Raw genomic sequence first — 55396 nt, 5'->3', positions numbered from 1 at the left:
GGTTGCGCCTGCGCCCAAAGCGGATCAGCAGGTGCCGCTGCAGCGGGGCAAACAGAATGCCCAGTATCACCGCCCAGAAGATCGCACCGTAGTAAGGCAGCAATATCCAGAAAAAGGCGATGGTCACCAGCGCCAAAAGTACGGCCAGGGCTTTGTTCTGTAGCGCAGCTTCGTTCATCGCAGGTCCTCGAATGGCTTCTGGGATATTAGTGCGCGCCGCTTGGGTAAAAGTGCCACCACTCCCTTGATGTAAATCAATACGTGTATTTCCCGCCGGCTATAGCATCCGCGCCTTTTGCCCCGGTGCGCACATGAACCCGACCGCCAAGCCCGAACTGCTGGCCCCCGCCGGCACCCTCAAGACCATGCGCTATGCCTTTGCCTACGGTGCCGACGCAGTCTATGCAGGACAGCCGCGCTACAGTTTGCGGGTGCGTAACAATGAGTTCGACCATGCCAACCTGGCGCTGGGCATCCAGGAGGCGCATGCGTTGGGCAAGCGCTTTTACGTGGTGGTCAACATTGCCCCGCACAACGCCAAGCTCAAGACCTTCCTCAAAGACCTGGCGCCCGTGATCGACATGGCGCCGGATGCACTGATCATGTCCGACCCCGGCCTGATCATGCTGGTGCGCCAGCACTTCCCGCAGATGCCGGTGCACCTGTCGGTGCAGGCCAATACGGTCAACTGGGCCAGCGTGCAGTTCTGGCAGCAACTGGGCCTGAGCCGGGTCATCCTGTCACGCGAGCTGTCGCTCGAAGAAATCGAGGAAATCCGCCAGCAGGTGCCGGGCATGGAGCTGGAGGTGTTCGTCCACGGCGCCCTGTGCATGGCCTACTCCGGCCGTTGCCTGCTGTCGGGCTACCTCAACAAGCGTGACGCCAATCAGGGTACCTGCACCAACGCCTGCCGCTGGAAGTACGACGCCACGCCGGCCACCGAGAACGCCACCGGCGACATCGTACGCGAAGTGCAGCCCACCCTTGGCCTGGGAGCCCCGACCGAGCAGGTGTTCCTGCTGCAGGAAAGCAACCGCCCCGGCACTGAAATGCCCGCTTTCGAGGATGAACACGGCACCTACATCATGAACGCCAAGGACCTGCGTGCCATCCAGCACGTCGAGCGCCTGGCCACCATGGGCGTGCATTCGCTGAAGATCGAAGGGCGCACCAAGTCGCATTTCTACTGTGCCCGCGCGGTGCAGTCGTATCGCCAGGCCATCGACGACGCGGTGGCCGGGCGGCCGTTCGACCGCACCTTGATGGGCAACCTGGAGTCCCTTGCGCAACGAGGCTACACCGAAGGGTTCCTGCGCCGTCACGTACACGATGAGTACCAGAACTACCAGCGCGGTAATTCGGTCTCGGAGCGCCAGCAGTTCGTTGGCGAGCTGACCGGCGTGCGTGTCGATGGCCTGGCCGAGGTCAAGGTGAAGAACCGCTTCGCCGTGGGTGACCACCTGGAGCTGATGACCCCGCGCGGCAACTACCACTTCGACCTGCACCGCCTGTGCAACCGCCAGCAGCAGGCCATCGAGGTGGCGCCGGGCGATGGCCATGTGGTGTACCTGCCCATTCCGGAGCAGGTCGCGCTCGAGCATGCTCTGCTGATGCGCGACCTCGGTGCCGACGAGGCAGCAAGCTGACAGTAGTGTAACGTGCAACTCAGCGACCAGCCGCTTACGCTATGCTGCTGAACCCATGCTGGAAGGAGTGCTTTACCATGCTGCGCAAACACCTGCTGACCCTGGGGCTGCTGGCCATCACCGGCCTGGCCCAGGCCGCCGAGACCATCGATGTCTACCGTGACCCCAACTGCGGCTGCTGCAAGGCCTGGATCAGCCACCTGCGTGACAACGGGTTCACCGTCAATGACCACGTCGAGCCGAACATGAGTGCGGTGAAGCAACGCCTGGGCGTGGCGCCACGCCTGGCGTCGTGCCACACGGGGGTGATCGACGGCAAGTTCGTCGAAGGCCACGTTCCGGCCGAGCAGGTACGCCTGCTGGCCAAACGCAATGACCTCAAGGGCCTGGCCGTACCGGGCATGCCCATGGGTTCGCCAGGCATGGAAATGGGTGACCACAAGGACGCCTACCAGGTTATTGGTATGACCCAGGATGGGCAGGACACCGTGGTCGCCACCTACTGATGCTCAGCCTGTGGGCGCTGTTTCTCAGCGCCTTTGGCGCCGCCACCCTGCTGCCGCTGCAATCGGAGGCCGTGCTGGTCGGCTTGTTGCTGCGCCAGCCCGAGGCCTGGGCGACCCTACTACTGGTGGCCACCTTGGGCAACGTGCTGGGTTCGGTGGTGAACTGGCTGTTGGGCCGGGCCATCGAGCACCTGCGCGACAAGCGCTGGTTCCCGTTCAGCGCAGCCCAGCTGGCGCGTGCGCAGGAGCGCTACCAGCGCTGGGGCCAGTGGTCGCTGTTGCTCAGCTGGATGCCAGTGATCGGGGACCCGCTGACGCTGATCGCCGGGATCATGCGCGAACCGTTCTGGCGCTTTCTGCTGCTGGTCACCCTGGCCAAGGCTGGCCGCTATGCAGTGCTGGCGATGATTACCCTGGGCTGGTTTCACGCCGGCTAACACTGAACCCGTGCGGTGGGGCCGCTTTGCGGCCCTTGCACCATTCAGCCAAACCGCTGCAGTTGCATCTCCCGCAGGCGGCTGAGGGTTCGTTGGTAGGGAAACGCCAGATACCCCTGCGTATACAACGCTTCAAGCGGTACCTGCGCCTCCAGGTACAACGCCACCCGGCGGTCGTAGCACTCGTCGACCAGGGCAATGAAGCGGCGCACTGCGTCGTCCTTGGGCGACAGTGCCGGCAGCTCGCGATCACCGGCCACCACCCGTGCGGCAGCATCTTCAGTGCCACGGGCAATGCGCCCGGCCCGCTGCTCGCCACCCAGCGCAGGAATGCCCGACACCAGGACGGCGGGATAACGATCGCACAGGGCCATGAACTCCATGGCTGCCAGCGGTTGCTCACACAGGTCGGCGAAACGGCACCAGATCGCCTGCTCGCTGCGCCGCACGACTTGAATGTGCCTGGAGCCAATAACCAAGGGCTGATCAGTGCCGGCGTCATCCGGGCTAAGCTGGCGGAAAACCTCGGCCAACTGGCTGGTCTGCCCCACTTCGGCCACCCAATAGCGCTGCCGCGCTGCACCAGGGTGCAGGCGGTGGTCCTGTTCGCCCGCCACTGGCAGCACCTGCATATGCCGCTGGATAGCGGCGATGGCCGGCAGGAACCGCTCGCGGTTGAAGCCGTCGCGGTAGAGCTGCTCGGGTGGCTGGTTGGAGGTGGCGACGATCACCACGCCCTGGTCGAACAGCACCTGGAACAGGCGGCCGAGGATGATCGCATCACCGATGTCGTTGACGAACAGTTCGTCGAAGCACAGCACGCGGATCTGTCCGGCCAGTTCCCGGGCCAAGGCCAACAGCGGGTCGGCCGTGCCGTTCAGCTGGAACAGGCGCTGATGGACCCAGGCCATGAAGTGGTGGAAGTGCTGGCGCAGGCTGGGCAGGCGCAGGCAGCGGTGGAACTGGTCCATCAGCCAGGTCTTGCCGCGACCGACCGGGCCCCAAAGGTAGATGCCCTGGGTGGAGCGGCCCTGTTCGACGGCCAGGAAGCACGCTTGCAGCGCCTCGACGGCGCGGGCCTGTGCAGGGTCGGCGACATAGCCCTGAGTGGTCAGGGCTTGCTGGTAGAGGGATTGGGGATCTATGGCCATAACGAATTCTACACGGCTAACGCTATCCGTGTAGGAGCGTCAGTTGGCCAGGCCTACCTTCAGCAACGCGCCGTCCTTGTCATCGGTCAGCACATACAGGTACCCATCCGGCCCTACCCGCACATCGCGGATGCGGGCCTTCAGGTCCCCCAGCAGGCGCTCTTCATGCACCACCTTGTCGCCGTCCAGCTGCAAGCGAATCAGCTCCTGCGTTGCCAGCGCACCTATGAACAGGTTGTGGTCCCAGGCCTTGAACGTGGGGCTGTCGTAGAACGCCATGCCGCTGATGCCTGGCGACTTCTCCCACACATGGTGTGGGTCGACCATGCCGTCCACATGCTTGCCCTTGGCCTCGGGGATCGGCAGGAGCGAGTAGTTGATGCCGTGGGTCGCAATCGGCCAGCCGTAGTTCTTGCCGGGCTCGGGGATGTTGATTTCGTCGCCACCTCGCGGGCCGTGCTCGTGGGTCCACAGCTTGCCGGTCCATGGGTTGAGCGCGGCGCCTTGCTGGTTGCGGTGGCCGAACGACCAGATTTCCGGTCGCACGTTGTCGTTGCCTACAAAGGGGTTGTCCTTGGGTACATCACCATCGGGAAGGATGCGCACGATCTTGCCTTGCAGCTTGTCCAGGTCCTGGGCAGTGGGGCGCTGGTTGTTCTCGCCCAGGGCGATGAACAGGTAGCCGTTGCGGTCGAACACCAGCCGCGAGCCGAAGTGGTTACCCACCGACAGTTTGGGCTGCTGGCGGAAGATCACGGTGAAGTTTTCCAGCCGGGCCCGGTCTTCGGACAGCTGGCCACGGCCGACCGCGGTGCCGGCCTTGCCGTCACTGCCCTCCTCGGCGTAGGACAGGTATACGGTACGGTCTTTGTCGAACGCCGGCGACAGCACCACATCCAGCAGGCCGCCCTGCCCCTCGGCCCAGACCTTGGGCACACCGCTGATCGGCGGGCCGACCTTGCCTTCGGCGTTGACCAGCCGCAAATTGCCGGGACGCTCGGTCACCAGCATGTCCTTGCCGCCCGGCAGAAATGCCAACGCCCAAGGGTTGCGCAGGCCGTCGGCCAGGGTACTGACTGTCAAGGTGCCTTCTTCACTGCGAAACTGTTGCTCGGCCGCCGCCTGTGCCAACAGGGGCATGAGTGCGGCGGCGGTCACGGTGACCAGCCAGGTTGCTCTGGGCATGCAGGATTCCTTTCGTATGGGCTTAGGGCGCACGCGTGCTGTCGCGCGGCGGCCGGGTAGGTTCCAGGTTCGGGGTTTGCTGCTGGCGGCGCAGGTTGTCGCCATTGCCAATGCCCCGGTTGTCCAGGCTGGGCGTGCGTTGGTACGGGTCGGTGGAGGGGCCACGCACGGGCGGCGCGGCAGGCATGCTGCCTTGGCGGCTGTTGGGGTTGGCGCGCTGGATCGGGCTGTTGTAGGGGTTATTGTTGCCGGCAGCGAGCTGCAACGGTGGCTGCGGAGCAGCGTGCGCGGGCAGGCACAAGGCCAGGCCAAGCGCCAGGATGGGCAATGACGGGTTCATGCTTCACCTCCTGTACGAAAATGCCGCGCCTTGGGGGTTTTGATAGCCTAAGGCGCGAAGGGTTCGCGGCAAAAGTGTGAATGCGGGTGGAGTTGATTCCTGATATTTCAGTATGGACCTTGAGGCCGCTTCGCGGCCCCCGATTACTGGCCTTTGTCTACCTTGTGCCGCGCCGCATACAAGCACAGCATCTCCATCGCCAACGTCGCCCCGGCCAATGCGGTGATATCGGCATGGTCATAAGCCGGTGCCACCTCCACCAGGTCCATGCCCACCAGGTTGATACCACGCAGCCCGCCCAGAATTTCCAGCGCCTGCACCGTGGTAAGCCCACCACACACCGGAGTACCCGTGCCAGGCGCATAGGCCGGGTCAAGGCAGTCGATATCGAACGTGAGGTACACCGGCCGGTCGCCCACCCGCTGACGAATTGCCGCAATGATCGCCTCGGTGCCCTGGCGGTGTACCTGCCGGGCATCCAGGATGGCAAAGCCCTGGCTGTCGTCGTTGGTGGTGCGCAGGCCGATCTGCACCGAACTGCCCGGGTCTACCAGGCCTTCACGGGCGGCATGCCAGAACATGGTGCCATGGTCGATTCGCTTGCCCTCCTCGTCCGGCCACGTATCGCTGTGGGCATCGAAGTGAATCAGCGCCAGCGGGCCATGGCGGCGAGCGTGAGCTTTGAGCAGCGGGTAGCTGATGAAGTGGTCGCCGCCCAAGGTGAGCATGGCGCAACCGGCCTGAAGGATGTGCTCGGCATGGGCCTCGATGCTGTCCGGCACCGACTCCGGCGTGCCGCTGTCGAAGGCGCAGTCGCCGTAGTCGATCACTGCCAGGTGGTCGAACGGGTCGAACGCCCACGGCCAGTGCCGGGCCCAGGCCTGCTGCACCGAGGCAGCGCGGATCGCGCGTGGGCCAAAACGTGCGCCAGGGCGGTTGCTGGTGGCGGTATCGAACGGCACACCGCTGACGACCACATCCACACCACGCAGGTCGCGGCTGTAGCGTCGGCGGGAGAAACTGGTAATGCCGGCGTAGGTACTTTCTGCGGCAGTGCCGTACAGGCTGTCGCGGGTCATCGCCTGGTCATTGCTTGCGGCTTGGTCCACGGTCGGGCTCCTGGGTTGTTATGCGTTATTGCCGGGTGCGGAAGGCCGTCCACAGGCGGTTGCGCTGGCGCAGGTCGGACAGCGCCATGCTGCGGTCGGCGAACAGCCGCTGGCGCACTTCGGCCGGCGGGTAGATGTCGGGGTCGTTGCGCACCGCTTCGTCCACCAGCGGCGTGGCCGCCTGGTTGGCGTTGGCAAAAAACAGCGTGTTGGTCAGCGCAGCCACCGACTCTGGCTTGAGCATGAAGGCGATGAACGCACGCGCTGCCTCGGGGTGCGGGGCGTCTTTGGGGATGACCAGGTTGTCCTGCCACACCAGCGTGCCTTCCCGGGGAATACGGTAAATCAGCTCGAACGGCTTGCCGGCACGGCGCGCCTGGTCGGCGGCCATCGCCGCATCGCCGTTGTAGGTCAGCGCCAGGCACACACTGCCATTGGCCAGGTCGCTGATCTGCCGGCCATTGGCGACGTAGCTGATCGAGGGTTGTAGTTGGCTCAGCAGGCGCTGCGCAGCCGCCAGATCATCCTTGCTCTGGCTGTACGGGTCCTTGCCCAGGTAGTTGAGGGCCACGCCAATCACCTCCTGCGGTGAATCGGGCATGGCAATGCCGCAATCCTTAAGGCGGCTGGCGTATTCGGGCTTGAACAGCAGGTCGAGGCTGTCCAGCGGCACATCACCCAGGCGCTGGCGCACCGCTTCCACGTTCACCCCCAGGCCCAAGGTGCCCCAGGTGTACGGCACAGCGTGGCGGTTCCCGGGGTCGGCCTCGGCAAGCTTGGCCAGCAGGTCCTTGTCGAGGTTGCTGTAGCCGGGCATGGCCTGGGGGTCGAGCGGTTGCAGGGCGTTGGCCTTCAGCGCCTGGGCCAGTACGGTCGACGATGGCACCACCACGTCGTAGCCACTGCCACCGGTCAGCAGCTTGGTTTCCAGTACTTCGGTGGTGTCGAAGGTGTCGTAGCGCACCTTGTAGCCGGTTTCCTGCTCGAAGCGCTTGAGGGTTTGCGGGGCAACGTAGTCGGCCCAGCTGTAGAGGTTGACGACCTTTTCTTCGGCTTGCAGCGGCAAGGCCAGAACCAGGGACAACAGGCACAACGATCGACGCATGGCGGACACCTCGGCAAATGGGTGGATGCCGCGAGCATGCCAGCCGGGTTACATTGCAGGAATGGCAAGTTTGCAAAGCTGACATTCAACAGGAGCAATGTAATGCTCGGACAAGTGCACGACCCCGACCTGCACCTGCTGCGGCTGTTCGTCACTGTAGTCGAGGCCGGCGGCTTCAGCGCCGCACAAGGCGTGCTCGGCCTGAGCCAGCCCACTATCAGCCAGCGCATGGCACAGCTGGAAGCACGCCTGGGTTATCGCCTGTGCAGCCGGGGCAAGGGTGGCTTTCACCTCACGGAGAAAGGCACGTTGCTATTGGAGGCGGCGCGCGGGCTGCTGCTGAACATCGAGCAGTTTCGCCAGCAGGCCAATGGGGTTGCCGGGCGGTTGCTGGGGACCGTGCGCATCGGCATGGCGGAGAACCAGGACAAGGCGGTGAGCCTTAAGCTGGCCGCAGCCATTTCGGCATTTCGCACACGAGAGGAAGCAGTGCAACTGGAACTGATCAGTGCGCCGCCAGCGGAGCTGGAACGGCTGTTGCTGGAGCAGCGGCTGGACTATGCCATCAGCTACTTCTCCGGCAACCAGGCGGCCTTTGATTACCAGCCACTGTTCGAGGAGCGACAACGGCTTTATTGCGGGAAGCAGCATGTGCTGTTTGGTGTTAAGGACGTTGAACATGAGCGGCTGCTGGACATGGATCAGGTGTGCCACCCGTACCGGTTTCTCAAAGGCGGCGAACCGTTTCAGAGCCGGCGCAGCATGGCCGTGGCGGAGCAGATCGAGAGCGTGCTGACGTTCATTTTGTCGGGGCGGCATATTGGCTATCTGCCACGCCATTGTGCGCTGGGGTGGGAAGCCGAAGGGCTGTTGTGGGCGCTGGACCCGGGGCTGGATTTTGTGGTGCCGTTTACCCTGGCTCGGCACCGGGCACAAGCGGTGGGCGAGGCCCAGCAGGCGTTTGCGCAGGATTTGCTGGCCGCGTTTGCCTGAACCGGCCTCTTCGCGGGTTCACCCGCGAAGAGGCCAGAACAGACAACATCAATCAGTAAGCCATGCTCCAGGTCAAGGTGTAGGTACGCCCACGCCCTTGATAGTCATACAGATACGCCGGCCCATAAGTCGGCGAATAGAACAACGTCGCACGCTGGCCCCAGACCGTGCTGTACTGCTTGTCCAGCAGGTTCTGGATGCCGGCGCTGAAGGTGCCGAAGCCGGTGTCCTGGCTACCCAGCAGGTCGAAGGTGGTGTAGCCGTCAATCTCGTGGTCGGCATCGTCCTTCAGGCTGAAGGCATGGTTGGCCTGCAGCCGCGCACTGCGGCCATCGCCCTTCCAGCCGACAAATGCAGTGGCCTTGGACAACGAGGCATACCGGGCATCACGCTTGATCCAGCCACCGTCGGCAGCCTCTTCCTCGGAGCGCGTAAGGTGCAAGGTACCACCCGCCTCCCAGCCGGTCTGGAAATGCCGGGTCAGCGCACCTTCAAAGCCAAAGTCGCGGCTCTTCTGCTCTTCCACGTTGATGGTCAGCGTTTGCGAATCGACGTTGATGATCTTGTCCGACCAGATGTAGTACAGCGCCGCCTGGGCATCCCAGTCCAGATCTGCATAGCGCCAGCCCAGTTCCACCTGGCGGCTCTTGATGCCGGCCAGCGGGTTGTCGGCCACACTCAGGCCTGGCTTGCCGTAGTACTTGGCCGGGTCCGGCAGGTCGAAGCCTTCGCCGTAGTTGGTCCACACCTGATGGCCGTTCTTGAAGTCGTAAATGGCACCGACGTTGAACAGGTTGACTTGGTAATCGTTGCTGCCGCCCGGCACGCCCTTGAAGTCGCTGACGTCCACGTCCATTTGCTGGCGGCGGGCGCCGCCGGAGAAGGTCAGGTTATCGGTGGCATGCCAGTCCAGCTGGGCGTACACCGACACACCATCAACCCGGTAGCTGGGATAGCGCGCGGCCTTGCTGTCCTTCTCCATCTCCAGACCGCCCGACTCGGACGAAGTCAGGGCATTGAACGTGGTCTGCTCGGCGTTGAAACGCTCACGGTCCAGGTCGACGCCGTAGGTCAGCTTCAGCGTGTCCCATTGCTTGGCGAACAGGCCCTTGAGGCTGGTGACCTCGAAGTTTTGCTGCGAAGCGGCGAAGTACACCCCGCGCGAGCCGGTGGGCGTAGCGCGGTTGTAGTACGGGAACGGATAGAAGTTGTCGTCTTCCTTGCGGTACGAGGCCTGCAGGTAGAAGTCCTGGCCCAGCACATCGGTGTGGTGGTAGTTGGCGTTGAGCAGCAGGCGCCGGGTACGCGGCTCCAGGTCGGACGAGTAGCCGCTGCGCAGTTCGGCATCTTCCAGGTCGGACGGTGCGTTGTAGTTGAGGTTGGGGAAGTAGATACCCGTGCTGCCGTGGTTGCCCGAGTCGTAGTACTGGGCCAGCAGGTCGAGGCTCTGCTGGTCGTTCAATTGCAGGCCCAAGGTACCGAGCACATCGAGGGTGCGGTTGTACTGCAGGTCGGTCTGGGTGTTGTCGATGAAAATCTGGTCGCCGGCACCGTCGTAGAAGGCTTCGTTCTGCTCACCGGAGATACCCAGGCGGGCATTGACCCGTTCGTTACCGCCGCTGATCGACTGGGCGAAGCGGGTGGCCAGGTCATCGCTGTTGTTGAAACCGCTGCTGGCACCCAGCTGTGTTTCGAAGCGCGCCGGGCCGGGCTCGCCCTTCTTGGTGACGATGTTGATGATGCCGCCAGTGGCTCCGCCGCCGTAGATGGCGCTGGCGCCAGACAACACTTCGACACGCTCGACGTTGAACGGCGAAATGCTGTCGAACTGGCGCGACAGGCCACGCGAGCTGTTCTGGCTGACCCCGTCGATCATCACCAGCACGTTGCGCCCGCGCATGTTCTGGCCGTAGTTGGTGCGCCCTTCCGGCGCCAGGTCGAGGCCGGGTACCAGCTTGCCGATGGCTTCCTTCAGGCTGACGCCGCTGTCGATCTGTTCGCGCAATTGCTGCTGGTCGACTACCCAGACCGTGCCGGGGATTTCGCTGATTGCAGTGCTGGTACGCGAGGCCACGTTGACTTCGATCGGCTTGAGGTTGACCGCCTGCGGCGCAGCCTCGGCCTTGCGCAGGGTGACCGTGCGGGCATCGCTGAACTGCCAGCCCATGCCGCTACCGGCCAGCAACTGCTGCAGGGCCTGCTCGACGTTGTAGCTGCCGTGCAACGCAGGGCTGGCCAGGCCTGCAACATCGCCCGTGGTGTACAGCAGGTGCAGGCCGGCCTGGTCGGCGAAGGCAGTCAGGGCCTGGTCCAGCGGCTGGGCGGGCAGGTCGAGCTGAACCTGACGGGCCTGGACCTGGGCCTGGTCGGCAGCGGTCGACGCCCATGCCGACAACGGGCCGGCCAGCATGGCCAGGGCGCTGCAGGACATCAGGGCATGGTGAAGTGAACCGCGACGGCGGTGCAGGGGCTTGAGCATCAGAGGCACGAATGAGCTTCCTGACAAGTCGTAAATGAGAATGGGTTGCTGATCAGTCCCACTACGACGATCTGGCTTGCAGGAACTTGCAGTCGCAAATGGAAATTATTTTTCCTGTACCGGCCCCTTCGCGGGCAAGCCCGCTCGCACAAGTACATCACAGTCCTTGAATTCTGTGGCGTACCTGTGGGAGCGGGCTTGCCCGCGAAGAGGTCGGCACAGGCTGGTCAATGAACCACGGCCAACCACGGCAGGTAGGTCACCTTCAGGCCATACCGCTGCTCCAGCGTGCGCAACAGCGCCTCCGGCTCGTCAAGGTCAAACACCCCGCTCACCTCCATCGCTGCCAGCTTGCTATCGGACAGCACAATCCGCCCATGCCGGTAACGCTCAAGTTCCGCCAGCACCTGCCCCAGCGGCTTGCCGTTGAAGATCAGCTTGCCGCGCTGCCAGGCCATCTGCGTTCCGGCATCGGCGGCTACCACCAATGAACGTTCGCCAACCTTGGCCTCACCACGCGCCAGCACCACACGGCCATCGCGGCGCACGCTGAACGTGGCTGCACCACCCTGCACACGCTCACCCGCCGTCTCGACCACAAACGGCCGCGCCTCATCAGCGGTCTCGAACAGGGCCTCACCGGCATCCAGCACCACCCGGCGTTCGTGCGCGTTGAACACCACGCTCAGCGCACTGGCGCTGTTCAATGTCACCCGCGTGCCATCTGCCAGGGTGATCACCTGCCGCTCGCCCACTGCAGTGTGGTAATCCGCCAGCAGCATCGGCGCCTGTTGCCAAGCCGCCATCGCGGCGACCAGCAACACCACGGAGGCCGCCACACCCGCCTGTTTGAGCCAGTCGCGGCAATGGCGCAAGGCTTGGCCGATGTACTTGGCCACCATGCTCTCGGAAACCCCCAGCCGCTGTGCAATCTGCGCCTGGGTCAGGCCTTCGACGCGGTTCAGCAACAACGCCTGGCGGGCATTGTCGGGCAGTTTCAGCAGCGCATCGTCAAGAATTTGCAAGCGCTCCCGGGCCAGCAACATCGCCTCGGGTGCTGGCGCCGGGCAGGCCAGTTCCGCTGCCCCGTCACAGTCGTCATGGCTGGCCGCCAGGCGCTGTTCGCGGCGCAAGGCATCGATTGCCAGGTTGCCGGCCACGCGGAAGATGAAGCTGCGCGCATGCAGCACCGGCAGCGCTTGCTCATCGATCTTGACCAGCTTCAGGTAGGTTTCCTGGGCCACGTCGGCGGCGCGCTGGCGGTCGCTCATGCGCCGGGTCAGAAACTGCAGCAGGTCGTCGTAGTGCTCCTGGAAACTCGCCAGCAGCCCCGACACGGGTGACGTCAGCATGGGTTTGGGAACAGCCAGTAGGAGGAGTTATCGGGCGTTAATGAGAAACAGTATCTTTCATCCCGTGGGGCACTTTCAACGCCCACTTGCATTTGCCACACTGACACTTCGCTCACTCTGGCAAGGTCGCCCTCATGACTGCCCGCCTGTACCGCTTTACCCGGTTAATGCTTGTGCTACTGATGGCCTACGGCCTGAACGCGTGCGCACTGTTCCAGCCACGTGACCCGGTCAATATCAGTGTGATCGGCATCGAACCGTTGCCCGGCCAGGAACTGGAACTGCGCATGGCCGTGAAAATGCGGGTGCAAAACCCCAGCGAATCGCCCATCGACTACAACGGCATTGCCCTCAACCTGGAAGTGAACGGCCAGCCGCTGGCCGCCGGGGTCAGCGACCAGCAGGGGCACATCGGCCGTTATGAAGAAGCGGTGATCGTGGTGCCGGTAAGCATCACGGCATTTTCCTTCCTGCGCCAGGCCTATGGACTGGGCAAGGTGGACTCGCTGCAGGGCCTGCCCTACAAGCTGCGCGGCAAGCTGGCCGGTGGTCTGCTGGGGACTGTGCGCTTTACCGACGAGGGCAAGCTGGACCTGCCCAAGGGCGCCTACTGGTAAGCACCTGGGGGGTGTTCAGCGGCTGGCGCTGGCGGCGGCCATCAGCTTGTTGACTTCGCTGCGCACCATGCTGGCGTATTCGGGGGGCGTCATGCCGTCCAGCTCGGCGCGTACCCACTCGGCCCACTTGCCCTTGCGACGCGGTTTTTCGGCAATCAGCCGGGCCGCTTCGCCCTTGGCCTTGCCCAGGTTGTTCTGCCACAGCTCGAACAACCGCGCCTTCTCTGCCTCGATCTGCGCCCGTTCCTCGAAGCTCATGTTGGCCAGATTAAAACTCATGAAGGTACCTGCAGGTTTGAAAATGGCCGCTATCTTACACCCAGGCAACGCAACATCAGTAAGCCGGCGCAACTTTCCCGACGCGGCGGCATCCATTGTTCAAACCACCCCATCGACGAGGACGAGTTCATGGCCCGGAAAAACGCCGCACTGGCAGACAGCGATCAGATCAAGGACCAGGTATTCAGCGAACTGCAATCGCTGATCGAAGAATCGGAAAAACTGCTGAACGACAGCGCCGCCCTGGTGGGCGACGAAGCAGAAACGTTACGCGCGCAGGTCAACCTGAAGCTGCGCCAGGCCCGCCAGGCGGCCAGCAATATGCGCAGCAAGGCGCAACCGGTGGTGGACGCCACCCAGGACTACATAGGTGGCCATCCGTGGCAGACCGTGGCCATTTCCGCAGGCCTTGGCCTGGTGGTGGGCCTGCTGCTGGGCCGGCGCAACTGACGGCTGGGCCGCCTGGTGCGAATCAGGCGGCCAGCGCTTGCGGGATGCCGCTGTGGAAGCGCAGTTCCTGGTCCGGTGACTGGATCAGCTCGACCTCAGCGGCACGCACCAGCTCCACCCGGCGGGCGATGTCTGCCTCATCACCGTAGTTGTGCGCCAGTTTCAGGTAGCCTTGGTAGTGGCGTGCTTCGCTTTTCAGCAGGCCGTGATAGAAGCGGCCCAGCTCCTCATCCAGGTGCGGCACCAGCGCGGCAAAGCGCTCGCAGCTGCGCGCTTCGATAAATGCCCCCACCACCAGCGTATCCACCAGCTTGACCGGCTCGTGGGCGCGCACCAGGCGGCGCAGCCCCGACGCATAGCGCCCCGCCGACACCGGGCGCAGTGGCACGCCACGGCGCTTCATCAGCCGCAGCACCTGTTCATGGTGCACCAGCTCTTCACGGGCCAGGCGCGACATCATGTTGATCAGGTCGAGGTGGGTGTTGTACTTGGCCATCAGGCTCAAGGCCGTGCTGGCAGCCTTGAATTCGCAGTTCTTGTGGTCGATCAGCAGGGTTTCCTGGTCGGCCAGCGCCGCTTCGATCCAGGCATCTGGCGTCGGGCAGCCAAGAAAGGCGTCGATTTCGGGGATCAGGGACATACGCGTGCAACCACACAGAACAGGCAGGGCCGGCGATTATAGCGGCGGCGGCGGGCGGCGTCAGTGACTATGCTTCTTGATGTACATCAAGCGCCAGCGGGGGCCGCGCCGTCTATAGTCAGGCATTGGTCGCCACCTTTGAAGGGAGCTAACGCCCATGCAAGCCGTCCGCAGCATCCTTGTCGTCCTCGACCCCGAGCACGCCCACAGCCGGGCGCTGACCCGGGCCAAGCTGATTGCCGGCGTGACCGGCGCACGCCTGCACCTGCTGATGTGCGACAAACGGCATGACCACCATGCGCTGCTGAGCCTGTTAAGTAGTCAGCTGCACGATGACGGCTACGACAATGTCACCCATGAAGAGGCCTGGCGCGGCAACCTGCACGACACCATCATCTACGTGCAGCAGGCCGAGGGTTGCGAGCTGGTGATCAAGGAACACCGCCCGGACAACCCGCTGAAAAAAGCCCTGCTCACCCCCAGCGACTGGAAGCTGCTGCGCCAGTGCCCGTGTGCGGTGCTGATGGTGAAGAGTGAGCAGCCCTGGACGGGTGGCGTGATCCTGGCGGCGGTGGACGTGGGCAACCAGGACGAGGATCACCGCCGCCTGCATGCCAGCATCATTGACCATGGTTTCGAGATTGCCAAGCTGGCCAAGGGTGAACTGCATGTCATCAGCGCCCATCCGTCACCGATGCTGTCGGCGTCGGACCCGGCGTACCAGTTGAGCGAAACCATCGAAAAGCGTTACCGCGAGGCGTGCAAAGCGTTCCAGGCCGAGTACGACATTAGCGAAGAGCGTTTGCATGTGGCCGAAGGGCCGGCGGACGTGCTGATCCCGCATACCGAGCAGAAGCTGGGGGCGGTGGTGACGGTGATCGGCACGGTGTGCCGCACCGGGATTACCGGGGCGTTGATTGGGAATACTTCGGAGGTGGTGCTGGATGCTCTGGAAGGCGATGTGCTGGTGCTAAAGAGTGAAGAGGCCATCGCCCACCAAGCCGAGTTAGCCCACGGTTAAACCTACTGTTTCGCTTCACCGCACTATTACTGGGGCTGCTGCGCAGCCCCAATCAGCACCAGACGCTAGCCCAACGCCTCCCGCACCTTGGGGTCCAGCCCCTCCCCAGCATTGGCCTCGATCCACTCCGCCAATTGCCGGCGCATCGCCGGTGTCCAGAAGCTCTGCAAATGCTGCCGCACCCCTTGTACCGCCAAGGCCCGGTCCGGCTCGCTGTCGAAGTAATGGGCAATCTGGTTGGCCATCTTGACCAGGTTGTCGCTGCTCATCGGCGCACCTCGGCGTTCTCCTGTGTACGGCGCTCCTTCAGCAAACGCCGCTGCTCATCACTGAAGTCCTGATAACGCTTCTGCCACTGCGACGGCTGGAACACTTTCACCACTTCCACCGCCGTTACCTTGTACTCGGGGCAGTTGGTGGCCCAGTCGGAGTTGTCGGTGGTAATCACATTGGCCCCCGACTCGGGGAAGTGGAAGGTGGTGTACACCACGCCCGGTGCGACCCGCGCGCTGACCTTGGCGCGCAGTACGGTCTGCCCAGCGCGGCTGCCGATGCCCACCCAGTCACCGTCCTGGATGCCACGGCTTTCGGCATCGGTCGGGTGAATTTCCAGGCGGTCGGCGTCATGCCAGGCCACGTTGCCGGTACGGCGGGTCTGGGCGCCGACGTTGTACTGGCTGAGGATGCGCCCGGTGGTCAGCAGCAGCGGGTAGCGGTTGTTGACCTTCTCGTCGGTGGGCACGTAACCGGTGAGCATGAAGCGCCCCTTGCCCCGCACGAACTGGTCGATGTGCATGGTCGGCGTGCCATCGGGTGCGGCGTCGTTGCACGGCCACTGCAAGCTACCGTGGCGGTCGATTTCGGCATAGCTGACGCGGCGGAAGGTCGGCGTCAGGCGGGCGATCTCGTCCATGATCTCGGACGGGTGACGGTAGTTCATCGGGTAGCCCAAGGCGTTGGCCAAGGCCACGGTCGCTTCCCAGTCCGCCTTGCCTGCCAACGGTTCCATCACCTTGCGCACCCGCGAAATCCGGCGTTCGGCATTGGTGAAGGTGCCGTCCTTTTCCAGGAACGAGCTGCCTGGCAGGAACACGTGGGCAAACTTGGCCGTTTCGTTGAGGAAAATATCCTGCACCACCACGCACTCCATGGCGTGCAAGGCCGCCGTGACATGCTGGGTGTTGGGGTCGCTCTGGGCGATGTCCTCGCCTTGGCAGTACAACGCCTTGAAGCTGCCGTCCAGCGCGGCTTCGAACATGTTGGGAATGCGCAGGCCTGGGTCAGGCTGCAGGGTCACTCCCCAGGCGCGTTCGAACTCCGCACGCACATTCTCGTTGGAAATGTGCCGGTAGCCCGGCAGTTCATGGGGGAAAGAGCCCATGTCGCACGAGCCCTGCACGTTGTTCTGCCCGCGCAGCGGGTTCACCCCTACCCCTTCACGGCCGATGTTGCCGGTGGCCATGGCCAGGTTGGCAATGCCCATCACTGCGGTGCTGCCCTGGCTGTGCTCGGTCACGCCCAAGCCGTAGTAAATTGCCGCGTTGCCACCTGTGGCATACAACCGGGCAGCGGCACGGATCTGTTCGGCGGGCACGCCGCAGACCGGGCCGAGCACTTCAGGGGCGTTGTCTGCCAGGCTGACGAAATCACGCCAGCGGGCAAAGTCTTCTGTTTCGCAGCGCGCATCGATGAAGCGCTGGGCCAGCAGGCCCTCGGTGACGATCACATGAGCCAGGGCGTTGAGCATCGCCACGTTAGTGCCTGGGCGCAGTTGCAGGTGCAGCTCGGCGCGGGCATGGGGCGAGTCGACCAGGTCGATGCGCCGTGGGTCGATCACGATCAGCCGCGCGCCCTGGCGCAGGCGGCGCTTAAGCTGCGAGCCGAACACCGGGTGGGCATCGGTGGGGTTGGCGCCTATCACCAGCACCACGTCGGCCTGCATCACCGAATCGAAGCTTTGTGTGCCGGCCGATTCACCCAGGGTTTGCTTCAGGCCATAGCCGGTGGGTGAATGGCACACCCGCGCGCAGGTATCGACGTTGTTGTTGCCGAACGCCGTGCGCACCAGCTTTTGCACCAGATAGGCTTCTTCGTTGGTGCAGCGGCTGGAGGTGATACCGCCAATCGAGTCACGCCCGTACTTGAGCTGGATGCGGCGGAACTCGCTGGCGGCATACGTCACCGCCTCGTCCCAGCTCACTTCCTGCCACGGGTCTTCCAGCCGCTTGCGGATCATCGGCTTGGTAATACGGTCCGGGTGGGTGGCGTAGCCCCAGGCGAAACGGCCCTTGACGCAGGCGTGGCCATGGTTGGCGCCGCCGTTCTTGTCCGGGACCATGCGCACCAGTTGGTCGCCTTTCATTTCGGCGCGGAACGAACAACCGACACCGCAATAGGCGCAAGTGGTGATGACCGAGCGCTCAGGTTGGCCAAGCTGCACCAGGCTTTTTTCCGTCAGGGTTGCGGTCGGGCACGCCTGCACGCAGGCGCCGCAGGAGACGCACTCGGAAGCCAGGAAGTTGTCTCCGCCCGCCGCCGCCACCCGCGACTCGAAACCGCGCCCGGTAATGGTCAGGGCGAAGGTACCCTGGATGTCCTCGCAGGCGCGCACGCAGCGGCTGCACACAATGCACTTGCTGGGCTCGTAGTCGAAATACGGGTTGGAAACGTCCTTTTTCTCGGCCAGGTGGTTGGCGCCATCGTAGCCGTAGCGCACCTCGCGCAAGCCCACCTGGCCCGCCACGGTCTGCAGCTCGCAGTTGCCGTTGGCCGAACAGGTCAGGCAGTCCAGCGGGTGGTCGGAGATGTACAGCTCCATCACGTTGCGGCGCAGGCCAGCCAGGCGTGGGGTTTCGGTGCGTACCACCATGCCTTCGCTGACGGGCGTGGTGCAGGACGCCGGGTAGCCGCGCATGCCTTCGATTTCCACCATGCACATGCGGCACGAGCCGAAGGCTTCGAGGCTGTCGGTGGCGCAGAGCTTGGGAATACTGGTGCCAAGCATGGCGGCAGCGCGCATGACGGAAGTGCCGGCGGGCACGCTGATGGCACGGCCATCGATGCTCAGGCTGACCTGCACGTCGCTGTCACGGGCCGGGGTGCCGAGGTCGCCGCTTTTATCCAAAGCGGGGTCGAAGAAATTGATCACTGCGCGGCCTCCGTGGTGGTCAGCCCGAAATCGGCGGGGAAGTACTTGAGGGCGCTGGCCACCGGGTAGGCGGTCATGCCGCCCATGGCGCACAGCGAGCCGTACTGCATCGTGTCGCACAGGTCGCGCAGCAACAGGGCCTGGTCGTGGCGTTCAGTGAAATCCTGGGTCGCCATCAACCGGTCGACCACTTCCATGCCACGGGTAGAGCCGATGCGGCACGGGGTGCATTTGCCGCAGGACTCTTCAGCGCAGAACTGCAGGGCAAAGCGCGCCATGCTGGCCATGTTCAGGGTGTCGTCGGCCACCACTACACCGCCATGGCCAAGCATCGCGCCCATGGCGGCGAAGGCTTCGTAATCCAGCGGGGTGTCGAAGTGGCTGGGCGATACCCAGGCGCCGAGCGGGCCACCGACCTGCGCAGCTTTCAGCGGTCGGCCACTGGCGGTGCCGCCGCCATAGCCTTCGACCAGTTCACGAAGGGTCAGGCCGAATGCGCGTTCCACCAAACCGCCCTGGCGGATATTACCGGCCAGCTGGAACGGCAGGGTGCCCAGCGAGCGGCCCATGCCGAAGTTGCGGTAAAACGCTGCCCCCTTGGCCAGAATGATGGGCACCGAAGCCAAGGTGAGCACGTTGTGTACGAGTGTCGGCAGGCCGAACAACCCTTGCAGCGCGGGCAGTGGAGGCTTGGCGCGGACGACGCCCCGCTTGCCTTCGATGGATTCCAGCAATGCGGTTTCTTCGCCGCAGATATAGGCGCCGGCGCCCACCCGCACTTCCAGGTCGAAGGACTGGCCGCTGCCGGCCACGTCAGTGCCGAGATAGCCGGCATCGCGGGCGATGGCCAAGGCCTGGTCAAGCACACGAATGGCATCGGGGTATTCCGAACGCACGTAGATGTAGCCTTTGTCGGCGCCCACAGCGAGGCCGGCAATGCTCATGCCTTCGATCAACAGGAACGGGTCGCCTTCCATCAGCATGCGGTCGGCGAAGGTACCGGAGTCGCCTTCGTCGGCGTTGCACACCACATACTTTTGCCCGGCGCCGGCGTCGCGTACGGTGCGCCACTTGATGCCAGCGGGGAACGCCGCGCCGCCACGGCCACGCAGGCCGGAATCGAGCACGGCAGCGACCACATCGGCGCCGCCCATTGCCACGGCAGCTTCCAGGCCGGCGAAACCACCCTGGGCGCGGTAGTCGTCCAGCGACAACGGGCGGGTGATACCGGCGCGGGCGAACAGCAGGCGCTGCTGGGTTTTCAGGTAAGGAATGTCTTCGACCGGCCCCAGCGCCAGCGAGTGGCCACCGGGTTCACCGGCCAGGGCATCGAGCAGCGAAGTCACCTCCTGCGGGGTGACCGGGCCAAAACCCAGGCGCCCTTGTGCGCTGTCGCACTCGACCAGCGGCTCCAGCCAGTAAAGCCCGCGTGAACTGGTGCGCTGGATATCCAGCGGTAGCTGGCGACGCTCGGCCTCGCGCTGCAAGGCATCGGCCACCTGGTCGGCCCCGACGGCACGGGCCACCGAGTCGCAGGGGATATAGAGCTTCAGCATGCTGCGTCCTCCCGGCAACCGTTGACCAATGCGCGCAGGCGCTCAGGGGTGAGCCGCGCATGCACCTGGCCGTCCAGCTCCAGGGCCGGCGAACAGGCGCAGGCACCCAGGCAGTACACCGGGCGCAGGCTGATGGCACCGTCGGCGCTGGTGCCGTGGTCGTCCAGTGCCAGCTGTTCGCGCAATTGCGCGGCCAGGGCCTCGGCGCCACGGCTCTGGCACGACTCAGCGCGGCACAGGCGCAAGGTGTGGCGCGCAGGCGGCGTGGTGCGGAAGTCGTGATAGAAGCTGATCACCCCGCGCACCTCGGCCAGGCTGAGGTTGAGGGCATGGGCGATTTCGGGAACAGCGGCATCGGGGATATAGCCGATGTCGTGCTGGATGGCATGCAGGATCGGCAACAAGGCGCCTGGGGTAGCCTTGTCACGGGCCAGAATGCGCTGGATAACGGGCAGGTGGAGCAATTCATCAGGCATACAGCGGACCTCGGCATCACGGACCCTGCCTGAATTATTGTGGGGGCAGGTGTCCGGCGTGTTCTGCTGCGGCGCGCCGGCCACGTCACGGTTGCGCGGTCTGGCGGCCTCCTTGCCGACGGCCGTGCATCTGCGTGCACTGGTCCGAGGCATCCTGCAAGCATGGCACTTGTGGCGCCAGGAGGTTGCGTGCGAACGACCAGGCGCGTCCTGAAACCGACCTGCGGTTAAGGCTTAGCGGTTTCAATCAGCTTGTCGAACTTGCGGTTCAATTGCGCAAACTTCTCGTCACTCTTCGCCCGGGCCTTGATGTTCCCGACCGAGCTGGCCTTGTCGGCAATGGTCACCACGGTCCAGTCCCAGTCTTTGGAGACCCAGTACACCAGCTCTCCCTCTGCAGAAAACGCTTCCAGCCGGCCACCGGTATTTGGCACCCGTTTGGCCTGCTTCGTCATCGGCAGCAGTTGCTGGACCCGCGCCTCGTCAGTGGTATCCAGCCGTACCTCAACCTGGCGAAGCTGGTCGGCTTCATTGAACGACGCTTTCACCTGTGAAACGGGAACACCGCCCAGGCTGTAGTCGTTCTTGGGGTTGGCGCCCTGATAAAACTCGGTGGGCACCTGATAGTGATAGCCCGTGAAATGCTCAACCTCGCCGAACTGCTGCTGCAGAATGGCCAGGACCTGAGCCTTGGGCATACCGAGGGTAAACTGGCCAACTTCAAGCGCCGACCAGGCTTGCAAGGGGAAAATCGCGCAGGCGAACAGGAGCGGTAAGGTCCGTTTCATGGGGTAGTCTTCCTTGAAGTAAGCCCGTCAACCTAACCCCTGCACGACAATCCGACAATACTGGCAGGGTGCCAAGCCCTCCCTGCCCACGGCCTCAGGCTACTGCTTTGTCCAGGCCACGCTCGGCTTCCAGCGCCCGCACCAGCGGCAACACGTGCTCGCCGAAGTACGCCACTTCCTCCTGGAAATGCAGGAAGCCGGAGAGGATCAAATCCACCCCCACCGCCTTCAACGCGACGATGCGTTCGGCAATTTGCTGCGGTGTGCCGATCAGGTTGGTCTTGAAGCCGTCGTTGTACTGCACCAGGTCCTCGAAGCTGGACTTCGCCCAGTTGCCCTCGCCCTCCGGGCTGGCCGAACCGGCATGCTTGACCTCCTGGCCAAACGCTCGCACCGCCTCGGGGTTGGCCTTGTCGATGATTTCTTGCAGCACTGCCCGCGCTTCTTCCTCGGTATCGCGGGCAATGATGAAGGCATTCACCCCGATCTTTACCGAGTGGCCGTTGGCCGCCGCCTTGCTGCGGATGTCGTCCACTTGGGCCTTGATCCCTTCCACGCTGTTGCCGTTGGTGAAGTACCAGTCCGACACACGCGCAGCCATGTCCCGTGCCGCACGCGAGCTGCCGCCCTGGAAGATTTCCGGGTGCGGTTGCTGCAGCGGCTTGGGTTTGAGGTTGTAGTTACGGAAGCGGTAAAAGTCGCCGTTGAAGGTGAAGTTGTCCTGGGTCCAGATGCCCTTCAACGCGCGGATGAATTCTTCAGAACGGCGATAGCGCTCGTCGTGATCCAGCCAAGGCTCACCGATGGCATGGAACTCGCCCTTGAACCAGCCCGAAACCACGTTGATGGCGATACGGCCCTGGGTGAACTGGTCGATGCTCGCCAGCTGCTTGGCCGCCAGCGCCGGGTTCCACGGGCCTGGCAGGATGGCGGCGATGACCTTGAGTTTTTCCGTGGCAGCCAGCAGCGCGTGGCTGATGGTGACGGACTCATGCTGGTTGTCGGCGCCATAGCCCGCTGTGAAACGGATTTGCGACAGGGCGTAATCGAAACCGGATTTTTCCGCAATTTGCGCCAGCTTGCGGTTGTAGTCGATGTCCCAGCTGGTGCGCTGCTCGATGGTGCTGACCACCAGGCCACCGCTGACGTTGGGGACCCAGTAGGCGAATTTGATTGGGGCGTGGCTCATGGGGAGGCTCCTTGGTGATTCGTGAGATACAAGGAGGTAAGAGCAGCAACTGTGCCAATGCTTTAATGTCTTTATTTTCAACTGGTTATTGAGAACGAAAGGCGATGTTGGGTGCATATGACCAAACAATCTGTGGGATCACTGTTGCCTGCGCAACATCACCACTAGCGGTTAGGTTATGCGGGCCTGCGAGGGTGATGAGCTGAGCGTGATTCAGGTAAGCTCGACCGCTGCAATGCAACCATCAAGGACGGTACCCATGCATTCACTGACCGATGAGCAAGTGCTGGAGAGCATCCATGAAAACCCGGTAAACCGGGCGCTCCTGACGATCCTGCCAACTCTGGATGTTCCCCAGTGCATGTTGACTGCGGGCGCCCTGTTCCAGGCCTTCTGGAACCAGCGCGCGGGACTGCCTGCCGACTGGGGGATCAAGGACTACGACATCGCCTATTTCGACACTGACCTGTCCTGGGAAGCAGAGGACCGGATGATTACCAGGGTGCAGCAGGCCTGTGCGCACCTTGGCGTCAATGTCGAGGTCCGCAATCAGGCCCGCGTTCACCTGTGGTACCAGGCCAAGTTCGGCGGCACTTACGCGCCTTTACACAAGGTGACCGATGGCATCGACCGCTACCTGATCCGCTCGACCTGCCTGGGCGTTGATGCACACACAGGCGCGCTGTACAGCACGCATGGCCTGGAAGACCTGCAGAACAACCAGCTGAGGATGAACGCGTTGAATCCTCGCCCCGATTTGTTCAAGGCAAAAGCCGGCAGTTATCGCGAGCGCTGGCCATGGCTTGCCTTGGTCGAGTGAAGGCCTATGCCATTACCTTACTCACGTTGACCTTGCACCAGGCAAGCCGCCCGGGCGTGTCAGTCGGCGGCGGGAGCCGCTGCTGTGTCGGTGGCGGGGGCCGGAGCCTGCGCTTTCGACTTCGCACGGTTGCGACGGTCCTGGCTTCGCTGCCGCGATGCCTGCTGCTTGGCATGCAGTGCCTGAGCGGCGGTCACAGTGCCAGCGGCTTGGCCGGTCAAGTCCAGGCGTGGAGCGTTCTCGACCATACTTGCCCAGTACCGGGCACCCCGGCACCAAGTCGAGATGCCCAGCTTGAGCTGCTCACGGGTTAGCCCGAGCAGCTCCAGGTGTTGCTCGGCATCCTTGAAAATACCCTCTTTGAGCGGCACCTTGGGGGCCGGGTTGACCGGGAAGGCCAACGGAAAATGCTTCTGCAATGGCCAAATCGCCGCGACCGCCGGATCCTGCTCGCGCGGCTTCGCCTGCGGGGACGGTTTGCGCTTGGGCTGCTTCGGGCTCTGGGCCTTTTCCTGCTGTTTTTCCGCGCGCAGGCGGTCGCGTAGCGCTGCTAGTTGTTCAAAACCCATCGTTCAGTTCACTGCTTCGAAGTTGATTGCGTGGCGCAAGGATACCCTATGCAGCCCGTACAGTGTTTACAGGTCATCTTTCCTGGCCAACCGAGACACGCCGAGCGGGCCTTTCAGCTGAACACCCAGAGTACCCGTGTGGGCTTGTCGGTGAGGTTGGCGTAACGAAAGCGGGCGTGGGGTTGCAGCTGAAAGCTGTCACTGGCGCGCAGCGTTACCGGCTCACCGCCGCCCAGCCACACGGTCAGTTCACCTTCGAGCACGAAGCAGCCCTGCTCCGAGCTGTCGTCCAGGTACTCCTCGCCGCTGCTGGCCCCCGGCTCCAGATGGCTATCGAGCATGGAGAACGCGCCCGATATGGTGGGGGATGCCAATACATCGGTGATGCCGCCCGCCAGGTGAAGCGTGCGACGCTCGTGCGGGCGGGTGACCCAGTCGAGCTCGCGGGGTTTTTCCAGCTTGTAGAAGTAGGCGGTCGAGACACCCAGCGCTTCACTGATGGCGGTAAGGTCGGCCACGGTCGGGCGTGATACGCCCCGCTCGACCTGGGACAGAAAGCCCACCGAACGGCCAATTCGCTGGGCCAGATCGCCCAGGGTCAGGCCTTTGAACTTGCGCAGGTCGCGAATCAGTACTGCCAGGCCTTCGATTTCTTCGTGCACTTTCATAGTTGAATCGCGACTTTCAGACAGGAAATGAATGCCCTGAAAAGTACATGATCCGACTCGCAAAGCAAAATGCTTCACAGGTGTACGTCTTGCCAGCCGGGCAAACCGGGGCCGCCTTGCGACCCCGGTGCAGCCAACGGCCGCTTAGCGAACAGCCTCGTACGTCAGGTCCAAGCACTTGCGGGCCTTTTCCACCAGTTCGTCAATCTCCTCAAGGCTGATCACCAGCGGTGGCGCGATGATCATGGTGTCGCCCACGGCGCGCATGATCAGGCCGTTGTCGAAGCAGTGCTGGCGGCAGATCATGCCCACGCCCTTGCCTTCGTAACGGGCGCGGGTGGCCTTGTCTTTCACCAGCTCGATCGCACCGAGCATGCCCAGGCCACGTACTTCGCCTACCAGCGGATGGTCGGCCAGCTCGCGCAGGCGTTGTTGCAGGTACGGCGCGGTTTTATCGTGCACTTGCTGGATGATCTGCTCGTCACGCAGGATGCGCAGGTTCTCCAGGCCCACCGCCGCCGCCACCGGGTGGCCGGAATAGGTGAAACCGTGGTTGAAGTCGCCACCTTCGCTGAGTACCTGGGCCACTTCGTCACGCACGATCACCCCGCCCATGGGGATGTAGCCAGAGGTCAGGCCCTTGGCGATGGTCATCAGGTCGGGTTTGAGGCCGTAGTAGTCGGTACCGAACCACTCTCCGGTACGCCCGAAGCCGCAAATCACTTCGTCGGCGACGAACAGGATGTCGTACTTGGCGAGGATCTCCTTCACCTTCGGCCAGTAGGTCTGTGGCGGAATGATCACGCCACCGGCGCCCTGGATCGGCTCGGCGATGAAGGCAGCGACGTTGTCTTCGCCGACTTCAAGGATTTTCTTCTCCAGCTGCTCAGCCGCCCACACGCCGAATTCGGCCTCGGTCATGTCGCCGCCTTCCCCGAACCAGTAAGGCTGCGCAATGTGCACGATATCCGGGATCACCCCGCCCTGCTGGTGCATGCCGCTCATGCCGCCCAAGGCTGCGCCCGCCACGGTAGAGCCGTGGTAACCGTTGATGCGACCAATGATCACCTTCTTGTTCTTCTGGCCCTTCAGCGCCCAGTAATGGCGGACCATGCGCAGCACGGTGTCGTTGCCTTCGGAGCCGGAACCCGTGAAGAACACATGGTTCATGCCTTGCGGGGCCACATCGGCGATCGCCTTGGCCAGCTCCAGCGCAGGCGGGTGAGCGGTCTGGAAGAACAGGTTGTAGTAAGGCAGTTGCTTCATCTGCTGGCTGGCGACTTCGGCCAGCTCATCGCGACCATAGCCAACCGCCACGCACCACAGGCCGGCCATGCCATCGAGAATCTTGTTGCCTTCGCTGTCCCACAGGTACACGCCCTTGGCCGAGGTGATGATGCGCGGGCCTTTCTCGGCCAGTTGCTGCACATCGCTGAACGGCGCCAGGTGGTGGTCGCGGCTCATGGCCTGCCAGGCCAGGGTTTGCGGATTCTGTTCACTCATTGCTTTCGCTCCATCGCGTTGCGCAGCGAGGCTGCGCAGGTACTTTTTCTAGTTGGGAAAGGTCGCTTCAGGCAGACAGCAACAGCTTCTGGCGCAATACCGAGCGCTGCCGGCAGGCCTTGCCGAAGGACTGGAAGAGGGTCAGGTAGTGCGGGTTGTCCATGACCTGGAACTCAGGGTGCCATTGCACCGCAAGGGCAAAGCCCTTGCCGTTCTCGACCGAAATCGCTTCCACCAGGCCATCGGGTGCCAGCGCTTCCACCCTCAGCCCCGGGGCCAGTACATCGATGCCCTGACCATGGATGGAATTGACGTCGAAGATCGCCGGCAAACCCATGCGGTCGAGCAGGCCACCAGGCTCTACATGCATGGTGTGGCGCGGGCCATACTGCTTTTCGATGGGCTCGCCCTTGCCTTCACGGTGGTCCATGAACACCCCGGCCTCGTGCACGTTCTGGTGCAGGGTGCCGCCCAGTGCCACGTTCATTTCCTGAAAGCCACGGCAAATGCCGAGTACCGGCACACCGGCAGCGATAGCCGCACGCATCAGCGGCAACGTGGTGGCATCACGCAGCGGGTCGTGATGGGTGCCCTCGGCACTGGCCGGGCCGTTGTAGTGAAACGGCTCGATGTTGGACGGCGAGCCGGTGAAGATCAGCCCGTCCACCACGTCGAGAATATCGGCGCTGTCCACCAGCTCACCGAGGCTGGGTATCACGATGGGCAAGCCACACGCCGCCTTGGCCGCCGCGCGTGCATACTTCTCGGCGATGGTCTGGGTGGCATGCTGCTCAATCATGCTGGTGCATGCGGTAATGCCAATAACGGGCACACGTGGCATATCTTCCTCCGGCAAATCGGTATTGCGCGTGGTGTTTGAACGTTGGAAAGGCGTCGCTGTACCAACGGCGCCAGCTACAGGAACCAGCGGTATTCGCGGGCATCGATGTGGCGCATGAAGTCCAGTTGCTCCTGGTATTTGTTTTCGCAATACACCATCACGAACTCACTGCCCAAACCCTGGTTGACTACCGGGTGGTGACGCATGGCGGCTAGGGCGCTGAGGGCATCCTTGGGGAAGTCGATGCCGCTCTGGCGGTTGTCGTTCAGCGGGGCGATGGGCTCAACGCCGCGGTCCAGGCCGTGCTCCATGCCGGTCAGGATGGCCGCCAGCACCAGGTACGGGTTGGCATCGGCACCCGCGAGGCGGTGTTCGATGCGCAGGTTGCGCGGGTCGGACTCGGGGATGCGAATGCACGCATCACGGTCTTCGAAGCCCCAGCTGGCCTTGCTCGCCGCGTTGACCATGGCGCCATAGCGGCGATAAGCATTGTGGTTAGGGGCGAAGATCGGCATGCAGTGCGGCAGCAACTCCAGGCACCCGGCTACCGCATGGCGCAGCTTGCGCTGTTCGGCACCGGCAAGGATGTTATTGCCAGCGGTGTCGTACAGGCTGACGTGCACATGCATGCCGCTGCCTGGCGCATCAAGGTAGGGCTTGCTCATGAAGCTGGCACGGTAGCCGTGCTTCATCGCGATACCCCGGGTGCTGCGGCAGAACAGCGCCGACCAGTCCGCCGCGCTCAGGGCATCGTCGCTGTGGGAGAAGTTTATCTCGAACTGGCCTGGGCCCAGTTCCGCCGTGATGACGTTCGCTGGCACACCCTGCTCATTGGCGCCATCCACCATTTCGTGCAGCACTGACGAGAAGCGCGACAGCCGCTCGATGTGCATGTTCGGCTGGTCGTCTTCATCCCCGGTCGCCGTGTCGCGTGGGTACTGCGGCAGGCCGTTATCCAGCTGGCGGTCGAACAGGTAGAACTCCAGCTCGAACGCCACCACCGGGCGAATGCCACGCTTGGCCAGGCGTTCGATAACGCGGGCCAGCACCTCGCGGGGCTCGAACTCGATCGGCTGGGCGGTGCCGTCGGAGGTAATCAGCATCTGGGCGATCACTTCCTTTTCCCAGCGCACCGGTTTCAGGGTGCCTGGTACCAGGCGCCGGGCGGCGTCCGGGTCGCCGTCAGCGAAGCAGTAGTCACCAATCGGGTAGAGCCCACCCTGGGTGCCGAGCAGCACGCAGTTCTGTGGCAGCTTCAGCGGCGCGCCGGCGGCGACCTTTTCCAGCATGTCCATGGGGTAACGCTTGCCGTAAAAGTGCCCGGGGATATCCAGCGCAATCAGGTCGACATAACGTATGGCCGGGTGCTGCGCTCGAAACGCGCGCACTTCAGTCAGCAGATCCGGAAAGATGACACTCATCTTCTTATCCTTGTGAGTTGAACGAATTCAATTGAAGACCCAGAGCACGCGGGTGGGCTTTGCCGTCAGGTTGGCGTAACGGAACTGCGCGTGGGGTTGCAGCTGGAAACAGTCATTGGCCTGAAGGGTCACGGCCTCGCCTTGGTCCAGCCATACCGTGAGTTCGCCTTCGAGCACGAAGCAGCCCTGCTCGGAGCGGTCACTCAGGTACGCCTCGCCACTGGTGGCGCCGGGCTCGAGATGACTGTCGAGCAGGGAGAAGGCACCGGCGATGGTGGGCGACGCCAGCACATCGGTGATGCCCGACTCCAGGTACAGCGTGCGCCGCTCGTGGGGGCGCGTGACCCAGCCGATGCTGCGGGGCTTGCTCAGGTTGTAGAAGTACGCGGTCGACACGCCGAGCGCTTCGCTGATGGCGGTGAGGTCGGCCACGGTCGGGCGCGAAACACCGCGTTCGACCTGGGAAAGGAACCCAACCGAGCGGTTGATGCGCTCGGCCAGCTCACCCAGGGTCAGGTTCTTGAATTTGCGCAGGTCGTGAATAAGGATCGCGAGGGCTTCAACCTCTTCGTGCATCTTCATCGTTTCGGACTGCCGTGAAATTTTTAGAGTTATTTTTCATGAAAAATTACATGAAAAATTTCACGCGTCAAGCACAGAGATGCAAATGTGTAACCGACAACGACGTGGCTTAAGCGAAACAGCGCTGGATTGGCTGCGGTGGCGTGGGTTTCTTTAATGGTGCTCAGGGAGTAGCCTCGGCGTTGAATCTTTGCAGCCCGGGCCCCCATCGTCATGCCAAACGGTTTCCCTGACTTACCCTCACTCAACGCGCTACGTGTGTTTGAAGTGGTTGCCCGCCACCTCAACTTCCGCTTGGCTGCCGAGGAGCTGGGTGTTACCCAGGCCGCCGTTGCTCAGCAAATACGCGGGCTGGAAGCGAGCCTGAACCTTCGTTTGTTCGAGCGCCTGCCCCGGGGCCTGGCACTGACCGATGCGGGCCTGGGCTATAGCGGCAGCATTCGCAGTGCCTTGGCGATGATCGATGAGGCAACCCGCCTGTTGCGCCCGCAGACGTCTCACCTGACGGTCAGCGTTACCCCCACCTTTGCCTCGAAATGGCTTATTCCCAGGCTCGGCAACTTTGCGCAAAGCCACCCGGACATCGATCTGCGAGTGCTGGCCACCGATCGGCTGTCTCACTTCAGTACCGACGGCGTGGATATCGCGGTGCGCTATGGCAAGCCCGAAATTGGCGCGGGGTTGAACAGCGAACTGTTGATGGAACAGTACATCGTCGCCGTGGCCAGCCCAGCGTTGTTCGAGGGCACCCACATCCCCACCTGCTTCGAACAGCTGCAAGCCTTCATCATGCTTCACGATGCCCATGACTTCTGGCCCCGGTACCTTGCAGCCGTGTTCCCGCACCACGCCCAACCGACCGCCAGAAACCTGCGGTTCAACCAGACTTCATTGGCTATTGATGCCGCCATCAGTGGTCAGGGCATTGCGTTGGCCAGCCTGGCATTCGTCAGTGACGACATTGCCGCAGGCAGGCTGATTCAGGTCTTCGACCAGCCGCTGCGGCTGGACAAGTCGTTCTACCTGGTGTGGCCCCGCAAGCTGCAGCAGCCTGAGTCGCTTGACGTGGTTCAACACTGGCTCAAGCAGCAGGCTGACAATAGTTAATCTACTGTCACGGTAAAGCTTGCCTGTCTCCCTCGCCCCTAAGGCTACTGCTAAGGTGAGTGCACCTAACCAATCAGCCGTTTCAGTTCTGGAGGCAGCATGTCAGTAGAAAAAGTTGCGATTATTACCGCCGGCGGTAGCGGCATGGGCGCTGCAGCAGCACGCCGCCTGGCCGCTGAGGGGTTCAAGGTTGGCATCCTTTCTTCATCGGGCAAAGGTGAAGCGCTGGCTGCCGAGCTTGGCGGCATTGGTGTAACCGGCAGCAACCAGTCGGTCGAAGACCTGCAACGCCTGGTCGACGCCGTGGTGGAAAAATGGGGCCGTATCGACGTGCTGGTCAATAGCGCCGGCCATGGGCCGCGCGCGCCGATCCTGGAGATCAGCGACGAGGACTGGCACAAGGGCATGGACACCTACCTGCTCAATGTCATTCGCCCGACGCGTCTGGTAACGCCTTTCATGCAGCGCCAGAAGGGCGGCGTGATCATCAACATTTCCACCGCCTGGGCGTTCGAGCCGAGCGAGCTGTTCCCGACGTCTGCTGTTTTCCGCTCGGGCCTGGCCGCATTTACCAAGATCTTCGCCGACAACTTCGCCGGGGATAACGTACGGATCAACAATGTCCTGCCCGGCTGGATCGACAGCCTGCCGGCCACCGAACAACGCCGCGACAGCGTGCCGCTCAAGCGCTATGGCACCAGCGAGGAAATCGCCGCCACCATTGCGTTTCTTGCCAGCGACGGCGCGGCCTACATCACGGGGCAGAACATCAGGGTTGATGGAGGTGTGACGCGTAGCGTTTAGGGGCTCATGCAGCTCTTCCGCTGGACGGACAGGGTTGGCCCGCCACTTCCCCTACTTGCTGGCAATCGACTGATTCGCCAGCGGGCAGCTCTGGGCGTTAAGAAAACGCGATGTTTTCAGCCAGTCCTGCTGCGGATAATAGGCGAACACATAGCTACCGCGTTGCAGCGTCTCGATCAGCTTGCCGGCAATGGCCGGCCGAACAGCCGGGCACCCCTGGCTGCGCCCTAAACGACCGAGGCCCGGCACCACCTTGGGGTCGGCATATGCGGCGGCATGCATCACAATCGCCCGCGACATGCTGTTGTCATTGAACCCCGGCTCCAGCCCCTGCAGGCGCAGCGAGCGGCCGTGCTTGCCACTGTAAGTCTGGCCGGTCTCATACAAGCCGATAGACGACTGGTAGCTGTTCGGTGCGTTGGAAAACGCAGTCGGTACATCGGCGCCGCTGTTCTTGCCATGGGCGACCCATTCCTCGAACAACAGCTTCCTGGCACGCAGGTCGAACACCCACAAGCGTTTGTCACGCGAGGCCTTGGAGTAGTCGATCACCGTCAGCAACTTGTCCGCGTCGCTGTGACTGGCGCATGCGTAGGCGGTGAGTGCCAGGGCCAGGGTCGACAGGCTGGCGCTCGGGGCCAACTGCTGCAGCTCGGCGGCACTCGGCAGCGGTTGCGCGTGGGCGGCTTGCCAGGCGCCGAGGAAAAACAGGCCAATACTGGCCAACGAGAGCCGCGCGGCTCCCCGCAATGGTTTGAAGATCGACATGGATTACCTTGATGAAAACGTGGCCGTTGTTGCCATGATTGCAGCCAAAAGCGGCTACTTTGCTTGATTCCTCCGGCATTGCCGATCATTTCTTGACCAATGGTTTAACATCTTCACTGCCTTCGGTGCTGATTACCGTGAATTGTCCATTGCTGCGGGTATCCCGGGTGGACGCCCAGTCGGTGATCACCAGCATCGTGCCAACGTCCATCGCCGCCCGCAAATGGCGGCGGAATTCCGGGCTGATGCTCAATTGGCCCAATTGTTCATAAGGCGTGTTCCCGTACTCCGGGTTGCTCAGGCCCACCACCGACCAATGCAAAGGTAGCGCGCCATCGAGTGCCGGGGCGGATGGCTTTTGCAGCAGGGAATACACCGCCATGCCGCTGCGATGCTGGCTGCTATCAAGCGAAAGTGCCGGTGCCGAGCCGACCAGTTGGCCACCGCGAAACACATAGGCGCGCAAGTCGGCGCGGCTGATCAGGATCGACAGCGGCCCTGCCGTCGGGTCGGGGTCGTTCCAGAACTGTTGATTGCTCAAGACCAACGGGCCTTGGGCTTTACCCTCGCTGACCGTGGGCGCCAGCACCCCGGGGTGGTAGACCTCCACCGGTGCACTGTGGGTGTCGGAAACGATGACCGTGGTCGAACTGAAACCGGTCACTTCGTACAGCTTTTTGGCAAAGTCCATGGGCAGCCGCACGCAACCATGCGAGGCGGGGTACCCCGGCAGGTGGCCAGCGTGCAGGGCAATGCCGTCCCAGGTCAGGCGCTCCATGTAAGGCATCGGCGCGCTGTTGTAGAGGCTGGATTTATGCTCGACCTTTTTCTGCAAAATGCTGAATACCCCGGTGGGGGTTTCGCGGCCTGGCTTGCCGCTGCTCACGGTGCTGACGCCGATGGCGATGCCGTTGCGGTACACATAGGCACGTTGCTCGGTAAGGCTGACCACGACAGTCACCGGCCCCACCGGCGAGACCTGCGGGTACCAGAGAAACTGCCCAGGTTTGAGGCTGTCGAGCTGGCTCCTGAGTTGAGCCGGGGTGGGGACCTGCAGGGGGGCCGCTTCAACCAAGGCGACGGCCAGTAACAGACCCAGTCCGAGCGGTACATGCAACATGGAATAGCCCCCGTTAGAACCCTGCCCCCAGCTTAGTCGGAACATTCCCCGCAAAGCCAGCCGTTCACAGCACCAACCTGCGCGGGTGGTAACAACTGCGCCCAAGAATGTGCACGAACTTCCCACTTCAAGGCCCGGTTCATCACGACAAAAGGCAGCAAAACGGCGCGGAAACGGCAAACTCTATGAAACCTGCGGGTTGGTACGAATCTTGTTTGTATACAAGTCCAACAATAAAAGTACACAACCATCATGGAGTTCCGATGGCGTCGATTTCACGCTCCGATGTTGGCCACCTTGACGCGATACCCGTCGAAACGGCCGAGCCCGTTCAACTGGCATTGAGCCCGCGCCTGTACAGCGCCGACCTCGCGCCAACCCGCGCGGCAAATCGCACCTGGGGGCGCTACAGCCTGTTTGCGCTGTGGACCAACGATGTGCACAACATCGCCAACTACTCCTTCGCCATCGGCCTGTTCGCCCTGGGCCTGAGCGGCGCGCAAATCCTTGGCGCCTTCGCCCTCGGCGCACTAGTGATCTACGGCCTGATGAACCTGTCCGGCTACATGGGCCAGAAAACCGGCCTGCCCTACCCCGTCCTGTGCCGGATCAGCTTCGGCATCCACGGTGCACAGATCCCGGCCCTGATCCGCGCGGTGATCGCCATTGCCTGGTTCGGTATCCAGACGTACCTCGCCTCGGTCGTGCTGCGCGTGCTGCTCACCGCCATCGTGCCAGACCTCAAGGCCTACGATCAGAACGCAATCCTTGGCCTGTCGACACTGGGTTGGGTCACCTTCCTCGGCATCTGGTGCGTGCAGGTGGCGATCTTCGCCTACGGCATGGAAATGGTCCGCCGCTTCGAGTCCATCACCGGGCCGATCATCCTGGTCGCATTCGCCTGCCTGGCGGGCTGGATGTACTGGCGCAGTGGCTTGTCGATTGCCTGGTCCAGCGGCAACGCACCGACCGGCTCGACAATGTGGTTGAAAGTGCTCGGTGCCGCCGCCCTGTGGGTCTCGCTGTACGGCACCATGATCCTCAACTTCTGCGACTTCACCCGCAACTGCCCAGACCGGCGCACCATCAGCGTGGGCAACTTCTGGGGCCTGCCCGTGAACATGCTCGGCTTCGCGCTGATTGCCGTGGTACTCGCCGGTGCGCAGTTCAGCATCGACGGCAAGCTGGTGCAGGGTCCCACCGAAATCGTCGCCGCCATCCCCAACACCGCCGGCTTGGTGCTGGCCTGCCTGGCCTTCCTGATCGTCACCGTGGCGGTGAACATCATGGCCAACTTCGTCGCCCCGGCCTACGTGCTCGCCAACCTGGCCCCGAACCTGCTGAGCTTCCGCCGCGCGGGCCTGCTCAGCGCCGGCATCGCGGTGGTGATTCTGCCTTGGCACCTGTACAACAGCCCGTCGGTGATCGTGTATTTCCTCGGCGGCCTGGGCGCCCTGCTCGGCCCGCTGTACGGCATCATCGTCACCGACTACTACCTGGTGCGTCGCAGCCGCGTGAACCTGCCGCAGCTGTACAGCGAAAGCACCGAGGCCGCCTACCACTACAAGGGCGGGGTCAACCTGCGCGCCGTAGCGGCGTTCATCCCCGCTGCGCTGATCGCCATCGTGCTGGCGCTGGTGCCGGCGTTCGACACGCTGTCGCAGTTCTCGTGGTTCTTCGGCGCCGGTTTGGGCGGGTTGATTCATTACGCCATTGCCGATCGCAGTGCCAGGCATGCCGACGTTTCCGGTGAAAGCATCGCGGTGGATAGCGCGCAGCACTGAAAAGCGGCCAACAGGCCGCCCTGGCCAGTCGACGGATCAAGCCGGGGCAGTTACGCTGGCGCTTTCCACCTGCACGGAAGCGCCAGTGAAAGAGGCCTATCAAGGAAGCTGCCTGTGTGCAGCGGTCAGTTACCTGCTACTTACCCCACCCAAAGCAGTAAGCCATTGCCACTGCAGCCAGTGCCGCAAAAGCCACGGGGCCGCCTTCGCCTCATACGGCAGCGTTCCACGCAGCGGGCTGCGAATACTGCGCGGCGCAGCCAGCCTCAAGGCCTTCGCCTCCTCACCCACCGTAGTGCGCGAGTTTTGCGCCGAGTGCGGCTCTAGCCTGTTCTGGTCACGTTCCCAGGGTGAGTTTGCCGATTGGGTTTCAATCGCGCTGGGCACGCTTGATACACCGTTTCTGCCCAAGCAGCAGAAACACCTTCATGTCGACTCTGCTGCCCCTTGGTACACAGCCTGTAGTGCTGACGGCTGACTGACCGGCATTGCGGTTAATCCGCCACCCCACAAAGCCAGTATCATCCAACACGATGGTCAAGCCCCTCCCTGATTGAGCAATCACGGCTAGGCACTTCGATGCCTGAACAACGGATGCTAGCGCTCACCGCACCTTCCGGAGATTCCGTTCGTTGACTGACTCACAGCACAACCCGACCTACGCAAAACGGTTCGAAGCCGTGCTTGCCTATATCGACAGCCACCTTGAAGGCGACCTGTCGGTGAATGCCCTGAGCCGCATCGCCAACTTCTCGCCGTTTCACTTTCATCGGCAATTCACGGCATACATGGGCGTTCCGGTTACACGGTATGTGCAACTGATGAGGCTTCGACGTGCGGCGCATCAACTGGTCGCCTCGCCCACAACGCCCGTACTGGAAGCCGCATTCGGCGCCGGCTTCGAAAGCCCCGAAGCCTTTTCCAGGGCGTTCAAGCGTGCCTTCGGCATGGCGCCGAGCGTTTTTGCCAAGGCCCCGAACTGGCAGGCCTGGAGTGCGGTGTTCGTTGTGCCTCACTTAACCAGGAGTATCACCATGCAGATCCGTATCGTGGATTTCGCCGAAACCCGCGTGGCCGCGCTTGAACACCGAGGGGCGCCAAGCCTGGTCGGCGAAAGCGTCGCGCGCTTTCGCCAATGGCGCATGCACAGCGGCCAGTCGCCCGTCGCGACCAGCCGCACCTTCGGCATCCCCTACGACAACCCCGACACCACCCCCGCCCACGCCTTTCGCTTTGCCGTGTGTGGCGAGATGGACGAGGCTGTACAGCCCAATGATTTCGGCGTGCACGAACGGGTCATCCCAGCGGGGCGTTGTGCCGTGATTCGGCATACCGGCTCGCCTGACTACATTGGTGAGACCATCTACCCGCTTTATCGGGACTGGTTGCCTTCGAGTCGTGAAGAACTGCGGGATCATCCGTTGTTCTTTCAGTACCTGAGTGTGTATCCGGAAACGCCGCTGGAGCAGTGGGAGACGGATGTGTATGTGCCGTTGAAGTAAGTCTGGCCGTGGGCAGCGGGCAACGCCAGTCATCACAGGGCCAGACGCATGGCAGCCCGAATTGGTAGACTATGCCCATTCCCCAAATCTCCCCGGCGTCGGGCAACCACGCCGGGTATCAGATACGTGCCCCAGATGCCTCAAGAATTAGCTGAAATTCAATGTGCGGAACCGTTCCGACGGTTCAGCGTTGCACCGATGATGGACTGGACAGACCGCCACTGCCGCTTCTTCCTGCGCCTGCTCTCCAGCCAAACCCTGCTCTACACCGAGATGGTCACCACCGGCGCCCTCCTCCACAACGACGCCCACCGCTTCCTGCGCCACGACGTCTCCGAACACCCGCTGGCCCTGCAACTGGGCGGTAGTGTGCCCGCCGACCTGGCTGCCTGCGCGCGCCTGGCCGAGGAGGCCGGCTACGACGAGGTCAACCTCAACGTCGGCTGCCCGAGCGACCGGGTGCAAAACAACATGATCGGCGCTTGCCTGATGGCGCACCCGGCGCTGGTGGCCGATTGCGTGAAGGCCATGCGTGATGCGGTGTCGACGCCGGTGACGGTCAAGCACCGCATTGGCATCAATGGCCGCGACAGCTACGCCGAACTGTGCGACTTCGTCGGCCAGGTGCGCGAGGCCGGCTGCCGGAGTTTTACCGTGCATGCGCGCATCGCGATTCTGGAAGGGCTGTCGCCGAAGGAGAACCGCGAAATCCCGCCGCTGCGCTATGACGTGGCAGCGCAGTTGAAGGCCGACTTCCCGGACCTGGAGATCGTGCTCAACGGCGGGATCAAGACCCTGGCCGAATGCCAGGCGCACCTTGAAACCTTCGACGGCGTGATGCTGGGGCGTGAGGCGTATCACAACCCTTACCTGCTGGCCGAGGTGGACCAGCACCTATTTGGCAGCGCGGCGCCGGTGGTCAGCCGTACCGAGGCGCTGGCACAGCTGCGGCCTTACATCGTGGCGCATATGGCAAGTGGTGGCGCGATGCATCACGTTACCCGGCACATTCTGGGGTTGGCCCAGGGGTTCAAGGGCGCACGGCGCTTCCGCCAATTGCTGTCGGCGGATATTCACAAGGCCGCTGAGCCGTTGGCGGTGTTTGATCAGGCAGTCGAGTTGTTGCAGGGGCGGTGACAACGCGGGATTGGGAACCTCCGGCCGGCTTGCGACTCGAATCTTCACCTTTCGCACCGCCCTTCGCGGGCAAGCCTGCTTCCACCGCTTGCCTGCATGGTTTCGACGGCCCTTGAGCGGCCGTCGGGGCTCGGGTAATGTCGAGTCATTGCACAGGACAGAGCACGCCCATGACCTCCAAGCTGGAACAACTCAAGCAGTTCACCACCGTGGTCGCCGACACCGGGGACCTGGATGCCATCACCCGCCTGAAGCCGGTCGATGCCACCACCAACCCGTCGCTACTGCTCAAGGCCGCCGCCATCCCGGGCTACGCCGATCTGCTCACGCAGGTGAAGGCCGATGCCAAGGGCAATGTCGACCTGGCTTGCGACAAGTTCGCAGTGGCCGTGGGCTCGGGCATTCTCAAGGTCATCCCGGGGCGTATCTCCACTGAAGTGGATGCGCGCCTGTCGTTCGATGAGCCGGCCCTGCTGGCCAAGGCGCGCAAGCTGATCGAGCTGTACGAAGCGGCCGGCGTTGGCCGTGAGCGTGTGCTGATCAAGCTGGCCTCCACCTGGGAAGGCATTCGCGCCGCCGAAAAGCTGGAGAAGGAAGGCATCCAGACCAACCTCACCCTGCTGTTCTCCTTCGCCCAGGCACAAGCCTGCGCCGATGCCGGGGTGTTCCTGATTTCGCCGTTCGTGGGCCGCATCTACGACTGGTACAAGAAGAGCACCGGCAAGGAATACGTCGGCGCCGAGGACCCGGGCGTGCAGTCGGTCACGCGGATCTACAACTACTACAAGGCCAATGGCTACAACACCGTGGTCATGGGCGCCAGCTTCCGCAACATCGGCCAGATCGAACAGCTGGCTGGCTGCGACCGCCTGACCATCAGCCCGGAGCTGTTGCAGCAACTGAGCGATGACCAGGGCGAGCTGCCGCAGGTGCTGAAACCGGGCAATGGCGGTGAGGCGAAGCAGCAGCTGAATGAAAGCCAGTTCCGCTGGGCGATGAACGAAGATGCCATGGGCACCGAGAAGCTGGCCGAGGGTATCCGCCAATTTGCGCGGGACCAGGAAAAACTGGAGAAGTTGATGGCTGAAAAGGCCTGATACAGTTCGGGTTTGCCTGACGGGCGGGAAGTGTTCAGCATTTTCCGCCCGTTTTGTTTCCCCTGGCATTAGATGTGTATTGAATTCCAGGGCCTCTTCGCGGCGGTTCGGCGCGAAGAGGCCCGATAAGCCACCTGAGCTGTCGATGACCTCCTCTACCCCCTTGCCCCTCGTACTCACCGGCCCGGTACTGCGCCGCCTGGAGCCCCAGCGCCTAGCCATCTGGCTGGTCGCCACCCAACCGCTGCAACCCGATTTCATCTGCCCCGCAGGCGAAGCCCAGGTCGATTGCCAGGTTATCCCGGTCGGCCAGCACGCCTTCATCCACCTGCTGGACATCCACTTCAACCACCCTCTGCCCTGCAACCAGCTGCTTGACTACGACCTGCTCATCAACGGCCAGGGCATCGCGGGCTGGGCACCGCACCTGCTCTACCCCGGCACCCAGCGCCCAAGCCTGGTGCTGCGCGATCGCCTCAATCACTTGCTGCACGGTTCCTGCCGCAAGCCGCACCACCCTGCTGCCGATGGCCTGCTGTGCGCCGACCGCCTGCTGCAAACCTGCAAGCAACCTGAAGACCGCCCGGCCGTGCTGCTGATGACCGGCGACCAGGTGTACGCCGACGATGTCGCCGGCCCCATGCTGCGCGCCATCCATAGCCTGATCGCGCGCCTGGGCCTGTTCGACGAGCAACTGGAGGGTGCGGTGGTGCCTGATAGCCAGGCGCTGTACCAGCACCCGGCCAGCTACTACCACCGCGCCGACCTGCTGCCGGCGCAGGAACACAACGACACCCTGCGCAAGCGTTTTTTCGGCGGCAAGCGCAAGCCGATTTTCTCGTCCAGCAACGCCGACAACCACCTGGTGACCTTCGCCGAGGTCATGGCCATGTACCTGCTGGTGTGGTCACCGGTGCCTTGGCAACTGGTGAACCTGGACATGCCCACCGGCCTTACCGACCAGCGCCAGGCCCGTTACCGGCAAGAGCTGCCACTGATCGAGGCGTTTGCCGACAACCTCGGCCAGGTCGCGCGGGTGATGGCCCACCTGCCCTGCCTGATGATTTTCGACGACCACGACATCACCGACGACTGGAACCTCTCGGCACAGTGGGAAGAAACCGCCTACGGCCATCCGTTCTCGCGGCGCATCATCGGCAACGCCCTGCTCGGCTACCTGCTGTGCCAGGCCTGGGGTAACAACCCGGACGGCTGCAAGCCACTGACCGAGCAATGCCAGGCGCTGACCGGCCAACACCAGGATGAGCTGATCGGCGCGCTGTTGCGCTTCCAGGGCTGGCAATTCAGCCTGCCCACAAACCCGCCCCTGCTGGTGCTGGACACCCGCACCCGCCGCTGGCGCAGTGAAAGCAGTTTGGCCAAACCGTCCGGCCTGCTCGATTGGGAGGCGCTGAGCGAGCTGCAGCAAGCACTGCTCGACCACCCGTCAGCGGTCATCGTGTCACCAGCGCCGATTTTTGGCGTGAAGCTGATCGAGACGGTGCAAAAGGTATTCAGCTGGCTGGGCTATCCACTCTTGGTCGATGCCGAAAACTGGATGGCCCACCGGGGGGCGGCGCAGGTCATCCTCAACATCTTCCGCCACTCCCGTACACCGGGGCACTACGTGGTGCTGTCCGGGGATGTGCACTACTCGTTCGTCTATGAAGTGCTGATCCGCCACCGCCAGCGCAGCCCGCACTTGTGGCAGGTGACCAGCAGCGGGATCAAGAACGAGTTCCCCCGGCGTTTGCTGGATGTGCTCGACCGGCTCAACCGCTGGCTGTATTCGCCACGCTCGCCGTTGAACTGGTTCACCAGGCGCCGGCAGATGGAAGTGGTACCGCGCACGCCCAGCCACAGCAAGGCTGGAGAGCGGCTGTGGAATGGCGCGGGGTTGGGGCAGGTGTTCTTCGACGAACAGGGGCGGCCAGTGCGGGTATTTCAGCTGGATGCCGACGGCGCTGAAGCGACCGAGTTTGTTGCCGGGCGCTAGCCTGGCAACAGGTCAGCTTCGCTCCAGCGCACTGACCAGATCATGGAACGCTTCGCGGTTGGAGTCGTTCAGGCCCATGAGGATCTTGTGCGCCTCTAGCACCTTGGAGCGCACCACATCTTCGTTCTGGTCCTGCGATGGCAGGTCGGTCAGGCATTCCGGGCACGGAATGGGGCGATCGACAATGTTGAACACCTGATCGAAGCCCATCGACTGCAGCAACCGGGAAATGTCCGGGTTGGTGGTAACCACGGTCGGCAGCAGGCCCACCTTCTGCCGCGACAGGATCGACAGCTTGGCCAACAGGCCCAGGGTGGTGCTATCGATGCTTTCGGTTTCAGTCAGGTCGATGACAATCGCCGAGAAGTTCAACGCCGTGAAAATCTTCTCGATCGTCGCATCCAGCGCCGAACACAGGGTCAGGCGCACTTCACCGACAAATTTCAGTACGAAGGTACCACTCTGCTCGGCGAACTGGATTCTACCGGTACTCATTGAAGGTTCCTGCTCAACACCAATAGGGCGATATCATCCGGCATCTCCCCAAGCGTAGCCAATCCAAATCGTTGACGCAGCCCATCCAGGCTGCCACCTGCTGCCTTGACGATCTCCGGCAAGGCGGTTTCTTTATCTTTGAGCGTGTCACCCGGCAAAAGGTCCAGAATGCCATCGGACATCAGGCTGAGGCTGAACTGCGGTGGCAGCTCCACTACCAGGTCCTGGTAGGTGGCCTCTTCGAACAGCCCCACCGGCAGGCCACGGCCTTCCAGGTAGCGGACATGATCGGGGGTGTACAGCACCGGCAGCGGCAAATGGCCGCCAACGGCGTAGGTCAGCAGACCGGACTCTTCGTCGATCACACCGCCGACCATGGTGACGTGCTTGCCCAGCTTGCTGTTGATCAGGCCGCGGTTGATATGGCTCAGCACTTCCGACGGCTTGAACTCGCGCATCTTGCTGCGCTTGAGCTCGAACATGAGCCGCGTGGTCATGAATTTCAACAGCACGGTGACAAAGGCCGACGACGCGCCATGCCCGGAAACATCGGCGAGGTAGAAGGCAATGCGCCGCTCGTCCACGCGGAAGTAATCGACAAAATCACCCGACAGGTACAGCGACGGAATGATCTGGTGCGCGAAAGCGAACTCGCCGGCTGCCCAGGGGCTTTCCGGCAGCATGTTCATCTGCACCTGGCGACCGGCGGTCTGGTCCTCCTGCAGCAGGTGCAGGCTGGCTTCAAGTTCGCGGTTGGCGGCTTCGAGCTTGTCGCGGTAGCGCTGATTTTCCAGCACCAGGCGCGAGCGGTCGAGGGCGCGGCGCACCGAATGCTCGAGTACGGCCAGGTCTTCCAGCGGCTTGATCAGGTAGTCGGCGGCGCCCAGGCGCAACGCTTCCACCGCATCACTCATGACGCCGGCACCCGACACCACGATCACCGGCAACTGCGGCGCGCGCTCGCTGACCTGGCGGATCAGTTCGAGGCCGCCCATCTGCGGCATGCGCAGATCGCAGATCACGAGGTCGGGCTGGTGTTCTTCGAAGACCTGAAGCCCCTGCTGGCCATTACCAGCCTGGAGGACGCTGAAGCCACTGTCTTCAAGATAGGCGGCGAGGCTCGCACGGACCACGTCGTCGTCATCGATGATCAGCAGCGTTGCACTGGTTTTCTGCATGTGGGCGAACGGCGCCGATTTAGGTTGGTGCAGCGGTGTCGGCAAGGCAGACGGCCAGCTACGGGAATTCTTTATGGTCACACTCTACTTGAGTTGTAGGACAAGAACACCTGCCCGGCAACTCTCCGGCAACTGTGAGCGCTACCTTGTAAGGCGCAGACGGTACTCCCATCCGGCAGGGGTTTCAAGCATGCAAGGGTCGACCTCGCCGCTCTTTACAGGGCAAATCACCGGGAGTTATAAGAAAGTCGACCAGCGCAACCCGATGGGAAGGATGCAGCATGCCCCACACGCCCTCCAGCCACAGCGAGAAACGCGACTTTATCCGGATGCGCATCGACACCGAGGTGAGCCTGTTGCATGAAGGCCAGGTGATTGCGGCGGTGTGCCTGGACCTCTCCAGCGGCGGCATGCAGGTGCAGGCACCGCAGCGCTTTCTGGTGGGGGATCATATCGAGGTGCGGATCGACTCGGACCACCCGGCGCTGAAAGGGCTGCATGCCAGTACCGAAGTGGTATGGATTGCCGATCAGCCGGGCGGGCAGCAGAAGTTCGGGCTGCGGATTCTGGCGATGCACTGAACCTGGGGCCGCGTTGCAGCCCCAGGCCTACGGATCAGAAGTCGTCTTCGACTTCGCCGTCCTTCACCTTGAACTCGCGGTTCTGCAGGTAGGCGTTGCGAATGAAGATGTACTTGTCACCCTGAATCAGCTTCTCGGCCGACAGCAGGTCGGCACGGGTGTCGATCACGTCCAGGGCGAAGATCGAGTTACGCGTCGGCACATGGTCTATGTAGCGGTAGGGTTTGGTGTAGGTGTCCGGGTACTTGGCTACGCCGTCACGTACGGTGCTCGGCCCCAGCAGCGGGATGACAACGTACGGGCCGCTCGGCACGCCCCAATAACCCAAGGTCTGGCCAAAGTCCTCGTCATTACGTTGCAGGCCCATCTTGGTGCCCACATCGAAGAAGCCGCCCAGGCCGAACGTGGTGTTGACGATCAGCCGCGCAGTGTCCACGCCCGCTGCATGGGGCTTGAGCTGCAGCAGGTCGTTGGCCAAGTTGGTCACGTCGCCCAGGTTACGGAAGATGTTGTGGATGCCATCTTCAAGGAACTGCGGGGTGACCGCCTGGTAGCCCTTGGCCAATGGCTTCAGGGCATAGGTGTCGAGGGTATCGTTGAAACGGAAGATCGGGCGGTTGACCGCTTCCCAGGGATCTTCCTCGGTGGCGGCCTGGGTGGCTGCCACGGGCGCCAGCAGCAAGCTGGCGCAGACACAGGCCTGGGTGACTCGTTCGATCACACTGGCACCGATCCTACGCATAGATGTCTCTCCATCGAATTTCTCGGCCGCACGCGCAACGGGGCGCGCTGCTGGTAAGGCGGCAGTATAGAGGCTTGCGGCCTGATAAACAGCTTTACACATTTTTGCTCAGTATTTTGTGAACAACTGTTGCGCGAGCGAGCCTGTCACAGGCCGGTAACAATCAGCGAATAGCCTGCGGACTATTTGGGGGACGTTGCCATGGACGCTGCACCCGCCTTCACTGCTGTGCTGTTCGGCTTGCGCGGCTGCCTGGTGCAGGCTGCCAATGGCGGCGCCCCCTCACCCGCCCCCGGCGCACTGGCCACCCTTGCCAGCCTGCGTCATCGCCAGGTGCCGTGCATCTGGCTGGATGACCTCACCGCCGCCCACAGCAAACGCCTGGCCCATGTGCTGCCCGACTGGCTGCCAGGGCACCTGGTCAACGGCGTCCGCTGGCCAGCGCCCAACGCCTGCTGGCAGGCCTTGATGAGCCTGGACAGCGAACGCCTGGACGGCTGCGTGCTGGTCAGCGGCGACCCGCGCCTGCTGCAGTCGGGCCTTAATGCGGGCTTGTGGACGGTAGGACTGGCCGCCTGCAGCCCGCTCTGCGACCGCAGCTCGCAGCACTGGCAAGCCATGAGCACACAGGAACAGGACCTGGCCCGCGGCAAGGCGACGCTGGAGCTGTTCAGCCTGGGCGTGCATTCGGTGATCGACCACCTCGAAGCGCTGGATACCTGCCTGCAGGACATCGCGCAGCGCCGGCGCAAAGGTGAAAAACCCTGATACAGCACCTTTGACACGGATCATGCAAAGCGGCGGCAGGTGGATTACGCTGAAGACAGGCCAGAACCTTTGCCGCTTCGCTGAGGTCCATGGCTTGCCAAGCCATTGATGGAGAACTACCAATGCCTGCCCGCGAATTGCAAGAGCGCCTGAACAGCTTGCGCGAGCAACTGGACCGCAACGTACCGCTTTCGGAAGACGAGCTGGCCGCGTTGCACGAAGAAGCGCGCCAGATCGAGGCGCAACTGAAACTTGAGGAAGCTACGCCGGACAACAACCTGGTGGATGGCGTGAACCTGGCGATCGAACGCTTCGAGGCCGACCACCCCGACCTCACCGCCACCCTGCGCAGCATTGCCAACTCGCTGCACAGCATGGGGATCTGAAATAGCCGGGGGCCGCTTGGCGGCCCCCATACCTTACTGCCGAACCAGCCGCGTGTTCTGCGGGCTGATCGCCCCGGTGCTGCGGTAAGGGTTGATGTCCAGCCCACCCCGGCGCACATAGCGCGCATACACCGTCAGGTGCTCCGGCTGCAGCAGGTTCTTCAAGTCCAGGTAAATGCGTTCCACGCACTGCTCGTGGAAGTCGGCATGCTGGCGGAAGCTGATCAGGTAGGTCAGCAGGCTGGCGTGGTCCAGCGCCCTGCCCTTGTACTCGACCACCACGCTGCCCCAGTCCGGCTGGCCGGTAACCGGGCAGTTGGACTTCAGCAGGTGGCTGTGCAAGATTTCTTCCACCACCCGCTCCGGGTCGCAGCGTAGCAGTTCTGGTTGCGGCTGCTCGTAGTTGCTGATGGCCACATCCAGCGCATCGATGCACAGCCCCGGCAAAGCCACCACACCCTGGGCCTCGACCTCGGCCAAGGTCCGCACCTTCACGCCCACCGGCTTGCCAGCGGCAGCGGACAGGTCTTTCTCCAGGCACGCCTGCAACTCGCCCAGCGAGGCGAACACCGTCTGGTTCAGCGAGTTGAGGTACAGCTTGAACGACTTGGATTCGATGATGTTCGGCGAATCAGCCGGAATGGCGAACTCGCCGATCGCCACCACAGGCTTGCCCGACGGCAGCAGCCAGCTCAGCTCAAAACAGTTCCAGTAATCCACGCCCTGCCAGGGCAGGGTCTGCGCGGTGACGCCCAGCTCGGCCCACTTGGCAGTACGCGGGATCGGGAACAGCTGCTCCGGGGAGTAGGTGGCAATGTATTCGCTGGATTTGCCCAGCGGGGAGTGTTCGGCAGCGGGATGCATGGAAACTGACCTAGAGGTTCGAAATTGCCCCTAGTTTACCGGTTTTGCACCCCGCCTTGCAGGGCAAGTCACTCGATGGTCAAGGCCCCGACCATACCGGCCTGGTAATGCCCTGGTACGTTGCAGGCAAACTCGATGGGCGCCGACTGGCGGAAGGTCCAGGTCAGCTCGGCGCGCTGGCCGGGCATTACCAGCACGGTATTGCCCCCACCGTGACCATGGCCGCCACCGTGATCCATCATCTGGCCGTGGTCCATGCCTTCATGGTTCATGGCCTGGGTGAACATCTTGCCTTGCATGGCGACCATCTCTTTCTGGTGCTCGGCATGCATGGCCTTGTCACCCAGGTTGAACTCGTGCGGCAGCTTGCCCTCGTTGACCAGCACGAAGCGCACCGTCTCACCGGCTTTTACCTGCAGGCTCTTGGGCTCGAAGGCAATGTCTTTGAGCACCACCTCCACCGTGCGGGTGGCTTTGGCCGCCGGGGCCGGCTCGCCGAAGGCGAAGGTTTGCGGCTCGCCAGAAAAGGCCGGCAGGCTGACCAAGGCAAGGGTGGCGGCAATGAACAGGTGTTTCATGATGACTCCGGGCATGCGCAACAGTATGAGGCCACCTTAGTCAGGGACGGCTGGCAGCAACCTGACAGGGAGATTACAACTTTGTCAGCTTGAGTGACGGCCAGGATAGTCACGTATCATTTCAAGCATCACCCGGCCCTTGCTGGAGGCAAGCTACCCAATGAAATTGCTGATCGTCGAAGACCAGACCCGCACCGGCCAGTACCTGAGCCAGGGCCTGAGCGAAGCCGGCTTCGCCACCGAACTGGCCACCGATGGCGAAACCGGCCAGTTTCTGGCGCTGACCGGTGACCATGACCTGCTGATCCTCGACGTGATGCTGCCCGGCCGGGATGGCTGGCAAATCCTGCAAGCGGTGCGCCAGGCCGGCCTCGACACGCCGGTACTGTTCCTCACCGCACGCGACGCCGTCGAAGACCGGGTGCACGGCCTGGAGCTGGGCGCCGACGATTACCTGGTCAAGCCCTTTGCCTTTTCCGAGCTGCTGGCCCGGGTGCGCACCCTGCTGCGCCGTGGCACCAACCCCAGCCAGGACACCACCCTGAGCCTGGCCGACCTGCGCCTGGACCTGATCCGCCGCCGCGCCGAGCGCGCCGGCCAGCGTATCGACCTGACCGCCAAGGAATTCGCCCTGCTCGAACTGTTGATGCGCCGCCAGGGCGAGGTGCTGCCAAAATCGCTGATTGCCTCGCAGGTATGGGACATGAACTTCGACAGCGACACCAACGTGATCGAGGTGGCGATCCGTCGCTTGCGCCTGAAGATTGACGACCTGCACCCCAACAAACTCATCCACACCGTACGCGGCATGGGGTATGTACTCGAAGAGCGTGCAGATTGATGCGCAGGCTTTCCCTCGGCAGCCGTTTGGCCCTGTTGTTCGCCGCCTGCACAGCAGCCGTCTCGCTTGGCGCCGGCCTGTTGTTCAGCAAGGCCAGCGAGCAGCATTTCGTCGAGTTGGACCAACAATTGCTGGACTCGCGCCTGTCGCTGTTCCGCACACAACTGGCCGGCATCAGCACGCCGGAAGATTTACAGGCCCGCCTGCCCGCCCTGCACGATGAGCTGAGCCACCAGGCCGACCTGGCCTTGCGCATCAGCGGCAACGACGGCACCACCTGGTTCGAAAGCCGCACAGGGCTGCCGCAGGCACCACGGCCCGCCGGGCTGGCTACCCTGCACGCGCAAGGCACCGACTACCGCAGCCTGGCCGTGCACCTGGCACAAGGCACAACACCGTCGCCGCAACTCACCCTTTACCTGGACATCACCCACCACCAGCACTTCCTGCAAGGCATGCAACGGTTGATCTGGCTAACCGTCGGCCTGTCGGCACTGGCCACCGCGCTGCTCGGCGCCTGGGCCGCACGCAGTGGGCTACGCCCTTTGCGGCAGATGGGCCAGGTGGCCGCTGGCGTGTCGGCACGCTCGCTCACCACACGCCTGCCGGTGGCGCAGATGCCCGAGGAGCTGGCCGAACTGGCCGCCAGCATGAACGCCATGCTGCAGCGCCTGGATGATGCCTTCCAGCGGCTTTCAGCATTCTCTGCCGACATCGCCCACGAGCTACGTACACCGCTATCCAACCTGTTAACCCACACCCAGGTCACCCTCACCCGCCCACGCAGCCTGGAGGAGTACCGCGAAGCACTGCATGGCAACCTGGAAGAGCTGCTGTGGATGGCGCAGATGATCAACGACATGCTGTTCCTCGCCAAGGCCGATCACGGCCTGCTGGTGCCGGGGCAGGCGCCGCTGGCGTTGCATGAAGAAGTGGATGCTCTGCTGGAGTACTACGCGCCACTGGCCGAGGACAGCGGTGTGCAGATGCTGCGCGAGGGTGAGGCCGTGCTGCAGGGCGACCGGCATATGCTGCGGCGAGCGTTGTCCAACTTGCTGGATAACGCCATGCGCTTTACGCAGGCGGGCGGGCAGATAAGGGTGACGCTGGAGCCGGGGCCTACAATCTGCGTGGCCAATACCGGGCAGGCTATCGACCCTGCAGCGTTACCACGGTTGTTCGACCGCTTCTACCGGGTCCACCCGGCGCGATGGGAAGGCAGCAGCGAGCATGCGGGGTTGGGTTTGGCGATTACCCGGTCGATCGTGCAGGCCCATGGCGGGTGCATCCGGGCGGAATGCGAGGATGGGTGGACGCGGTTTTTGATCGAGTTCACTCAGGATCGGTGAAATTGGGGGCTGCTTCGCAGCCCATCGCGACACAAGGCCGCTCCCAGACTCTCAGGTAAACATCAAACCGCCAGGCCAATCGCCGGCTGCACCTGCGATGCCCGATATGCCGGGTAAATGGTCGCCAAAAAGCTCATCACCAACCCCGCCGTGCAGATGATCGCCACATCCCCCCACTGCAACTGCGACGGCAAGCTGCTGACAAAGTACACATCCGACGTAAAGATGTGCTGCCCGCTCACCCGCTCGAGCCATCCAACGATCTGGCTGACATTGAACGCCGCAATCACCCCCAGCACGCCACCAATCAACGTGCCGACAATGCCGATCAGGCTGCCCTGAACCATGAACGTGCCCATGATCTGCGCGGGCGTGGCGCCCAGGGTACGCAGGATGGCAATGTCCGGCCCCTTGTCGTTCACCACCATCACCAGGGTGGCGATGATGTTGAATGCGGCCACCGCGATGATCATCATCAGCAACAGGCCGATCATGGTCTTTTCCATCTTCATGGCGCTGAACAGGCTGCCCTGGGTGTGCGACCAGTCATCGGCGCGGTAGGCATCGCCCAGCCCGGCAGCGATGGCCTTGGACACCTGCGGCGCGGCGTACAGGTCATGCAGTTTCAACCGCACGCCCTGCACCTGGCCCGGCGCCCAGCGCTGCATCTCACCGGCATCCGCCACGTGGATATAAGCCTGCGAACCATCCAGCTCGGCGCCGACCTTGAAAATACCGACCACGGTCAGGCGCTGCATACGCGGGGTAATGCCGCCCGGCTCCTTGCTGATTTCCGGCACGATCAGGGTCAGCTTGTCGCCGGTGTTCAGGCGGAAGCGACGCGCCGTCAGTTCGCCGATGACCACACCGAACTCACCCGGCCGCAGGTCCTGCAAGCGGCCCTGCACGATGTGCTGGCCAACGATAGAGACCTTGCCCTCTTCGGCCGGGTCGATACCGCCCACCTGGATCGGCTGCATCGCCCCCTTGTACGACAGCATGCCTTCCATTTCGGTAATCGGCGCTGCCGCCATCACCGCCGGGTTCTGCAGGGCCGTGTCGGCCACCTTGTGCCAGTCGTCCATCGGCTGCACGCCCAGGATGGCGGCATGCGGCACCAGGCCAAGAATGCGCGCGCTCATTTCACGCTGGAAGCCGTTCATCACCGACAACACCACGATCATCGCCAGCACACCCAGCGACAGGCCGATCATCGAGGTCATCGAAATGAACGAGATGAAGTGGTTGCGACGCTTGGCTCGGGTGTAGCGCGCGCCGATGAAAATGGGCAAGGGTCTGAACATGTACGGAATCACCCAGTGAAAACAGGAAAACGGGGCGGCACCAGCCACCCCGGGCAGTCGATCAGATGGCCACCAGGTGGCCGTCGTCGAGCTTCAATACACGGTCCATCTGCCGCGCCAGGTTGAGGTCGTGGGTCACCACCAGGAACGCCGTGCGCGAAGCGCTGGACAGCTCCTGCATCAGCTCCTGAATGCCCTGGGCGGTATGGTGGTCGAGGTTGCCGGTCGGCTCGTCGAGCATCACCAGGCCAGGGCGGTTGACCAAGGCCCGGGCAATCGCCACACGCTGGCGCTCACCGCCGGACAGCTCGGCCGGCTTGTGGTTCAGGCGATGGCCCAGGCCCACGCGCTTGAGCAGCGCCTCGGCGCGCTCACGGGCCTCGGGGATGGGCGTGCGGCCGATCAGCAGCGGCATGCACACGTTCTCGATGGCGGTAAACTCTGGCAACAGGTGGTGGAACTGGTAGACAAAGCCCAGCTCACGGTTGCGCAGCAGGCCACGGGCGCGCTCGCCCAGCGCCGACAGCTCTTCGCCGGCCAGCCAGACGCTGCCCTGGGTCGGACGGTCGAGGCCGCCCAGCAGGTTGAGCAAGGTACTCTTGCCAGAGCCCGAGCTACCGACGATGGCAATGCGCTCACCGGCATGCAGCTCCAGGTTGAGCCCGGACAGCACCTGCACCGACTCCGGGCCCTCGTCGTAGGACTTGCCCAGGTTGCGGCAACTCAGAACGGCTTTATCACTCATGCGCGACTCACTCATAACGTAGCGCCTCTGCAGGCTGGGTGCGGGCCGCACGCCAGGCCGGGTACAGGGTGGCGAAGAAACTCAGGACCAGCGCCGCACCGCAGACCATGTACACGTCCTGGGCCTGGATCTGCGAGGGCAGGTAATCGATGAAGTACACGTCGGCGTTGAGGAACTTGTGCCCGATCAGTTTCTCGATACCGGCGATCGCCGCACTCACGTTCAGCGCGGCAACAATCCCGACCACGGCGCCGATCAGGGTACCGATCACCCCGATTACCGTGCCCTGGACCATGAAGATGAGCATGATCTGTCCGGGCGTGGCGCCCAGTGTGCGCAGGATGGCAATGTCACCACGCTTGTCGTTCACCACCATCACCAGCGTGGAAATGATGTTGAACGCCGCCACCGCCACGATCAGCAGCAACAGCAGGCCGATCATGGCCTTTTCCATGCGGATGGCCTGGTACAGGTTGCCGTGGGTACGGGTCCAGTCGCGGCTGTAGTACTCCTGGTCACCCAGCTGCTGGGCAATGCTCCAGGCCACCCGCGGCGCCTGGAACAGGTCGTCGAATTTCAGGCGCAGGCCCTGTACCTGGTCGGGCTTCCAGCGGTGCAAGCGGGACAGGTCGCTGATGTTGGTCAGGCCCAGATAGCCGTCGATCTCGCCCGCACCCACATGAAAGGTGCCCACCACGGTGAAGCGTTTCATGCGCGGGAACATGCCGGCCGGTGTCACGCTGACTTCCGGGGCGACGAAGGTGAGTTTGTCGCCAATGGCCACACCCAGCTTGGCCGCAGCCTTGTCGCCGATCATGATGCCCCACTCGCCCGGCGCCAGCTGGTCGAGGCGGCCTTGCAAAATGAAGTTGTCGATAATCGACACCTCGCGCTCGCGGGCCGGGTCGATGCCGTTGAGCAGCACCTTCTGCACCTTGCCGTCATGGGTCAGCAGGCCCTGCATCTGGGTGAAGGGCGCTACCGCCACCACCTGCGGATTCTGCTTTACTTGTTGGGCAAGGGCAGGCCAGTCGGTAATGGGCTGGCCGCTCTCCAGCGTGGCATGCGGGACCATGCCGAGCACGCGGGTGCGCATCTCGTGGTCGAAACCGTTCATCACCGACAGCACCACGATCATCACCACCACGCCCAGGGCGAGGCCGATCATCGAGGTCAGGGAAATGAACGAGACGAAGTGATTACGGCGTTTGGCACGGGTATAACGCGTACCGATGAATGCGAAAAGAGGTCTGAACATGTCGGGGCTTGTTCGGATGAAAGGGAACGTCCTTGTGGCGAGGCGCCTACGGCGGCTTTACACTCGGACCACCGCCGCTACCTTGGGTTCGCCATGACGACATTAGACGAAGAAGATCGCCGCGAATACTACCGCATCGAAGATCGGATCGCACTTCAAATAAGCCCCCTCAGCGCGGCCGAAGCCCTCGACCCAGATGTGTTGCAAGATGATTCCCCGCTGTTCAACCTGCTCAGCGAACTGCATCTGTCCGACTTCGAGTCGCAGCACCTGCTGCGCCAGCTGAGTGACAAGGACCGCACCCTCGCTGCCTTTCTGCGGGCGCAGAACAAGCGCCTCGACTTGCTTAGCGCGGTGGTTGCGCAAACCCTGCTTGGCGAAGTCGGCCAGCCGCTGCCGGTGGTCATCTCCGAAGGCGGTATCGAATTCGTCCAGGCCACGCAGATTGAACCCGGCACCCGGGTAAAAGTGAAAATGGTGCTGATGCCGCGTGCCCATGGCCTGCTGCTGCGCGGCAAGGTCACCCATTGCGACCCGCGCCCGGAGGGCGGCTTCGAGGTCGGCACCGAGTTTACCGACATGACCGACGCCCAGCGTCAACTGCTGGCCCGCTACATCCTGCAGCGCCAGCAACAACAACGGCGCCAGCAGCTGGAACAGAACGACCCCGCCTCCTGAGCCCATTTCCCCCTGATTTGAAGGAACGAACGTGACCCTGATCTACGGCCATCGCGGCGCCAAGGGCGAAGCACCCGAGAACACCCTGACCAGCTTTCGCCAGTGCCTGTCCCACGGCGTCACCCGCTGCGAGCTGGACCTGCACCTGTCGGCCGACAACGAGCTGATGGTGATCCACGACCCTACCCTCAAGCGCACCACCGGCAAACGCGGCAAGGTGGTCGAGCACCCGGCCGCCGACCTGGTGAAAATCGACGCACGTAAAGGCGGCCCGGGCCATGTGCAGCCCTGCCCTATTCCAAAACTGGAAGAACTGTTCGAGAAGTGCCCGTTCGAGCACTGGCAGCTGGAAGTCAAGAGCGCTTCGCGCACCCGCGCCGCCACCACCGTACTGGCGATCCGCGAACTGGCCCAGCAATACGGCCTGCTGGACAAGGTCACCATCACCTCCAGCTCACGCGAAGTATTGGGCGCAGCCCAGGAACTGGTGCCGGACGTGAAACGCGGGCTGGTAGCCGAATACGCCTGGCTCGACCCGTTGAAGGTGGCGCAGAACTACGGCTGCGAGATGCTGGCCCTGAACTGGACACTGTGCACCCCCGAGCGCCTGCTCAAAGCACAGGGCCAGGGCTTGCACGTGTCGGTGTGGACGGTCAACGAACCGGCACTGATGCGCCGGCTCGCTGACTTTGGCGTGGACAGCCTGATTACAGACTTTCCCGGTTTGGCCAAGACCACCCTCGGGTAGGGTTGAAATCGGTCTCTCCGACCGGCTCAGGCCACCGGTCGGAGCCGCTCAAAAAAGCCGGTTCAGGCCGTCGTAAGCAGCTACCCGGTAGGCTTCGGCCATGGTCGGGTAGTTGAACGTGGTGTTGACGAAGTACTTCAGGTTGTTGTGCTCACCCGGCTGGTTCATGATCGCCTGGCCGATGTGGACAATTTCCGAAGCCTGGTAACCGAAGCAGTGGACGCCGAGGATTTCCAGGGTTTCGCGGTGGAACAGGATCTTCAGCATGCCCTGCGGCTCGCCGGCGATCTGCGCACGCGCCATGCCCTTGAAGAAGGCCTTGCCCACTTCGTACGGCACCTTGGCCTGGGTCAGCTCCTGCTCGTTCTTGCCGATCGAGCTGATCTCCGGAATGGTGTAGATGCCGGTCGGCACGTCATTGACGAAGCGCCAGCTGCCATTGTCGACGATGCTGCCAGCCGCCGAACGGCCCTGGTCATGGGCGGCACTGGCCAGGCTTGGCCAGCCGATCACATCGCCTGCACCGTAGATGTTCGGCACGCTGGTGCGGTAGGCCTCGTCGACCTCGATCTGGCCACGGCTGTTTACCTTGATACCGATGTTTTCCAGGCCCAGCTTGTCGGTGTTGCCGGTACGGCCGTTGCACCACAGCAAGGCGTCGGCCTTGATCTTCTTGCCCGACTTCAGGTGCAGGACCACGCCGTTGTCCAGGCCTTCGACGCGCTCATACTCTTCGTTGTGGCGCACGGTGATGTTGTTGTTGCTGAAGTGGTAGCTCAGCGCCTGGGAAATTTCCGAATCCAGGAAGCTCAGCAGCTGGCCACGGTTGTCCACCAGCTCTACCAGGACGCCCAGGCCGCTGAAGATCGAGGCGTATTCGCAACCGATCACGCCGGCGCCGTACACGATCAGCTTGCGCGGGGTGTGACTGAGGCTGAGGATGGTGTCGCTGTCGTACACACGTGGGTGGTGGAAGTCGATATCGGCCGGGCGATACGGGCGCGAGCCAGTGGCGATGATGATGTGCTTGGCGTTGAGTTTTTCCACCACGCCGTTCGGGCACACCACTTCAACGGTTTGCTCGTCGGCAAAGCTGCCGGTGCCGAAGAACACGTCAACGCGGTTACGGGCGTAGTAGCCCGTGCGCGATGCCACCTGCTTGGCAATCACCTTCTCGGCGCTTTTCAGCACGTCCGGGAACGAGAACCAGCGCGGCTCACCGATGGCACGGAACATCGGGTTGGTGTTGAACTGCATGATCTGCCGCACCGAGTGACGCAGTGCCTTGGACGGGATGGTACCCAGGTGGGTGCAGTTGCCACCGACCTGACGACGGTCATCGACCATCGCTACCTTGCGCCCTGCTTTGGCGGCGTTCATTGCCGCGCCTTCACCGGCCGGGCCGGAACCCAGCACCACTACGTCGTAGTTGTAGACAGCCATGCGTACTCCTTCAGAACTGGCCCGCAAGCCACGGTCGCTCGCGGGGCGCGATCATGCCGCCGGGGCGTCATGAGAAAATTCGGGTGCAGTCTAATCAAGCGTGAACGCCGCGCACATTAACCCTTGGTCGCGTCGTAGGCCAATTTCGCCCGCACTACATATGGTTTACCCATTCCCTGGCGGCAATCATCCCTGCCTGCGCTTTCAATCGCCTTTCACCGCCCGTTCGAATGCGGGCGTAGCTCGGGAGACGAAGCCACCCTCGGCCCGAGTCACCAATACCGCAGCCAGGCCATACGCCAGGGCAAAATCCCAGCCACGCTCAGGGCCAAGGATCAGCAGCAGCGTCGAATAACCGTCGGCCTGCAGCGCCGACGCGTGCAGCACGGTGACGGCGGCCAGGTCATGTTGCACCGGGCGCCCCAGACGGGCATCGAAGGCGTGCGAATAGCGCCGGCCATTCTGCTCGAAATAGTGCCGATAGTCACCCGAGGTTGATACTGAAAGGCCATTGACCGGGATGATCTGCCGGGCGATCTGGCGGTCTTCACGGGGCAGTTCCAGGGCGATGCGCCAAGGGCTGCCATCGGGTTTGCGGCCGACCGCCTTGAGCTCGCCAGTGGCCTCTGCGACAAAGCGGGTTACCCCCATGGCTTGCAGGCGAGCCGCAATCAGGTCGACGGCATGGCCGGCGGCAATGCTGTTGAAGTCGAGCTGCACCGGGGCATCCTTGCACAGGGCCGGGCCTTTGATGTGCAAGTGCCGATAGCCCACGCGCTGACGAGCCTGGGCCAGGGCTTGCGGGTCCGGCACCTGCTCGTGGCGGGCCTGAGGGCCAAAGCCCCACAGGTCGAGCAGGGGCTCGACGGTGAGGTCGAAGGCGCCATCGCTCTGCTCGGCCAGGTGCTGGCCAAGGTTGACCAGTTCGAGCATGTCGGGCGGCAGGGCCAGGCACTGGTTGGCGGGCAACTGGTTGAACAGGCTGACGACGGAGTCTGCGCGGTAGGTCGAATAGTGCTGGTCGATGTCGCCCAGGATGGTTTCGACCGCTGCTTGCACCTGTTCCGGCGCCGGGCCGCCGGGCTCACGGACGTACTGGATGCTGTAACTGCTGCCCATGGTCGGGCCACCCAGGCGCTCCAGGGTGGGGCCTTGGTTGCAGGCGGTGAGCAGCATGAGGATGAACAGTATGGCTTTGCGCAAAAAATCGGTTCCTGGGTTCTTGGCTTGAATTTTGTGGCGTGGCACACAT

Annotated in this window: 57 protein-coding genes (1 of these 57 cut by a window edge); 23 read left to right on the top strand and 34 right to left on the bottom strand. The window is 63.1% G+C overall.

The genetic code is table 11. The features are described from left to right. On the bottom strand, positions 1-178 hold the 5' portion of the coding sequence (locus APH36_RS22815) for an AI-2E family transporter (protein WP_060500506.1). Its footprint begins 887 nt before the window's first position; only the first 178 of its 1065 coding nucleotides appear in the window; its start codon is at positions 176-178; the stop codon falls past the left edge of the window. A gap of 133 nt (positions 179-311) precedes the next feature. Here APH36_RS22815 and yegQ point away from each other — a divergent pair, with 133 nt between their 5' ends. The 3 genes from yegQ (at position 312) to APH36_RS22800 (ending at position 2589) form a co-directional block, all read left to right on the top strand. Then, positions 312-1646, top strand: coding sequence for a tRNA 5-hydroxyuridine modification protein YegQ (gene yegQ / locus APH36_RS22810; protein ID WP_060500503.1), 1335 nt, complete (start codon positions 312-314; stop codon positions 1644-1646). Positions 1647-1723: 77 nt separating this feature from the next. Beyond that, complete coding sequence (locus APH36_RS22805) at positions 1724-2152, top strand: DUF411 domain-containing protein (protein ID WP_060500502.1); 429 nt, start codon at positions 1724-1726, stop codon at positions 2150-2152. Beyond that, complete coding sequence (locus APH36_RS22800) at positions 2152-2589, top strand: YqaA family protein (protein ID WP_060500501.1); 438 nt, start codon at positions 2152-2154, stop codon at positions 2587-2589. Before APH36_RS22805 ends, APH36_RS22800 begins: the two co-directional genes overlap by 1 nt. A gap of 44 nt (positions 2590-2633) precedes the next feature. Here the strand turns inward: APH36_RS22800 and zapE are convergent, their stop codons facing one another. The 5 genes from zapE to APH36_RS22775 all read right to left on the bottom strand — a co-directional run bounded on the left by zapE (position 2634) and on the right by APH36_RS22775 (position 7479). Next, positions 2634-3740: a cell division protein ZapE gene (zapE, locus tag APH36_RS22795; protein ID WP_060500499.1), complete on the bottom strand. Its 1107-nt coding sequence runs from the start codon at positions 3738-3740 to the stop codon at positions 2634-2636. 39 nt (positions 3741-3779) lie between these two features. Beyond that, positions 3780-4925, bottom strand: coding sequence for a PQQ-dependent sugar dehydrogenase (locus tag APH36_RS22790; protein ID WP_060500497.1), 1146 nt, complete (start codon positions 4923-4925; stop codon positions 3780-3782). A gap of 22 nt (positions 4926-4947) precedes the next feature. After that, complete coding sequence (locus APH36_RS22785; protein ID WP_060500495.1) at positions 4948-5265, bottom strand: hypothetical protein; 318 nt, start codon at positions 5263-5265, stop codon at positions 4948-4950. A gap of 143 nt (positions 5266-5408) precedes the next feature. After that, a complete protein-coding gene (speB, locus tag APH36_RS22780) occupies positions 5409-6374 on the bottom strand; it encodes an agmatinase (RefSeq protein ID WP_060500494.1) in 966 nt (321 codons plus the stop codon). A gap of 25 nt (positions 6375-6399) precedes the next feature. Then, positions 6400-7479, bottom strand: coding sequence for an extracellular solute-binding protein (locus tag APH36_RS22775; RefSeq protein ID WP_060500492.1), 1080 nt, complete (start codon positions 7477-7479; stop codon positions 6400-6402). Between the two features lie 102 nt (positions 7480-7581). Here APH36_RS22775 and APH36_RS22770 point away from each other — a divergent pair, with 102 nt between their 5' ends. Further along, entirely contained in the window at positions 7582-8472 is an 891-nt protein-coding gene (locus tag APH36_RS22770) for a LysR family transcriptional regulator (RefSeq protein WP_060500490.1), read from the top strand. A 52-nt stretch (positions 8473-8524) separates the two neighbouring features. Here APH36_RS22770 and APH36_RS22765 read toward each other — a convergent pair whose 3' ends face one another. Further along, positions 8525-10951, bottom strand: a complete 2427-nt coding sequence (locus APH36_RS22765) for a TonB-dependent receptor (RefSeq protein WP_060500488.1) — start codon at positions 10949-10951, stop codon at positions 8525-8527. 227 nt (positions 10952-11178) lie between these two features. Then, entirely contained in the window at positions 11179-12303 is a 1125-nt protein-coding gene (locus APH36_RS22760) for a sigma-70 family RNA polymerase sigma factor (RefSeq protein WP_060500485.1), read from the bottom strand. A gap of 134 nt (positions 12304-12437) precedes the next feature. Here APH36_RS22760 and APH36_RS22755 point away from each other — a divergent pair, with 134 nt between their 5' ends. Continuing rightward, the gene (locus APH36_RS22755; protein ID WP_060500483.1) at positions 12438-12920 is read left to right on the top strand and encodes an LEA type 2 family protein; all 483 of its coding nucleotides are present in this window, start codon (positions 12438-12440) and stop codon (positions 12918-12920) included. A gap of 15 nt (positions 12921-12935) precedes the next feature. Here APH36_RS22755 and APH36_RS22750 read toward each other — a convergent pair whose 3' ends face one another. Next, positions 12936-13199 carry a hypothetical protein gene (locus APH36_RS22750; protein ID WP_060500481.1) on the bottom strand — a complete coding sequence of 88 codons (264 nt, stop codon included), beginning with the start codon at positions 13197-13199 and terminating at the stop codon, positions 12936-12938. 129 nt (positions 13200-13328) lie between these two features. On the opposite strand from APH36_RS22750, the gene APH36_RS22745 reads away from it, so the two are divergent. Then, positions 13329-13649 carry a YqjD family protein gene (locus tag APH36_RS22745; RefSeq protein WP_060500479.1) on the top strand — a complete coding sequence of 107 codons (321 nt, stop codon included), beginning with the start codon at positions 13329-13331 and terminating at the stop codon, positions 13647-13649. A gap of 22 nt (positions 13650-13671) precedes the next feature. Here the strand turns inward: APH36_RS22745 and APH36_RS22740 are convergent, their stop codons facing one another. Then, on the bottom strand, positions 13672-14289 hold the full coding sequence (locus APH36_RS22740) for a tRNA-(ms[2]io[6]A)-hydroxylase (protein WP_016714954.1): 618 nt from the start codon (positions 14287-14289) through the stop codon (positions 13672-13674). 157 nt (positions 14290-14446) lie between these two features. On the opposite strand from APH36_RS22740, the gene APH36_RS22735 reads away from it, so the two are divergent. Next, the gene (locus APH36_RS22735; RefSeq protein ID WP_060500477.1) at positions 14447-15310 is read left to right on the top strand and encodes a universal stress protein; all 864 of its coding nucleotides are present in this window, start codon (positions 14447-14449) and stop codon (positions 15308-15310) included. A 65-nt stretch (positions 15311-15375) separates the two neighbouring features. Here APH36_RS22735 and APH36_RS22730 read toward each other — a convergent pair whose 3' ends face one another. The 6 genes from APH36_RS22730 to sfnG form a co-directional block, all read right to left on the bottom strand. After that, the gene (locus APH36_RS22730; protein ID WP_060500475.1) at positions 15376-15579 is read right to left on the bottom strand and encodes a formate dehydrogenase subunit delta; all 204 of its coding nucleotides are present in this window, start codon (positions 15577-15579) and stop codon (positions 15376-15378) included. Next, on the bottom strand, positions 15576-18458 hold the full coding sequence (gene fdhF, locus APH36_RS22725) for a formate dehydrogenase subunit alpha (RefSeq protein ID WP_060500473.1): 2883 nt from the start codon (positions 18456-18458) through the stop codon (positions 15576-15578). Before fdhF ends, APH36_RS22730 begins: the two co-directional genes overlap by 4 nt. Beyond that, positions 18455-20014, bottom strand: a complete 1560-nt coding sequence (locus APH36_RS22720; protein ID WP_060500470.1) for an NADH-quinone oxidoreductase subunit NuoF — start codon at positions 20012-20014, stop codon at positions 18455-18457. The genes fdhF and APH36_RS22720 overlap by 4 nt, the downstream gene beginning before the upstream one ends. Further along, a complete protein-coding gene (locus APH36_RS22715) occupies positions 20008-20490 on the bottom strand; it encodes a formate dehydrogenase subunit gamma (RefSeq protein WP_019098738.1) in 483 nt (160 codons plus the stop codon). Before APH36_RS22715 ends, APH36_RS22720 begins: the two co-directional genes overlap by 7 nt. A 227-nt stretch (positions 20491-20717) precedes the next feature. Beyond that, a complete protein-coding gene (locus APH36_RS22710) occupies positions 20718-21278 on the bottom strand; it encodes a hypothetical protein (protein WP_060500469.1) in 561 nt (186 codons plus the stop codon). Between the two features lie 94 nt (positions 21279-21372). Then, positions 21373-22467, bottom strand: coding sequence for a dimethylsulfone monooxygenase SfnG (gene sfnG / locus APH36_RS22705; RefSeq protein ID WP_060500467.1), 1095 nt, complete (start codon positions 22465-22467; stop codon positions 21373-21375). Between the two features lie 259 nt (positions 22468-22726). On the opposite strand from sfnG, the gene APH36_RS22700 reads away from it, so the two are divergent. Further along, on the top strand, positions 22727-23287 hold the full coding sequence (locus tag APH36_RS22700) for a nucleotidyltransferase family protein (protein WP_060500465.1): 561 nt from the start codon (positions 22727-22729) through the stop codon (positions 23285-23287). Between the two features lie 59 nt (positions 23288-23346). Here APH36_RS22700 and APH36_RS22695 read toward each other — a convergent pair whose 3' ends face one another. From APH36_RS22695 to APH36_RS22670, 6 genes are all read right to left on the bottom strand, one after another. Further along, entirely contained in the window at positions 23347-23856 is a 510-nt protein-coding gene (locus tag APH36_RS22695; protein WP_060500463.1) for a ProQ/FinO family protein, read from the bottom strand. A gap of 113 nt (positions 23857-23969) precedes the next feature. Beyond that, positions 23970-24524: a helix-turn-helix domain-containing protein gene (locus tag APH36_RS22690; RefSeq protein WP_060500461.1), complete on the bottom strand. Its 555-nt coding sequence runs from the start codon at positions 24522-24524 to the stop codon at positions 23970-23972. Between the two features lie 144 nt (positions 24525-24668). Next, complete coding sequence (locus APH36_RS22685) at positions 24669-26027, bottom strand: aspartate aminotransferase family protein (protein ID WP_060500459.1); 1359 nt, start codon at positions 26025-26027, stop codon at positions 24669-24671. A gap of 67 nt (positions 26028-26094) precedes the next feature. Beyond that, positions 26095-26868 (bottom strand): gamma-glutamyl-gamma-aminobutyrate hydrolase family protein, encoded by a 774-nt coding sequence (locus tag APH36_RS22680; RefSeq protein WP_060500457.1) that lies wholly within the window; start codon positions 26866-26868, stop codon positions 26095-26097. A 74-nt stretch (positions 26869-26942) separates the two neighbouring features. Beyond that, positions 26943-28289, bottom strand: coding sequence for a glutamine synthetase family protein (locus APH36_RS22675; RefSeq protein WP_060500455.1), 1347 nt, complete (start codon positions 28287-28289; stop codon positions 26943-26945). Positions 28290-28316: 27 nt separating this feature from the next. Continuing rightward, positions 28317-28871 carry a helix-turn-helix domain-containing protein gene (locus APH36_RS22670; protein ID WP_060500453.1) on the bottom strand — a complete coding sequence of 185 codons (555 nt, stop codon included), beginning with the start codon at positions 28869-28871 and terminating at the stop codon, positions 28317-28319. 213 nt (positions 28872-29084) lie between these two features. On the opposite strand from APH36_RS22670, the gene APH36_RS22665 reads away from it, so the two are divergent. Then, positions 29085-29978 (top strand): LysR substrate-binding domain-containing protein, encoded by an 894-nt coding sequence (locus APH36_RS22665; RefSeq protein WP_060500451.1) that lies wholly within the window; start codon positions 29085-29087, stop codon positions 29976-29978. A 99-nt stretch (positions 29979-30077) separates the two neighbouring features. Next, the gene (locus APH36_RS22660; RefSeq protein WP_060500448.1) at positions 30078-30782 is read left to right on the top strand and encodes an SDR family oxidoreductase; all 705 of its coding nucleotides are present in this window, start codon (positions 30078-30080) and stop codon (positions 30780-30782) included. Between the two features lie 51 nt (positions 30783-30833). On the opposite strand, the gene APH36_RS22655 is transcribed toward APH36_RS22660, so the two are convergent. Both APH36_RS22655 and APH36_RS22650 read right to left on the bottom strand, forming a co-directional pair. Further along, positions 30834-31550 carry a murein L,D-transpeptidase catalytic domain family protein gene (locus APH36_RS22655; RefSeq protein WP_060500446.1) on the bottom strand — a complete coding sequence of 239 codons (717 nt, stop codon included), beginning with the start codon at positions 31548-31550 and terminating at the stop codon, positions 30834-30836. An 85-nt stretch (positions 31551-31635) separates the two neighbouring features. Continuing rightward, positions 31636-32670 (bottom strand): L,D-transpeptidase, encoded by a 1035-nt coding sequence (locus APH36_RS22650; RefSeq protein WP_060500444.1) that lies wholly within the window; start codon positions 32668-32670, stop codon positions 31636-31638. A gap of 263 nt (positions 32671-32933) precedes the next feature. On the opposite strand from APH36_RS22650, the gene APH36_RS22645 reads away from it, so the two are divergent. From APH36_RS22645 to APH36_RS22625, 6 genes are all read left to right on the top strand, one after another. Then, positions 32934-34454 carry an NCS1 family nucleobase:cation symporter-1 gene (locus APH36_RS22645; RefSeq protein ID WP_060500442.1) on the top strand — a complete coding sequence of 507 codons (1521 nt, stop codon included), beginning with the start codon at positions 32934-32936 and terminating at the stop codon, positions 34452-34454. Positions 34455-34539: 85 nt separating this feature from the next. Further along, positions 34540-34932 (top strand): GFA family protein, encoded by a 393-nt coding sequence (locus APH36_RS31130; RefSeq protein WP_082426437.1) that lies wholly within the window; start codon positions 34540-34542, stop codon positions 34930-34932. 154 nt (positions 34933-35086) lie between these two features. Continuing rightward, a complete protein-coding gene (locus APH36_RS22640; RefSeq protein ID WP_060500440.1) occupies positions 35087-35956 on the top strand; it encodes a GyrI-like domain-containing protein in 870 nt (289 codons plus the stop codon). Between the two features lie 135 nt (positions 35957-36091). Further along, positions 36092-37093 carry a tRNA dihydrouridine(20/20a) synthase DusA gene (gene dusA / locus APH36_RS22635; protein ID WP_060500438.1) on the top strand — a complete coding sequence of 334 codons (1002 nt, stop codon included), beginning with the start codon at positions 36092-36094 and terminating at the stop codon, positions 37091-37093. A gap of 170 nt (positions 37094-37263) precedes the next feature. Further along, complete coding sequence (tal, locus tag APH36_RS22630) at positions 37264-38190, top strand: transaldolase (protein ID WP_060500436.1); 927 nt, start codon at positions 37264-37266, stop codon at positions 38188-38190. A 145-nt stretch (positions 38191-38335) separates the two neighbouring features. Next, positions 38336-40186: an alkaline phosphatase D family protein gene (locus APH36_RS22625; RefSeq protein ID WP_060500434.1), complete on the top strand. Its 1851-nt coding sequence runs from the start codon at positions 38336-38338 to the stop codon at positions 40184-40186. Between the two features lie 12 nt (positions 40187-40198). Here APH36_RS22625 and rssC read toward each other — a convergent pair whose 3' ends face one another. Beyond that, entirely contained in the window at positions 40199-40681 is a 483-nt protein-coding gene (gene rssC / locus APH36_RS22620; RefSeq protein WP_019096598.1) for an anti-sigma factor antagonist RssC, read from the bottom strand. Continuing rightward, positions 40678-41859, bottom strand: a complete 1182-nt coding sequence (gene rssB, locus APH36_RS22615) for a two-component system response regulator RssB (RefSeq protein ID WP_060500431.1) — start codon at positions 41857-41859, stop codon at positions 40678-40680. The genes rssC and rssB overlap by 4 nt, the downstream gene beginning before the upstream one ends. Before the next feature lie 281 nt (positions 41860-42140). Between rssB and APH36_RS22610 the strand changes: the two genes are divergently transcribed. Further along, positions 42141-42440 (top strand): PilZ domain-containing protein, encoded by a 300-nt coding sequence (locus tag APH36_RS22610; protein ID WP_060500429.1) that lies wholly within the window; start codon positions 42141-42143, stop codon positions 42438-42440. Positions 42441-42474: 34 nt separating this feature from the next. Here the strand turns inward: APH36_RS22610 and APH36_RS22605 are convergent, their stop codons facing one another. Next, complete coding sequence (locus APH36_RS22605) at positions 42475-43182, bottom strand: VacJ family lipoprotein (RefSeq protein WP_060500427.1); 708 nt, start codon at positions 43180-43182, stop codon at positions 42475-42477. Positions 43183-43383: 201 nt separating this feature from the next. On the opposite strand from APH36_RS22605, the gene APH36_RS22600 reads away from it, so the two are divergent. Then, on the top strand, positions 43384-43950 hold the full coding sequence (locus APH36_RS22600) for a phosphonoacetaldehyde phosphonohydrolase-related protein (RefSeq protein WP_060500425.1): 567 nt from the start codon (positions 43384-43386) through the stop codon (positions 43948-43950). Positions 43951-44072: 122 nt separating this feature from the next. Further along, complete coding sequence (locus APH36_RS22595; RefSeq protein WP_019471256.1) at positions 44073-44336, top strand: DUF4404 family protein; 264 nt, start codon at positions 44073-44075, stop codon at positions 44334-44336. 33 nt (positions 44337-44369) lie between these two features. Here the strand turns inward: APH36_RS22595 and queF are convergent, their stop codons facing one another. Continuing rightward, positions 44370-45200, bottom strand: a complete 831-nt coding sequence (gene queF, locus APH36_RS22590; protein ID WP_060500423.1) for an NADPH-dependent 7-cyano-7-deazaguanine reductase QueF — start codon at positions 45198-45200, stop codon at positions 44370-44372. 68 nt (positions 45201-45268) lie between these two features. Continuing rightward, on the bottom strand, positions 45269-45778 hold the full coding sequence (locus APH36_RS22585; protein ID WP_060500420.1) for a plastocyanin/azurin family copper-binding protein: 510 nt from the start codon (positions 45776-45778) through the stop codon (positions 45269-45271). A 160-nt stretch (positions 45779-45938) separates the two neighbouring features. On the opposite strand from APH36_RS22585, the gene cinR reads away from it, so the two are divergent. Both cinR and APH36_RS22575 read left to right on the top strand, forming a co-directional pair. Continuing rightward, a complete protein-coding gene (gene cinR / locus APH36_RS22580) occupies positions 45939-46619 on the top strand; it encodes a two-component system response regulator CinR (RefSeq protein WP_060500418.1) in 681 nt (226 codons plus the stop codon). Further along, positions 46616-47968 (top strand): heavy metal sensor histidine kinase, encoded by a 1353-nt coding sequence (locus APH36_RS22575; protein WP_060500417.1) that lies wholly within the window; start codon positions 46616-46618, stop codon positions 47966-47968. Before cinR ends, APH36_RS22575 begins: the two co-directional genes overlap by 4 nt. 62 nt (positions 47969-48030) lie before the next feature. Here the strand turns inward: APH36_RS22575 and APH36_RS22570 are convergent, their stop codons facing one another. The 3 genes from APH36_RS22570 to APH36_RS22560 all read right to left on the bottom strand — a co-directional run bounded on the left by APH36_RS22570 (position 48031) and on the right by APH36_RS22560 (position 51275). Then, positions 48031-49272: a lipoprotein-releasing ABC transporter permease subunit gene (locus tag APH36_RS22570; protein ID WP_060500415.1), complete on the bottom strand. Its 1242-nt coding sequence runs from the start codon at positions 49270-49272 to the stop codon at positions 48031-48033. Positions 49273-49333: 61 nt separating this feature from the next. Beyond that, the gene (gene lolD / locus APH36_RS22565) at positions 49334-50017 is read right to left on the bottom strand and encodes a lipoprotein-releasing ABC transporter ATP-binding protein LolD (RefSeq protein WP_171577286.1); all 684 of its coding nucleotides are present in this window, start codon (positions 50015-50017) and stop codon (positions 49334-49336) included. A 7-nt stretch (positions 50018-50024) separates the two neighbouring features. Continuing rightward, the gene (locus tag APH36_RS22560; RefSeq protein ID WP_060500413.1) at positions 50025-51275 is read right to left on the bottom strand and encodes a lipoprotein-releasing ABC transporter permease subunit; all 1251 of its coding nucleotides are present in this window, start codon (positions 51273-51275) and stop codon (positions 50025-50027) included. 93 nt (positions 51276-51368) lie between these two features. Between APH36_RS22560 and APH36_RS22555 the strand changes: the two genes are divergently transcribed. After that, complete coding sequence (locus APH36_RS22555) at positions 51369-51953, top strand: PilZ domain-containing protein (RefSeq protein ID WP_060500411.1); 585 nt, start codon at positions 51369-51371, stop codon at positions 51951-51953. A gap of 31 nt (positions 51954-51984) precedes the next feature. Continuing rightward, the gene (locus APH36_RS22550) at positions 51985-52701 is read left to right on the top strand and encodes a glycerophosphodiester phosphodiesterase (RefSeq protein ID WP_019096214.1); all 717 of its coding nucleotides are present in this window, start codon (positions 51985-51987) and stop codon (positions 52699-52701) included. 48 nt (positions 52702-52749) lie between these two features. On the opposite strand, the gene sthA is transcribed toward APH36_RS22550, so the two are convergent. Then, positions 52750-54144, bottom strand: a complete 1395-nt coding sequence (gene sthA / locus APH36_RS22545) for a Si-specific NAD(P)(+) transhydrogenase (RefSeq protein ID WP_060500409.1) — start codon at positions 54142-54144, stop codon at positions 52750-52752. Positions 54145-54348: 204 nt separating this feature from the next. Further along, positions 54349-55347 (bottom strand): FAD:protein FMN transferase, encoded by a 999-nt coding sequence (locus APH36_RS22540; protein WP_060500573.1) that lies wholly within the window; start codon positions 55345-55347, stop codon positions 54349-54351. Between the last annotated feature and the right edge of the window lie 49 nt (positions 55348-55396).

Source organism: Pseudomonas sp. NBRC 111133, assembly GCF_001320605.1.
Classification (GTDB): domain Bacteria; phylum Pseudomonadota; class Gammaproteobacteria; order Pseudomonadales; family Pseudomonadaceae; genus Aquipseudomonas; species Aquipseudomonas monteilii.
Note: the sequence above shows the minus strand (reverse complement) of the source record. Positions and strands in the feature narration are given on the sequence as shown.

Excerpts from the sequence above, each read along its gene's own strand:
- APH36_RS22595 (WP_019471256.1), top strand. The coding sequence starts at position 44,073 with ATGCCTGCCCGCGAATTGCAAGAGCGCCTGAACAGCTTGCGCGAGCAA.
- APH36_RS22555 (WP_060500411.1), top strand. The coding sequence starts at position 51,369 with ATGACGACATTAGACGAAGAAGATCGCCGCGAATACTACCGCATCGAA.
- APH36_RS22735 (WP_060500477.1), top strand. The coding sequence starts at position 14,447 with ATGCAAGCCGTCCGCAGCATCCTTGTCGTCCTCGACCCCGAGCACGCC.
- APH36_RS22770 (WP_060500490.1), top strand. The coding sequence starts at position 7,582 with ATGCTCGGACAAGTGCACGACCCCGACCTGCACCTGCTGCGGCTGTTC.
- APH36_RS22645 (WP_060500442.1), top strand. The coding sequence starts at position 32,934 with ATGGCGTCGATTTCACGCTCCGATGTTGGCCACCTTGACGCGATACCC.
- APH36_RS22670 (WP_060500453.1), bottom strand. The coding sequence starts at position 28,871 with ATGAAGATGCACGAAGAGGTTGAAGCCCTCGCGATCCTTATTCACGAC.
- APH36_RS22720 (WP_060500470.1), bottom strand. The coding sequence starts at position 20,014 with ATGCTGAAGCTCTATATCCCCTGCGACTCGGTGGCCCGTGCCGTCGGG.
- APH36_RS22775 (WP_060500492.1), bottom strand. The coding sequence starts at position 7,479 with ATGCGTCGATCGTTGTGCCTGTTGTCCCTGGTTCTGGCCTTGCCGCTG.
- APH36_RS22655 (WP_060500446.1), bottom strand. The coding sequence starts at position 31,550 with ATGTCGATCTTCAAACCATTGCGGGGAGCCGCGCGGCTCTCGTTGGCC.
- APH36_RS22685 (WP_060500459.1), bottom strand. The coding sequence starts at position 26,027 with ATGAGTGAACAGAATCCGCAAACCCTGGCCTGGCAGGCCATGAGCCGC.
- APH36_RS22695 (WP_060500463.1), bottom strand. The coding sequence starts at position 23,856 with ATGGGTTTTGAACAACTAGCAGCGCTACGCGACCGCCTGCGCGCGGAA.
- APH36_RS22755 (WP_060500483.1), top strand. The coding sequence starts at position 12,438 with ATGACTGCCCGCCTGTACCGCTTTACCCGGTTAATGCTTGTGCTACTG.
- APH36_RS22570 (WP_060500415.1), bottom strand. The coding sequence starts at position 49,272 with ATGTTCAGACCCTTGCCCATTTTCATCGGCGCGCGCTACACCCGAGCC.
- APH36_RS22730 (WP_060500475.1), bottom strand. The coding sequence starts at position 15,579 with ATGAGCAGCGACAACCTGGTCAAGATGGCCAACCAGATTGCCCATTAC.
- APH36_RS22760 (WP_060500485.1), bottom strand. The coding sequence starts at position 12,303 with ATGCTGACGTCACCCGTGTCGGGGCTGCTGGCGAGTTTCCAGGAGCAC.
- APH36_RS22560 (WP_060500413.1), bottom strand. The coding sequence starts at position 51,275 with ATGTTCAGACCTCTTTTCGCATTCATCGGTACGCGTTATACCCGTGCC.
- APH36_RS22785 (WP_060500495.1), bottom strand. The coding sequence starts at position 5,265 with ATGAACCCGTCATTGCCCATCCTGGCGCTTGGCCTGGCCTTGTGCCTG.
- APH36_RS22650 (WP_060500444.1), bottom strand. The coding sequence starts at position 32,670 with ATGTTGCATGTACCGCTCGGACTGGGTCTGTTACTGGCCGTCGCCTTG.
- APH36_RS22625 (WP_060500434.1), top strand. The coding sequence starts at position 38,336 with ATGACCTCCTCTACCCCCTTGCCCCTCGTACTCACCGGCCCGGTACTG.
- APH36_RS22750 (WP_060500481.1), bottom strand. The coding sequence starts at position 13,199 with ATGAGTTTTAATCTGGCCAACATGAGCTTCGAGGAACGGGCGCAGATC.
- APH36_RS22715 (WP_019098738.1), bottom strand. The coding sequence starts at position 20,490 with ATGCCTGATGAATTGCTCCACCTGCCCGTTATCCAGCGCATTCTGGCC.
- APH36_RS22665 (WP_060500451.1), top strand. The coding sequence starts at position 29,085 with ATGCCAAACGGTTTCCCTGACTTACCCTCACTCAACGCGCTACGTGTG.
- APH36_RS22790 (WP_060500497.1), bottom strand. The coding sequence starts at position 4,925 with ATGCCCAGAGCAACCTGGCTGGTCACCGTGACCGCCGCCGCACTCATG.
- APH36_RS22610 (WP_060500429.1), top strand. The coding sequence starts at position 42,141 with ATGCCCCACACGCCCTCCAGCCACAGCGAGAAACGCGACTTTATCCGG.
- queF (WP_060500423.1), bottom strand. The coding sequence starts at position 45,200 with ATGCATCCCGCTGCCGAACACTCCCCGCTGGGCAAATCCAGCGAATAC.
- APH36_RS22805 (WP_060500502.1), top strand. The coding sequence starts at position 1,724 with ATGCTGCGCAAACACCTGCTGACCCTGGGGCTGCTGGCCATCACCGGC.
- rssC (WP_019096598.1), bottom strand. The coding sequence starts at position 40,681 with ATGAGTACCGGTAGAATCCAGTTCGCCGAGCAGAGTGGTACCTTCGTA.
- lolD (WP_171577286.1), bottom strand. The coding sequence starts at position 50,017 with ATGAGTGATAAAGCCGTTCTGAGTTGCCGCAACCTGGGCAAGTCCTAC.
- APH36_RS22585 (WP_060500420.1), bottom strand. The coding sequence starts at position 45,778 with ATGAAACACCTGTTCATTGCCGCCACCCTTGCCTTGGTCAGCCTGCCG.
- APH36_RS22605 (WP_060500427.1), bottom strand. The coding sequence starts at position 43,182 with ATGCGTAGGATCGGTGCCAGTGTGATCGAACGAGTCACCCAGGCCTGT.
- APH36_RS22660 (WP_060500448.1), top strand. The coding sequence starts at position 30,078 with ATGTCAGTAGAAAAAGTTGCGATTATTACCGCCGGCGGTAGCGGCATG.
- APH36_RS22700 (WP_060500465.1), top strand. The coding sequence starts at position 22,727 with ATGCATTCACTGACCGATGAGCAAGTGCTGGAGAGCATCCATGAAAAC.
- sthA (WP_060500409.1), bottom strand. The coding sequence starts at position 54,144 with ATGGCTGTCTACAACTACGACGTAGTGGTGCTGGGTTCCGGCCCGGCC.
- yegQ (WP_060500503.1), top strand. The coding sequence starts at position 312 with ATGAACCCGACCGCCAAGCCCGAACTGCTGGCCCCCGCCGGCACCCTC.
- tal (WP_060500436.1), top strand. The coding sequence starts at position 37,264 with ATGACCTCCAAGCTGGAACAACTCAAGCAGTTCACCACCGTGGTCGCC.
- APH36_RS22710 (WP_060500469.1), bottom strand. The coding sequence starts at position 21,278 with ATGAAACGGACCTTACCGCTCCTGTTCGCCTGCGCGATTTTCCCCTTG.
- APH36_RS22800 (WP_060500501.1), top strand. The coding sequence starts at position 2,152 with ATGCTCAGCCTGTGGGCGCTGTTTCTCAGCGCCTTTGGCGCCGCCACC.
- APH36_RS22600 (WP_060500425.1), top strand. The coding sequence starts at position 43,384 with ATGGACGCTGCACCCGCCTTCACTGCTGTGCTGTTCGGCTTGCGCGGC.
- APH36_RS22675 (WP_060500455.1), bottom strand. The coding sequence starts at position 28,289 with ATGAGTGTCATCTTTCCGGATCTGCTGACTGAAGTGCGCGCGTTTCGA.
- APH36_RS22690 (WP_060500461.1), bottom strand. The coding sequence starts at position 24,524 with ATGAAAGTGCACGAAGAAATCGAAGGCCTGGCAGTACTGATTCGCGAC.
- APH36_RS22680 (WP_060500457.1), bottom strand. The coding sequence starts at position 26,868 with ATGCCACGTGTGCCCGTTATTGGCATTACCGCATGCACCAGCATGATT.
- cinR (WP_060500418.1), top strand. The coding sequence starts at position 45,939 with ATGAAATTGCTGATCGTCGAAGACCAGACCCGCACCGGCCAGTACCTG.
- APH36_RS22740 (WP_016714954.1), bottom strand. The coding sequence starts at position 14,289 with ATGTCCCTGATCCCCGAAATCGACGCCTTTCTTGGCTGCCCGACGCCA.
- dusA (WP_060500438.1), top strand. The coding sequence starts at position 36,092 with ATGCCTCAAGAATTAGCTGAAATTCAATGTGCGGAACCGTTCCGACGG.
- sfnG (WP_060500467.1), bottom strand. The coding sequence starts at position 22,467 with ATGAGCCACGCCCCAATCAAATTCGCCTACTGGGTCCCCAACGTCAGC.
- APH36_RS22765 (WP_060500488.1), bottom strand. The coding sequence starts at position 10,951 with ATGCTCAAGCCCCTGCACCGCCGTCGCGGTTCACTTCACCATGCCCTG.
- rssB (WP_060500431.1), bottom strand. The coding sequence starts at position 41,859 with ATGCAGAAAACCAGTGCAACGCTGCTGATCATCGATGACGACGACGTG.
- APH36_RS22745 (WP_060500479.1), top strand. The coding sequence starts at position 13,329 with ATGGCCCGGAAAAACGCCGCACTGGCAGACAGCGATCAGATCAAGGAC.
- zapE (WP_060500499.1), bottom strand. The coding sequence starts at position 3,740 with ATGGCCATAGATCCCCAATCCCTCTACCAGCAAGCCCTGACCACTCAG.